Genomic DNA, 57671 nt, shown 5'->3' with positions numbered 1-57671 from the left:
CTATCCGAACAAGCCGATCGAAGTAATCGTCGGCTACCTCCCCGGTGGCGCAACCGACTTCGCCGCCCGCGTCCTCGCCGAGTCACTGTCGACCAGCCTCGGACAGCCGGTGATCGTCAATAACCGCCCCGGCGCCTCTTCGGCGATCGCCGTTGATGCCGTCAAGCGCGCGGATCCAGATGGCTATACGCTTCTGTTTGGCAACAACGACGCGATTGCGATACTGCCGGCCGTCAAGCCGGACGTGGCCTACAAGATCCCAGACGACCTGACCTTCATTTCTCGGGTCGTCGAGTTTCCACTGGTGTTCGCTGTCAGCACGAAGCTGCCGCTCAACGCCATGAAAGATTTCGTCGAATACGCGAAGGCCAATCCCGGCAAGTTCAACTACGGCTCTTCGGGTGTTGGCGGTTCGCTGCACATTGAGGGTGTGCGTATGGCCCTGGCGGCAGGCATCGACATCACCCACGTCGCCTACAAAGGTGCTGCCGGTGCTGTGACCGACCTCGTCGGAGGCCAGATCGACGGCATGTTCGGCACGGTGAAGGACATCTCCGCCCATCTTAACACTGGCACCATCAAGCTGCTGGCCGTGACCTCTCCCGAGCGCGTACCGGTAGTGCCGGATGTGCCGACTTTGGCCGAAGCCGGCCTCGGCGACGCCACCGTCACGGGCTGGTTCGCCCTCATGGGTCCCGCGAACATGCCTAAGGAAGTCACCGACAAGCTGAGCAAGGCCGTCGCCGACGCCTTGGTCAAGCCGGAAGTGGCAAAGCGTCTGGCTGACTCTGGCCTGTATACGTCGCCGCTTGCCGGCGCTGAGTTCAAGGATTTCGTGGTCAAGCAACTCGACACGTTCAAGACCATCGCCGAAAAGCAGAACATCCGGATTACCGATTGACGGTTCGTCGCGGGCGGCTCATTCGTTTTGGGCCGCCCTAAGTCTGGCATGAACGTTGCTCGCGGATTGGAGTTTTCGATGCGAAATCCGCCAATCGCCCCATATCGCCAAGCGGCATCAAGCACCCCGAACCAGGCAGGTTCTGACCTGCCATGGCTCCTGCTGCTTCGGCCTATGATTTATGCACCGGGTCCTCACGATGCCATCTCAACTTGAAAAGCCGAGAGACGCGATCAGTGGGACGCTGGTGCTCGCCACCGGTGCAGCGTTCCTTTACTTCGGTCGCGGGTTGACGGTCGGCAGCGCTTCGCGAATGGGGCCGGGCTACTTTCCGATCGTTCTGAGCCTGCTGATGGTCGTTCTGGGGCTTGCCATCATCGTTAACGCATTGCGTTCAAAAAGCGGGGCAGGCGAGGCGCTGACGATCCCTTGGCGTGCGCTTGTCCTCGTCCTGGGCTCGATCATGGTCTTCGCCCTAACCCTCAAAGGGCTCGGCCTGTTCATCTCGCTGGCGCTCTGCATTCTGGCGACGACCATGGCCAGCAGCTACACGAAGTGGATCCCCTCCATCACGCTAGCCCTCGTGCTGTCTCTCGTCTGCGCCTTCCTTTTCGTCTATGCGCTCGGATTGCCCATCCCGATCATCGGGCAATGGCTATCTTTCGGCTACTGGTGGCCTTCGGCTTCCCCCAGCCCGTGAAAATCACCAGCTGAAGAACATTTTTCATGGACTTCTTTTCCAATCTTGAGCTTGGTTTCCAGACGGCACTGAACCCGTGGAACCTGCTGTACTGCTTCGTCGGCTGCCTGCTAGGCACAGCTGTCGGGGTCTTGCCGGGTCTCGGGCCGGTGGCAACAATTGCCATGCTTCTGCCGCTGACCTTCAGCCTGTCGCCCGACACGGCGATGATAATGCTGGCCGGCATCTACTACGGTGCGCAATACGGAAGCTCCACCACCGCCATCCTGATCAACCTGCCGGGCGAAGCCGGCTCGATCGTGACCGCGATTGACGGCTACGAGATGGCCAAGCAGGGCAGGGCGGGTCAGGCGTTGGCGGTGGCGGCACTGGGTTCGTTCTTCGCCGGAACGGTCGCAACGCTCATCCTGGCGCTGTTCGCTCCGGTGCTGGCCGGCTTTGCGCTGAAGTTCGGCCCGGCAGAGTATTTCTCCCTGATGGTGCTCGGCCTCGTTGCATCAGTTACGCTTGCGTCAGGTTCGCTGCTCAAGGCGTTCGCGATGATCGTGCTGGGCCTGCTGCTTGGCCTGGTCGGGACCGATGTCGAGAGCGGCACGCTGCGATACACGTTCGGCATACCGAGCTTGGCCGACGGGCTCGATTTCGTCGCGCTCAGCATGGGCGTATTCGGTATCAACGAGATCATCTTCAACATCGAGCATGAGCAGAAGCGCAACGTAATTGTTCGCAAGGTGAGCAAACTCATGTTGACGGCTGCGGAGCTCAAGGGCGTCATAGCCCCGGTCTTGCGAGGGACTGGCATCGGCACCGTGCTTGGGATCTTGCCCGGCGGTGGCGCAGTCCTGGCATCGTTCGCGGCCTATGCGGTCGAGAGCCGTGTCTCGAAAAACCGGTCGCAGTTCGGCAAGGGCGCTATTCAAGGGGTCGCGGCGCCAGAAAGCGCCAACAATGCCGGCGCGCAGACCTCATTCATCCCGATGCTGACGCTCGGCATCCCCTCTAACCCGGTAATGGCGATGATGATCGGCGCGTTGGTTATCCAGGGCATTACACCTGGCCCGAATGTCGCCACTGAGCAGCCGGCCCTGTTCTGGGGTCTGATCGCCTCGATGTGGGTCGGCAATCTGATGCTGGTCCTGCTTAACCTGCCTCTGATTGGCATATGGGTGCGGATGCTGATGGTGCCGTACCACTACCTCGCTCCGGCGATCGTTGCGATTTGCTGCATCGGCGCTTACAGCGTCTACAACGACTCGTTCAGCATCTACACAATGGCCCTGTTCGGCCTCGTCGGCTACATCCTGATCAAGCTCGACTTCGAACCAGCGCCGCTGCTGCTCGGCTTCGTGCTGGGACCGATGCTGGAGGAGAACCTGCGGCGGGCAATGGTGCTTTCCCGTGGCGACCCGACCGTGTTCCTCACCCGGCCCGGCAGCCTCATGCTGATCGTTCTGGCCGCGATACTGTTGGTCCTGGTGCTGTTGCCCAGCATACGCTCGAAGCGCGAGGAAGCGTTTCAGGAGTGACTTCGGGTAGGAGGGAAAAACCGGCGCGTCAGACATCTCAGCCAGCGATTGAGTCCTTCCAAAAATGGTGTCGCGCAGGTCTTGACAGAGTTGCATGGGAGCTATCCGAATTGCGGACGGTCGACCGACGCGATTGGCAAGTGACGCCGTGGCCAAGGATGAGCGCTGGTGGCATCGTCCGAGACGATGCATCACTTCCCAATCGCGACTGGGGCTAACGCCGTCGTATCATTATCAGAACTGCGTCGCCTCCTGGGCGACTAGTTGGCCCGTTGTCATCGGAACGTTCCCGATCGACGGACTAAGCCACGCAATTGGGAGGATTTATGCCGTATTCGGATTTCAAGGGGAAGGTTGCGATCATAACGGGGGCCGGTGCAGGTATCGGCCTTGCCATTGCTGAAGCGCTTGTCAAGGAAGGGGTGCGTGTTGCTGGTATGGATATCAATCTGGATGGTGTGAGCCGGGTTGAGCAGCGCGTTGGGAAAGACAAGTTCCTTGCCTTGCAGGTCGACATCACTGATCCGGCGAATTGCAAACGGGGCGTGGATGCTGCTGCAGAGCATTTCGGTGGATTGCATGTCCTCATCAACAATGCCGCGCTCGGCATGAACGCCGTGCACCCACGTTACGAGACTCTCCCCTTGCAGATCGAAGACGTCAGCGAAGAACTGTGGAAAAAATTCATGCTGACCAATGTCTGCGGCACGTTCAACATGTCGCGCCAGGTCGTTCCGCGCCTGCGTCCGCAGAAATGGGGCCGCATCATTAACGTCAGCACGAGCTACTTGACCATGATGCGGCCGGGCTTTTCCCCCTACGGACCGTCAAAGGCGGCTCTCGAAGCATGGTCGATGATGCTGTCACGCGAACTCGATGAATCAGGCATCACCGTCAACGTCGTGTTGCCTGGCGGGCCGGTAGACACGGCCATGGTTCCCGATAGGGATGGCCTTGATCGCGAGACGCTTATCCGCCCCGAGATGATGGCTCCGATGATTCTGGCGCTCTTGACCAGCGAGGGCGACAAAATAACCGGCAAACGCTTCCTCGCGGTCGATTGGGACAATACGATCAGCGACCCGCAGCTTCAGACCCACCGGACCGCGGCCTGGCCGGAGCTAGCCACTCCGCTCGCAGCGTTGGCGCCGAAGAAGGGGTGAATGTCCTCCATGGACTAACCTCCCATGTACAGCGTGGCGGGAGGGGAACAACCAGCCAGACAAGGGATTTGCCTCTTTCCGGCAAGGCAGCTCTCCTCGAGGGAGGTCGGGTCGTTGACCGGCTTGATAAAGTTCTGAAAACCGCTGAAGCGGGCGCGTGCCCAGTTGGGCAAAAGATGCGTCCGTCATGGCAGACCGCACGGCCTCAACCAGCGGATAAACGATCACCAGAACCAGAAGTATGGCGATCGGCGCCAACAGCAAATAGGGCAGCCCTTCAAAGCTTTGGCGTCGCCTCTTCGAACGAGCTATGTCCTTCCACTCAGCAGTTACTGAAACTTCGCTCAAATGCGCGACCTCCAGCGATGCGCGGACACCAGGGCGGTCGAATTCAGCATTGGGATAGTTGGCTGGACGCGCGCTCAGAGCCTTCGATGGGATGGACCTCGTCGCATTCCACGATGTAAGGCGTGAACGCGGAAGACTTGTCGATATCCAAGTGACACAGCCGGTCCGCCCCCGGAGCGGACATCTCAAGACTGGCAAAAGGATGGCGGCGTGATTGGTCCCAGCGTGAGCCTAGGCTGCGAGCTGGTTCTTCACGAATGCACCATCCTTCATGATGGCGGACATGTAGCGGCCTTGACTGCCCAGCGCAGACAGATCCTTCACGGGATCCTTGTCGACCACGAGGAGGTCGGCAAAGGCGCCTGCCGCGATCGTGCCGACCTTGCCTTCCATACGGACGAGTTCGGCGGCGGTAAGGGTTGCCGATTTGATCACCTCGATCGCCGGCAGCGCCTCCGCGCGGATCAGGAACTCTTCGGACTGATAGCTGTGCATCGAGCCCAACACGTCGGTGCCGTAAGCCAGCTTGACGCCGGCTGCCCGCATCGTCTCCAGCGATTCGGGACCTCTTGCGCGCACCCATTTCAGGCGTTCCACAAAGCCGGGATCCAGCTTCAGCGCATCGGCCTCGCGGATCTGCGCTTCATAGGCGGCGATCGTCGGCGTGACGATCGCACCTTGCTTCGCAGCGGTGGCAGCGGTTTGAGGGGTAATAAGTGTCGCGTGTTCGATCGAATGAATACCGCATTCGAGTGCACGTGCGACGGCCTCGTCGGTGTGGGTGTGCACCGACACATACATCTTGGCCTTGTCGGCTTCGTCCTGGAACGCGCGCAGCTCATCCATCGAATAGCCGAGATATGGCCGAGGAAAATGGGAGGATGCCGCGCCGCCATTGGCCATCACCTTGATGAATCTGGCGCCCTTGCGAACCTCGTCGCGAGCGGCACGGCGGCAGTCGTCGACGCCGTCAACGATGCGTCCTACCGAGCCGAGTTGGTCGAGTTGACGGTCGCCACTGATCATGTCGTAGCGCGTCCGATAGTCCGAATGGCCGCCGGTCTGCACCATGGCCTTGCCGCAAATGACCAGGCGAGGACCTTCGATAAGACCCTGCTCTATCGCATGGACCTGAGCCACAGTAGCGCCGCCGAGGTCGCGCACGGTGGTGAAACCGCGATTGAGCATGCCCTTCAATATCCGCACCGAATGATAGGCGACGAGTTCGTTTGGCAGAAACGAGTTTTCGGCCGGATCGGCAACTCCGGAATTGATGTGCACATGGCAATCGATCAGGCCCGGCATCAAAGTCTTCCCGCGCAGATCGAAGCGATGCGCGTTGCTATCCCGGATCGGCTTGTCTGAAACCTCGTCGATAACATTGCCGCTGACGCGGACGAAACGGTCGTGCTCGCCGTCCTCATTGGAGCCGTCAACGATCCGCGCGTTTTCGAATATGTAGGAAGGCATCAGCAGTCTCCTTGTTGGATCGGTGCGCCGCCACGTGCGCCGCGGAATTTGACGGGCGCTACGGTCAGTAGGTTGCCCTGCCGCCGGAAAGATCGAACACCGCGCCGGTGGTAAAGGAATTCTCCTCTGACGCTAGCCAGCAGATCATGGAGGCGGCTTCGCCAAGTTCGAGCATGCGGCCGCGCGGAATCTTGGCAAGCATGTACTCGATGTGTTGCGGTGACTGCTCCATTGCCCCAGGCGTCTTGGCAACCGCCGGAGTGACGCAGTTGACTGCGATGTTCTGCCCTGCGAGTTCCTTGCCCAGTGACTTCGTCAAGGCGATCACGGCTGCCTTCATGGAGCTGTAGGCGACCGCGTTGGGGTTGCCCTCCTTGCCGGCAATGGAGCTGAGGTTGACGATGCGCCCGTAGTTAAGCTCCCGCATATGAGGGACGATGGCGCGGCAGCAGTTGAAAGTCCCTATCAATCCCACACTCAGGACCTGTGCGAAGGCCTCGGGTGGATATTCCCAGGTCGGCATGTTCGGCCCGACCAACGCCGCATTGTTGATCAGTATGTCGATCTTGCCAAACCGTTCCAGCGTGTGTGCAAAGCCCGCTTCCACCGACGCGAGGTCGCCAATGTCAGTCTCAATCCCAAGCACGTCGCGGGTTCGTCCAAGCTGATTGAGAGCCTTTTGCAACGTAGCGCCATCGCGATCCCAGATCGCTATCCTGGCACCGGATGCCAGCATCCGCTCGCTGACTGCGAACCCGATGCCCTGCGCTCCGCCCGTGACAATCGCTACGCGCTGCTCAAGATCATATCGATTCATGGTCGAAGACGCACTCTGATTGAATTATTGATTGAAGCATGTTCCACGGGGGAACCGGTGGCGATTTCGCGACAAGCGCGTGCCAGAACGTATCGACTGCGATGGCCTTTCGCAAAAGACTTCGTTTGGAATGGCTGCTTCGCGATCCGCGATGATGCCCTTGCGACAGTTGCATCCGTGCGGTCAACAGCTATTAGCAGTGACTGGCTGCGTGTTTCGCAGGCCTGGCATGGATGGAATATGCCGGAGAGGGGGAGCTACATTGCGTTTTGACCTTCTTTCGCTTCAGCTGTTTGTCGCCGTTTGCGAAGAGCAGAGTATCGCCAAGGCGGCCGATCGCGAGCACATCGCGGCATCGGCGGTGAGCAAGCGGATTTCCGATCTCGAGATACGCCTCAGTACGCCTTTGTTTCATCGCAGCTCGAAGGGACTGGAGCTGACCGCGGCAGCGCAGGCGCTGCTCCACCATGCGCGCGTCGTGCTCCGCGACTTGAAGCAGATGGAGATTGAGCTTGCCCATCACGCCAGTGGCGTCAGCGGGCAGGTCCGCATTTTTGCGAGTGTTTCGACGATCATCCAGCATCTGCCGTCGGATCTGAGCAACTTTCTGGGGACGCATTCGGCCATTCGAATCGATCTGGAGGAGGGCACCAGCCAGCAGGCCGTGGACGCGGTGGCCGAGAACGCTGCGGATATCGGCGTCTTCGGTGGCGTCGTGCCCCGTCGCGGTTTGAAATACATCCCCTATCGCAGCGACCGCCTCGTGGTGCTGGCTCACAGGGACCACCCGCTAAGCTCGCAAACTTCCGTCAAGTTCGCCGACCTCCCGGATTATGACCTGATCGGGCCAAGCAGGGGAAGTTTTCTGGATATGCTCGTCATTCGCGCTGCGGCTGAGCTGAGCAAACCGTTGAAAATGCCAATCCGGGTCAACGGGTTCGAGACGGTGTCGACAATGGTAGAGGCGCAGATGGGCGTCGGCCTCGTGCCGGCGGGATGTGCCGCCCGTTATGTAACGGGTGGCATGCTTGCGGCAATCGCGCTCGACGAGCCTTGGGCAGTCAGGCAGTGGAACATCTGCGTTCAGGACAGTCAGGGCCTGCCACCACCCGTGAAGCTGCTGTTGAAGCACCTTACCAACAGTTGAGAGGCTGGTCCGCCGGCTAACCGGTGCGTCGCGTCCGACGATGCGAGCTTTCCAAAGGACGACTTCGAAGGGTCCGGGTCGGCCCATATAAGTCCTGCCGCAGAGAGGGCCGAGCGAATGCGCCCGCCTCTTCAACTCAATTTCGAAAGGCAAGGCCTTGAAGATAGTAGTGCTCCCAGGAGACGGGATCGGTAAGGAAGTGACCGCGGAGGCAGTAAGGGCGCTGCACGCGGTCATCGGTAGTGAACTCCCGCTCGAACTCACAGAAGCCGTAATCGGAGGTGAGGGGCTGGAGCGCTTCGGCGATGCCCTGCCGCCTGATACCCTCGACATCTCACGCAAAGCTGATGCCATTCTGCTTGGCGGAACCGGCGTTCCTGAGGATGAGAGGCGAGCGCCGAGCGAGGGGGCCGGTTACGGCCTGCTCAAGCTGCGCAAGGCCCTCGGTCTCTATGCTAACTTCCGCCCGGTCGTGCTTTATCCCGAGCTTGTGGACGCCTCCACACTCAAGCCCGAAATTGTCACGGGGGTCGACCTGATCATCTTGCGTGAACTGACCGGCGATCTCTATTTCGGCCAGCCGCGTGGTGTCTCTCGTGACGAGACTGGCGCGCGTGTCGGCATCAACACGATGCGTTATACCGATGCCGAGATCGAGCGCATAGCGCATGCGGGCTTCCAGGCCGCCGCGAAACGACGTAAGAAACTGTGTTCGGTTGACAAGGCAAACGTCCTTGAAACGATGGCGCTGTGGCGCGAGGTCGTTATCGAAGTCAGCAAGCAGTATCCCAATGTGGAATTGACGCATCTCTACATTGACGCGGCGTCCATGGCCTTGATCCGAAATCCCAAGCAATTCGATGTTGTCGTGACGGGCAATGTCTTCGGCGATATCCTCTCCGATGCGGCGGCCATGTTGGCCGGCTCAATCGGAATGCTGCCGTCGGCCTCCCTCGGCGATCACAACAAGGGCCTATACGAACCGGTCCATGGCACCGCGCCGGACATCGCTGGCAAGGACTTGGCGAACCCACTGGCCGCAATCCTTTCGGTTGCCATGATGCTCCGGCAGTCGTTTGGCCGCGACCAGCACGCTTCGCGTATCGAGCAGGCCGTACGGTCAGTGCTGCGCGAGGGGTATCGGACCGCAGACATCTATCAACCCGGCTGCAGGAAGATCGGCACGAGGGCCATGGGTGAAGCAGTTGTCGAGGCGATCCGCAAGCAGAAGGTTGGCGGGGAGGCGGAATTTGCCTGACCGGCCGCTATGACCTGCTGCTCTCGCGGCAAGTCGGTCGCGTCCGCATCGCCGATTGCGACGACAGGTCTCCAAACCGAGACTTACTTCGGTTGACTGACCAGCGGTACTCGAAGGCAAGCCAGACATGTTCGAGCGACGTCACGTGGCCGAAGAGGGCTGGATCAGCCGCCGAACATCATAGGTGCCGGGCCGTAGCGACGGACGGCGGATCGTGAGAGCCGAGGGACGGCAGATGAAACATGGCGGTCCTTTCGAACTTGCCTTCGGTCGTGGATTGCTGAAGCTGGCATTGCCGCAAGGCGCGGAGCCGACAGTAATCCGGAAGGCGTTGTTGCCAAAACTCTTCGACGCCTCTTCAGCAATTGCATCCGCCTTCGCGAATCCGATTGGCTCCGAGCCTTTAGCCCGTCTGGTGGTCGGGCGTCGGAGCGCCTGCATCCTTATCTGCGACATCACGCGCCCGGTGCCGAACCGGCTATTCCTACGCGTCATGATCGAGACAATGATCAAAGGCGGCATTCCCGCGGACAGGATCGATGTGCTCGTTGCCACCGGCCTTCATCGTCCGAACGAGGGTGTGGAACTGGAGGAACTGGTCGGCGATCCTTGGGTTCTGAAGACCGTCCGCGTCACCAATCATTTCGCACGCAACGAACACGACCACGTCGATCTGGGACATACGCAGACGCGTGGGACACCGATCCGGATCAATCGGCTTTTCGCGGATGCGGACCTCCGTATCGCTACAGGCCTGGTCGAGCCCCATTTCATGGCAGGCTGGTCCGGTGGTCGAAAGGTTGTCGCCCCCGGCGTTGCCGGCCACGAAACCATCCGCACCTTCCACTCGGCGCGTTTCATGGAAGACCCGCTGTCAGTCCAGTGCAATCTGGTCGGCAACCCGCTCCATGAGGAACAGTTGCAGATCGTACGCAAGGTTGGCGAAATCTATGCGTTGAATACCGTGCTCGATGAAGATCGCGATCTGGTTTGCGTGACCTTTGGCGAGATCATAGCCAGCCATCTGGCTGCGGTCGATTTCATCGCCGACACGACGATGATCGACGTGCCGCGCCGGTTCAAGACCGTGGTGACGTCGTCTGCAGGCTATCCCCTCGACAAGACCTACTACCAGACGATCAAGGGTATGGTGACGCCGATCGACATTCTCGACCCGGGCGGGACGCTGATCATCGCCTCGGAATGTTCGGAGGGCTTGGGCAGCCACGAATTCCGCCAGGCGCAAGCGCGCTTGGTGGAGATGGGACCCGAGCCATTCCTTGCCACGCTTACGGCGAAGACGCTTGCCGACATCGATGAATGGCAGACGGAGATGCAGCTGAAGCCGATGCGGGTGGGCAAGATCCAGCTCTACACGACCGGGCTAGATCGCGAGGAACGCCGCATCACCGGAGTTGAACTGGTCCCCTCGGTAAACGACGCAATCGCGGCCAGTCTTGAACGCCATGGCGACCCCGCCGTTGCCATCATCCCGGAGGGACCATACGTCATTCCGATCTATCGGCGGGCAGGACTGTGAGACGCGTCCACCTCGATGCAGTCGGCGGCATCGCCGGCGACATGTTCGTCGCGGCAATGCTCGACGCGCTGCCTGACCTGCGAGAGCGCGTACTTGCCGACGGCGCTGCAGTGCTTCCGGTTGAAACCGGTGGCATTGCCTTCGAGGAAGGCGAGAGCCTGTCGATGCGCGTGCGGCGCTTCGGTCTGGTCGCGAAGCGCGCGATGTCGGCTGCAGCGCCACACGCCCATGCGAACGCATATGGTGATGATGATGGCCACCATCACCATCACGATCGCAACCAGATTCCTGATGAAGCGCATGCAGGTAGTTTTGCTGACATGGTGGCACGCATCAAGGCCGCGGATCTCCACGATGGAACGGCTGCCAGGGCCATTGCGATACTGACGATCATTGCCGAGGCGGAGGCGGCCATCCATCGCGTGCCGGTCGAAAGGGTACATTTTCACGAGATCGCCGACTGGGACTCCCTGGTTGACGTCGTCTGCGCCGGCAGCATCGCAGCGGCGCTCGACAAGACGGTGTGGAGTGTCTCGGCTCTGCCGCGAGGCGGTGGCCTTGTGCACACCGCCCACGGGCTGCTGCCCGTTCCCGCGCCTGCCACGGCCGCGATCCTGACCGGTTTCGAATGGCGCGACGACGGGATATCAGGCGAGCGCGTGACGCCGACCGGCGCGGCGATCCTTAAACATCTCACAGCGCCTGGTGCTGACGGCACGTCTGGCCGGCTTGTGTCGTCCGGAACAGGCGCGGGGACGCGGCACCTGCCCGGGATGCCGAACATTCTTCGCGTTCTCGTCCTAGAGAACGAAGTCTCAAGTCCGAGCGACACCATCAGTGTCATCGAATTCGAAATCGACGACATGACCGGCGAAGAGATGGGCGTCGCCTGCGATCGCCTCAGGGCAACGGACGGCGTGTTGGATCTCTCCGTGGGGCAGCGCCTCGGCAAGAAGGGGCGTCCCGCCTCGTCGTTCCGGCTTCTGGCGAGACCGGAACTGGCCGATCAGGTGACGGCCCGGTGTTTTGCCGAGACATCGACAATCGGCTTGCGCCTGCGGGAGGAACGCCGGCTGGTCCTCTTCCGGGAAAACTTCAAGGCTGCCGGACTTGCCGTCAAGGCGGTCCTCCGGCCATCGGGCATCACACGCAAGGTGGAAAGCGATGCCCTTCGAGGCGGAAGCCTTGCCGAGCGCCGCGCCATGAAGTGGCAGGCCGAGACGACCGACGATGAATGACATTGCGCCGGCACAGCGTCTTGACCGCGTTCTTGACCGTTTCGAACAGCTCGCCATTGCTGTCAGCGGCGGCGTGGATTCAGTGACGCTGGCAGCCTTCGCACATCGCAAGCCGGGCCTTGCGGTGACGGTAATCCATGCCGCCTCACCAGCCGTTCCGGAAGAGGCGACGGCACGCGTGCGGGGTCTGTCAGATACCGAAGGCTGGACGACCCTCGTCATCGGAACTGGCGAGTTCGAGGATTCACGCTATCGGGACAATCCCTCGAACCGCTGCTATTTCTGCAAGACCAATCTCTACGATCGGATACGCACACTGACGCCGCATGTGATCGCGTCGGGTGCCAATCTCGATGATCTCGGCGACTATCGTCCCGGGCTGCTGGCTGCCGCCGAGCGCCAGGTGGTACATCCCCTCATCGAAGCGGAAATGGCCAAGGCCGACATTCGCGCGCTTTCTCGCGAGCTTGGCCTGGGCTCTGTCGCCGAATTGCCCGCCCAGCCATGCCTGGCAAGCCGCGTCGAGACGGGAATAGCGATCGATGCCCGCGACCTCGCATTCATCGAGAAGGCCGAGCGGCATCTGGCTGACATTGCCGCCAGTGGCGTTACGTTGCGCTGCCGGATTACGCGGTCAGGCGTGGTTCTGGAACTCGGCGACGGCGTGTCCGCGCAGAAGCATCTGCTGGTCGAGATCACGCAGCGGCTTTGCGCCGAGGCAGGACGCGTCTTCGTGGGCGCCCGGCCCTACAGCCGCGGCGCGATGTTCATGCGCCCATGAACGACTTTCAACTCGACTGGCAACGCAGCAGGCGCACCGGAGTGCCGGAGGCGGTGCTATGTGAGCATAAGAGCCCGACCCAGGTGGCCGCCATCATCGTCGCTGCTTCCGAGAAAGGAGAGCGGCTGTTGTTCACGCGTCTCGACGAAAGCCATTTTCTGGCGCTCGATTTCGCCATTCGCAGTGCACTTGATTATGATCCACTGTCGCGCACTGCGGTGCTGGGCGGGTCCATGCCCGTTGCAAGCACAGGTGTGGGCATCGTGGCGGCGGGCACGTCGGATATGTCGGTCGCACGGGAAGCCGCCCGAGCGCTCTGCTTCAACGGGCATGACGCGCCTATCGTCGCCGATGTCGGTGTCGCCGGATTGTGGCGGCTTACTGAAAGGCTCGACGAAATCCGGATGTTTCGGGTTGTTATCGCTGTCGCCGGCATGGAAGGCGCGCTCTTCAGCGTGCTCGCCGGGCTGATCGCGGCGCCGTTGATCGCTGTACCGACATCTGTCGGCTACGGCGTGGCCGCCGGCGGATATGTGGCGCTCAACGCAGCGCTCGCGAGTTGCTCGCCGGGAGTTGTGGTGGTCAACATCGACAATGGCTTTGGCGCAGCGGCAGCCGCGGTGAAGATGCTTTCAATGCGTTGACGCACCAGCCTCGCTAAGCGCGATGCGCGCGTTCCGATATAGAGCAAACAATCGATTTTGCCGGTGCTAGAAAGGCGTGGCGCCAGCCAAACTGGTCTGCCCCGCCAAATCATCGGAGGTCCCCACGACAATGCAGTTCGACTTCTCCGAGCTGAAGCCGCTTGACCGGCACAAACTTCTATCCTCGACGATCACGCCACGGCCGATCGCATGGGTCACGACCGTCGCGTCGGACGGGGTGCGCAATGCAGCGCCATTCTCGTTCTTCAATGTCTTCAGCGAGGATCCCCCTGTCGTCGGTTTCAGCATCGTCGACCGGTCTGCAGGCGACAACAAGGACACAGGACGCAATATCCGGATGTCGGGCCAATTCGTCGTCAATCTGGTCGACGAGGATCGGCTGGACCAGATGAACATAACCGCCGCCGAGTTTGCGCCGGAAATCGATGAGTTTTCGCGGTCCGGGCTTGCAGAGGAAGCTTCAGTGACGATCGCCGCGCCGCGAATTGCCGAGAGCCCCGTCTCCATGGAGTGCGTGCTGCACAGCATTGTTCCTCTCGGGGTATCGCGCTCGCTCATCCTGGGAACGGTCCAGATGATGCATATACGCGACGACATGCTGATCGACCCGGTTCGCTTCCATGTCGATACACAAAAATTGCGCCTTGTCGCCAGGGCACAAGGAAACACCTATGTCCGCACGACAGACGCGTTTGAGTTGCCGAGAATCTCGGCGACGTGACAGGGCCGGCGGTTCGCAAGCCTGACGAAGTCGCAGCCCCTGTCTCTCAGTCAACATTGGCGCGCGCAACCGCAGCTATTTGAGCCCAAATCCCCGCGCCTTCAGGAAGTCCATGAGCACGTGCCTGCCGGTCAGTGCAGCAACGTCCTTTATCCGCGCTGCGGTCTGTTCAGTCCAGTCGATGTTGCGCATGTTCTGTTCGGCCTGGAATTCCCGCATGCGTGCCTCGTAGGCCGCCATAAGCTCCGGGTCGATTTGGGTATACCGCTCGCGGTGGAGGATTATGCCTTGCGGCAGGCGCGGCTTGACGTCTGTTGCCACCGCCGGATCGGGGCGGCCGACTGTCATGCCGAACACGACCATCGATTCGTCGGGCAGTCCCAGTTCGTTGGCGACGGCCTGAGGGTCGTTACGCATCGCGCCTATGTAGCAGCAGCCGAGGCCGAGCGACTCGATTGCAACAGCGGCATTCTGCGCTGCGAACGCGGCGTCCGCGATGGCAAAGATGAATGCCTCGATGTAATCGAGTGCGACACCGGCATGTCCCCGCTCATCGCTGATCGCACGCAGGCGAGCCAGATCGGCGACGAAAACGAGCAGCAGCGGCGCGTCATGGATGTGCTTCTGGTCCGCGGCGTAGCCGGCCAGCCGCGCCTTGCGATCCTTGTCCTCGACCGCAATGACGCTCCAAGCTTGGAGGTTGGAAGTTGAAGCCGCCGACTGTGCGGCCGCCACGACGAGCTCAAGGGTATTTGCGGGAAGGGGCTGGTCGAGGTAGTAGCGCACCGACCGGTGCGACAGCATCACATCCAGCGTGCTGTTCCAAGTGACGTGGGACAATTCTTCGGCGAGAGCGGGATCACGGTAGCGCGTACCGACGCGTTCACGTGCCGCTGTACCGTCGGCGACGCTGTTTCGCTGCTTGCTGGTCATCTGATTGTTATCCATCTGGTTGTTTGGCTTGATCCGCCTGGGATTCTTGCCGAGGTCAAATAACGCCCTCGTGCTTGAACGAGCGGATCTGTGCTGTTGAGTGGCCGAGGAGTTCACCGAGGACATATTCGTTGTCTTCGCCGTAACAAGGCGCTCCGCGGTTGATCAATCCGCCTGCATGCGCGGGTGTGCGGCCAAGTTTGAACGGCACTTCGGCCACGGGCCACGTCCCGATCCTTGTCCCAGGCACTTCAGTCAGCCACTCCAGCCTCCGCAACTGCGGATCGTGATCGCAGCGATCCTCCGCCGTCTGGCATACGCCAGCGGCCACGCCAGCTGCCTGCAAGCGGCTCATGCAGTCATAGGCCTCAACGCCCTCGGTCCACGTTCCAACCACCTTGTCCAGTGCATCCTGGTTGACAAGACGAGCCGCAATATTGGCGAAGCGTGGATCGGTTAGCCATTCAGGATGGCCCGCGGCATGGGCGAGCGCCGCCCATGACCGCTGGTCGCAGCACGAGATCGCGATCCAGCGATCCGCCCCCTGGCAACGATAGGCGCCATGCGGCGCGGCATTGCCATAAGGGGAGCGGTTGCCGGTACGCTGCCACACTCGCCCGTTTGCCGACCAATCAAGGATGGCCTGGCTGGCAAGGAAGATGCCCGCTTCGCATTGGGACGCATCGATATGCTGACCCTTGCCGGTGACCGAGCGGTAGTACAGCGCACCGAGGAGCGATTGGGCGAAGCCATAGGCCCCCATCCAGTCGAGATAGGAATAGCCCCACCCGGCAGGCATCGCCGGTTCGGCAAGACCGGACATCTCGTTCATCCCAGCAAACGAGGCAGCGATAGGCCCAACGGTGCGCAGTCGGCCATAGGTGCCGTAACTGCCCATGCCGGACTGCTGGACGTAGATGATATCGGGACGGATGCTGCGCAGGACGTCATACCCCAGGCCTAACCGATCGAGGACGCCCGGAGAGAAGCCTTCGGCGACGACGTCGGATATTGCGATCAGCCGCTTGGCGATATCGATACCTTTCGGGTGGCGGATATTGAGCGAGAGCCCGCGCTTGCCCGTGTTCTTATTGTTGAACTGGCCGCCCATGTCGGGATCGCTGACGCCCGGCAGTGGGCCGGTCGCGGCCTCGCGCGCCGTGCGGCCGCCAACGGGTGCCATTGCGGCGAGGCGTGTGTCTGGGTTTTCCTTCCATTCGACCTTGATGCACTCGGCGCCAAGCGCAGCAGCAAAGCGCGTTCCGCCCGCCGAAGCAAGGAACCATGAGAAGTCAAAGATGCGGACGTTCTGCAAAGGAAAGGGACGATTGCGTGCTGAGAGCGCCGGTTTCAGGGTCGCCTCTGCCGCTACCTTTGGCGATGCCTGCCTTGAGGTGTTGCTCACTTCGTCCGTATGCTCACCGCGCAGCGGCGCGCGCTTGCCGGCCTGCCATCGTGTTTCCGAACTCAGCCATTTGCTTGTGGCATAATGGAAGCTGCGCCCAAGTTCAGGGTGATCGACCTTGGTGATGGCGCCGCGCTTCAGCCAATGCTCGTCTTGTGCATTCTCATGCGGCTTGCGCACCGGTGCCCAGAGCAATCCCGCGGCCTGAGCTTCTTGCCAGGGCGTCGCGTCATATGTGTGGGCGCGGACGAAACGCTGAACCACTTCCAGCGTGTGCGAGGTGGCGTCGTCCATCTTCGACGAGCCCGGGACGCTGCGTGCGTTAAAGTCCGCATCGGCTGTGGGCGCCTCGAGGTCCGCAGCCATGTCGAAACGCTCGAGGAACGGCACGAGATTGGCCTTGTCACGGGCGCCAACACCCCAGGTCATGTACCAGCGACCATCTTTGGTGTGACTGATGTTGGGGACACGCGACACTGCCTCCAGGGCATGACGGCATGTCAGACGATGGAGCGGCGCTCGGCGCATCACCCATGACATCAGATCGATCTCGGTGCTCTTGGCCACCGCCTCATGGATGGCACAGGAGATATCCTGACCGAGACCCGAGGTGGTCCGCTCGATCAGAGCGGCAAGAATGCCAATCATGAGTTGCTCACCGGCAATATGGTAGGCATGCCAGATTTGCGGTGCGATAGGCGGTAGGTCGTACTGTTCCGATGGATCCGGATCGTAGCCGCAATTCATCATGACGCCGCCGAGCGCCAGATGAACCAGGTCCGACCCCTTGAAGGTACTCCAAGGGCCGTCATCGCCGAAAGGCGTCATGCGGGCGATGACGAGCGAGGGGTACCGCGCCGCAAAGGCTTCGCGGGTCAGCCCAAGCTGTTCATTCAACATGCCGCAGCTAGCATCCAGCAGGATGTCGGCAGTACCCAGGAGCTGGACCAACATCTCGCGACCGCCTGCGGTATCCAGATCGGCGACGGCGGATTTCTTGCCGCGGTTGTATGCCCAGAAATAGAGAGACTTTTCGGGGTCGGGCTCCTCAGAACAGAACGGGGCGATGCGCCTCGTCGGGCTGCCGTCTGCTGATTCGATCTTGATCACCTCGGCGCCGAGTCCTGCAAGCAGCAGGCCGCAATACTCCGCCGTCTCGTCCGCCACCTCGATCACTCGAAGGCCAGACAGCATTCCGGGGGCGGTGTCGGACGCCAGAGCGGTCGACCGGGGTTCAACTCTTGCAGCTGTCATGAAGGGTGTTTGGACCGTCTCAGCGTTGATGTTGAGCAACCACATTTATGGAGTTTGCTCGGCAAGATAATGCATTATATAAAATTAGGCATTGAGAAGCGGCGCCTGTCAATTAGAAATTGCGGGGGTCAAACCAATTCACCTTGGGTGGTGGAAAAAGTGCAGAAGAAATTTCGATCCTGAATTTTTAAGGCTTCCGGCGCTATGTCGTGGCCAATGCGCCATTGGAGCGTCTTCACACCGGCATGATGTGGGCGGAAGGTCCGGTCTGTTTTGCGGATCGAGATTCTCCTTCTTAGCGACGTTCCGGCAGAGCAAATATTACTGTCGCCAAAGGGCAGCCACCGGTCGTCTTTCGCCATCCGTCCGGCAACGCCAATGGCAACACCCGGGACCGCCAAGGGCGTCTGCTCACCTGCGAGAGCGGCAATCGTCGCGTCGTCCGCACCGAACTTGACGGGCAGGCAGACCGTTCTCGCCGATAGCTACGAGGGAAAGCGGCTCAACTCGCCAAACGACATCGTCGTACGCTCGGATGATTCGATCTGGTTTACCGACCCGGATTATGGAACTCTCAGCGATTACACAGGAAACCGCGCCTCCAGCGAGCTCGGGCGCCGCTGCGTTTTCCGCCTTGATCCCCTCGATGGCAAGCTGGCGATCGCCACGGACAAACTGGACAAGCCCCAATGGCCTGGCCTTCCCGCCCACCGAGAAAATCCTTTCGTTGCCGACTCAGGCGCGACGCACACGCCTGGGTGGCGCACATGAGATCCTAGCTTTTGACGTAGCGGCCGATGGTGGGCTTGGCAACCGCCGGACATTCGCCGTGATCGATGCCGGGGTGCCTAACGGGTTCCGCGTGGACCTCGATGGCAATATCTGGACAAGCGCGGCTGATGGTGTTCACTGCATCAGCCCGAGGGGGAATTAATCGGTAAGATTGCGGTCCCGGAAACCCGTCACAAACCTGACGTTTGGCGGCCCAAGCGCAATCGCCTGTTCATAGCCGCTGCCTCGTCTCTTTACTCGATTTATGTCGGGTCACGCGGCCTCTGAAATGGTTCCGAACCTCTTGACCAAGATAAAATAAAATGCATCATCCATTACGGAGGGGACGATGCAAGGCTTTTCTGGGCTTCGAGACAAAGTATCGGTGGTGGGCGTCGGCACGACGGCGTACGGCAACTTTCCCGACATGGACGAGTATGGCCTGGCGGCTGAGGCGTTTCGCAACGCGGTTGCAGATTGCGGACTGGACAAGGGCGCGGTCGACGGCCTGCTTACATGTCGTATTCCGAGCTACTACCGGATGGGCGAAGTCCTGGGACTTGATCCGCGTTGGACGATCACCCTACCGGGGCATGGTCGCATGTCGGGCATCGGCCTCATCGAGGCAACGATCGCCTTGACGAGCGGCCAGGCGAAATATGTCGCGCTGCTTTACGCCAACATCGGCCGATCTCGCCGCGTCTTCTACGGCGGAGGTGAAATGCCGGGCCATTGGGACCCTTGGGGGTTCACCTCGCCCGGCGGCGCCCACGCCATGATGTTCCGTCGCCACATGGAGCTTTACGGTACGACGACGCGGCAACTCGCTGAAGTTTCCGTGGCCTTCCGCAGCCATGCGCAACTCAATCCCGGCGCGGTGATGAAGGAGGCAATGACTATCGACGACCATGAGAATTCCCGTCCGATCGTCGCCCCGCTGCGCCTATTCGATTATTGCCTGATCAACGATGGCGCCGTCTGCCTGATCCTCACGACAAGCGAGCGTGCCGCTGATCTCGCCAAGCCGCCGGTTCGGATCAGCGGATTTTCGGGGCGCGAGGCCTATCGAAACTCGTCCATAGAGAATTTTCACATCGACTTCTGGCACGATCAGGTCTCGGCATCGGGCGATGAGGCGTTCGCCATGGCCGGCGTCGAGCCCGCCGATGTCGATGCATTGATGTGTTACGACAATTTCAGTCCGACCGTGCTGTTCAGCCTCGAAGGCCTTGGCTTCTCCCCGCGCGGCGAAGGCGGCCGGTTCGTCGAGGGCGGAGCGTTGAAACTTGGCGGCCGGCTGCCGACCAACACGGACGGCGGCCATCTGTCCAATTCGTATATGCAGGGCTGGGCCCTCAACGTCGAGGCGGTGCGCCAACTGCGTGGCGAATGCGGCGATCGGCAGGTTGAGGACTGTGAAGTCGTGACGTACGTGCAAGCAACACCATGCACGCGCACGATCGTTTATACGCGGGCGTGACGGCTGACATGGCGTATGGCGCTTCCGCTTCCGAGAAATCCGTAGAGGCAAAGCCGTTGCCCAAGATTACGCCCTTGAACAGGCCGTTCTGGGACTATGCGCTCAAGTCAATTTACGCGCTGCAGACCTGCGATGCGTGCGGCGACGCTCATGTTCCCGAAGCGCCGGTCTGCCCTCGGTGCCTGAATGACCGCCAGACCTGGAAACCGGCGAGCGGAAAAGGCACGCTGCAGTCCTGGGCGGATTTCCATCGCGCCTATTGGGACGGCTTTGAGGCAGACTTGCCCTACCGTACATGTCTGGTGCGGCTTGACGAAGGCCCGCTGGTCGTCAGCAATTTGGTCGGCGGGCAGGCGAACCTCAGGATTGGTGCGCGCGTCCATGTGGTGTTCGACCGCATCGCCGATGGCATCGCATTACCGAAATTTTCTCTGGACGAACCGGGATGCTGAATGAAGCAGCTGACGCCGAAGTGAGCGCGGCCGGATGCGATCGTCATCACGCCGGCCGCCTGCCAGCCCGGCCAAACCGCAGCATCCTGAGATCGGCGACGCGCCCGCTCGAAATCATTGAACTCTTTGCTGCTCTCCGCCGCCCGCTGTCGGTCTCGGAAATCGCCTGCGCGCTCGAAATCCCCCAGTCAAGTTCGTCCGTGCTGCTACAGGCCATGAGCGGTGCAGGTTTCATAGCGCGCGATCGCAAGACGCGGAAATACCTACCGAGCGTCCGCTCCGTGCTGTTGAGCAACTGGGTCCACGACACGTTTCTCCAGGGCAGCGGCCTGCTGCAGGCGTTGGATGCGTTGAGCATCGAGGCCAATGCAAATGTCCGGCTTGGCGTCCGCAATGGGGTGCACGTTCAATATGTGCATGTCTCCTGGCCGTCGGCCGAGCCAAGGACGAATCGCCTGAGTCCCGGCATGAAGTTGCCGATTGGCGGCGACGCCCTGGGCAGGATGCTGCTTCTAGCAGAGAACGAGAATGACGTACGTGGCATTCTCCGGCACGGGAACGCCGTCGGCGATGCTGCACATGCGGTCAATGTGGAGGATCTTGTCAACGAGCTGCGAATGCACCGCGTCGATCGCTTCGCGGTTTGTCGCGATCTGAGTGCCCAGGACGACCTCGTCATCGCAATCCAGTTGCCCGCGCGATTTGGAGCGCCTGCTGCGATCGGCATTGGCGTTGCCGTTTCCGGGCACGCGGACGGTCGGTCGAGGTTCGCCGCGCTGCTTCGTGACTTCGCTGCAGAAGCCTGGGGTGCCTGAGGCCGAAGTGCTTGACCGCCACATGCGTACGCCGGGGCGGAATAGGAGCTACCAGGCGGCTCTTTCTAAAACGACTAAGAAGCAGGCTGGTGGAGGAATGCGCAATGAAGAGCAGTAACTTGATGGAACTCATGCAGCAAATGTCGCTGACACGACGGCAATTGCTCGGCACGTCAGCAATGCTGGGGGCAGCCGCTCTGATGCCGCGGCAGGCATGGAGCGCGCCCGATCTCAAGGGTATCGAACTCAATCTTATGGTGATCCAGCCGCACGTCACCGGTGGACGCATAGTTGCAGACGAGTTCGGCAAGGCGACCGGCGCGAAGGTCAACGTACTGCCGGTTCCCAACGACCAGATCCAGCAAAAGGCGACCCTCGACGTCCAGTCCGGATCCAACGTCTACGACGTCATCGACTACTGGTACTGTCTGCTCGGCGCGCTCGCCGAAGACGGCACGGTCGTCGACGTTACCGACCGCATTGCCAAGGATTATGCCGCTGCGGACTTCCTGCCGTCGATCTACGATCCCTACACACTGTACAAGGGAAAGCGCTGGGGGGTGCCATATGACGGCGATTCGCACGTGCTGTTCGTCAACACCGAGATCCTGGAACGGAGCGGCCAGAAGCCGCCCACGACTTGGGACGAATATCTGGCGACGGCGAAGGTCATCACGGAGGCCGAGACAGCGAACGGCATCTTCGGCACCGCGCTGCTCGGTGTGAAAAACCCTTTCATGATAGGCTGCAGCTACACCAACCGGCTGGCTGGTCTGGGTGGCGATTTCTTCGATGCCAGCGGCAAGCCGTTGCTCGATTCGGAAGTCAGCATCGCGGCCGTCCAGGCCATGCTTAACGTTGCTCCGTATGCTCTGCCGACGCCGCTGGAAACCGGGTTCGAGCAAGGATTGCCGGCCTTCCTCTCCGGTAAGGCGGCCATGATCGAGTTCTGGACCGATCTCGGGGTCAACGCACAGGATCCGGCAATGTCGCAGATTGTTGACAAGTGGACCGTGGTGCAGATGCCGATTGGCGGCGCCAACAAACAGCATCGCGGCTCGCTCGACGCCGGTTTCGGCCTGGCGATCTCGGCCGGCTCGAAGCAGCCGGACGCCGCTTGGGAACTGGTCAAGTTTGCCTGCAGCAAGGAAATGAACCTCAAGCTGACACTGACTCCCGGCAGTGGCATCGATCCGATCTTCACGTCGGTTCTCGACAGCAGCCAGTACAAGGCGGCGGCGCCGAAGGTTCAGGCTGCTGGCGCCCAGGCACTAAATGGCGCGCTTGCCTGGCCTACCGGGGCACTGGCGTCCAAGATGCTGCAAGGCCTGGCTGACGAACTTGCATTGGTTCTCGCTCAGACCAAGACCCCCGAGCAGGCCATGAAAGATGCCCAGGCGGCTTGGGTTGCAATGCTGAATGGATAGAGGCAACCCGGTTTCCACATCGGCCGGAGCGACGGTAAGCGGCTCGCGATTGGCAGGGTTCCTTCTGGTCGCGCCGCTGCTGCTCGGCCTCTCCGCCTTTGCCATATATCCGTTTCTCGACGTGCTTGCGTTGTCGCTGTCGAAGAGCTCGCTGGGGCGGCAGTTCCAGCATTGGCCGGTTCTGACCAACTTTGCCGCCATTCAGCGCGATGGCGACTTTCAGGCGGCCCTGTTGAGGACGACGATTTTCGCAATTCCCGTCGCATTGATCCAGCTCGCACTTGGCTTGGCGATCGCGATGATGCTGCATTCAAGTCTGAAGCAGGCGAGGTGGGTGCGCAGCCTTATCCTGTTGCCGCTGATGACGCCGCCCATGATGGTGGCCGTGGCCTGGAAATTGATCCTTGCGCCCGCCGGCGGCCTGCTCAACGGCGTGCTGTTGCGCACCGGCATCATAGACCAGCCGGTCTCATTCCTCGGCACCATGCCCGCAGCCTTCCTTTCGGTCGCTGTCGCCGATACCTGGCAGTGGACGCCGTTCGTGGCGATCCTCGCTTATGCGGCGCTCCAGACCTTGCCAGACGAGGTGTTCGAGGCGGCAAGTGTCGACGGCGCGTCGCCGCGAACGATCTTCTGGCAGATCACGCTTCCGATGCTGATGCCGACGCTGCTTGCCATCTTGCTGTTGCGCGTCGTGATCGCGTTCAAGCTCTTCGACCTCGTCTATGGTCTGACATTCGGCGGGCCGGGATTCAGCACCACCGTCACCACCTTCCGCATATGGCGCACTGCCATGCAGGAGTTCGATGTCGGTCTGGCCGCAGCCCAAACGCTGGTGTTCGCCATCCTCGTCAGTATTGTCACCCTGCCTATCACCTGGCTTCACAAACGCAGCGAAACGAGGTCGGGATGAGCCATTCCAGTCAAGCTGGGGGGAAGTCGCGGGGCCGGGTCGCAACAGGGTGTGCCGCGGTCATGGTCGGCTTCTTTGTGTTACCGATTGCGTATCTCGTCTCGGTTTCCTTCAAGACGCCAGACCAGGTGCTTACCGGGTATTTCCTGCCGCAGGCACCGACACTGGCGAACTGGATCAACACCTTCCAGATCATCCCACTGTTTCGCCTGCTGGCGAACTCGCTGCTGGTCGCGGTTTGTAGCAGCCTGCTGACGCTCGCCGTCGCCTTTCCAGCCACGTACGCCATGGTGCGGTTGAAGGTCGGCGGGCGCTTCCTTCCGGCCTTCACGCTGGCGACCTACGTGGCGCCGCCGGTGGTCGCGCTCATTCCGCTTTTTCTGCTTCTGCGTCGGCTTGGTCTGCTCAACAGCCTGTCTGGCCTTATCCTGGTCAACGGGATAGCCAACCTGCCGGTGGCCTTTTGGCTGTTGTCAGGCTTCCTGCGACGGGTGCCCGTGGAAATCGACGAAGCGGCAAAGATCGACGGTGCTGGGTATTTCACGATCATCTTTCGCCTCGTCGGCCCAGTCATGGCGCCAGGCCTCGTGGCAACGGGTTTGATTTGTGGCATCCTCGCCTATGATGAGTTCCTGCTCGCCTCCGCCTTCAGCAATGACGAAGGCAGCCGAACGCTGCCGGTGGCGATAGCTCTTTTCCAGGGCGAGCGATTGATAAATTTCGGCCAGATGGCGGTAGCGTCTCTCACCGGCATTATACCGGTCTATCTGATCGGGCTGTTCGCGCAGCGGTGGCTGATCGGCGGGCTGACGGCGGGCAGCGTCAAGTAAACCAGGATCCAGGTTGGAAAAAGCGTCGACGATTTTGCTTCCTGCGTTTTTCGCTGGCCTCCCGGGGCGGTATCAGCCGGTGCGCTTTGCTGACTTCGCCCTGATCTCATCGAGGATTGGCACGATATACTCCCGGAACTTCGCCGGGTTCTCGGCCATGGGGAAGTGGCCCATGTCGCGCATATGCACCCATTTCGAGCCGGGTATCATCGACGCAAGCTGACGCCCTTCCTCGACCGTCGCCGACCAGTCGTAATCGGCATTCAGCAAATAGAGGTCGATCTTCGCCGTGTCGATATACTTGGCCGTATCCGTGAGATCATGCTCCTCGACATAATAGTGCAGGTCGCCCGGGAAGACCGACGGCGCCCCCTGGCTGTACATCCAGATCGTCTCGCGGCGGTAGACCTCCGGGCTGCTCGGCGAACACTGTGTGTGTTGCAAGGCGGCGCGTGTGTCGTTGGATGTCGTTGGGTGCCAGTACCAGTCTGTCAGCGTGCCAGGCTCGGGGCTCTTGATAAGAGGCTCAAGCGCGATCGCGGCGCGAAAATGCTCGGGATGGTAAAGCGCCAGATCGGTCGCCAGCAGCCCACCCATCGAGCAGCCCATGAAGACGGGTCTGTCGAGCTCGAGCGCCTTTGACAACTCGAGCACGTAGCGCAGGAACCAGTCCATCTTGAGCTTGTAGCCAGTCTCCCAATAGCGGTGGGTGAGGGGAGGCAGCGACTTGCCATGGTAGGGCAAGTCCCACGCGATGAAACGGAAATACCGGGTGAGTTCCTCATCCTCGAGAAGGTGCCGCCATTGGCGCGCATCGGTGCCTGCCGTGTGCTGCAGCAGCACCGGGATGCCGGTGCCAGCCTGTTCGAGGTATATACGGTACTCGGTGTCATCCAGGGTCAGATACAGATAGCCGCATTCCATCTTTGCAAACTTTGCCATCATCCGTCCCTCAAGCCTTCACGCCGTTGATCTCCTGGCGCATCACGGCGAGGATTCGCTGCAAGGCGCTGTAATATGCGTAGAGCGACGACAGATCGCCGCCGAGCCGCATGCCGCGATGGATCGCCGCCGGGAAGAAGTCGTTGCAGAAGCGCGCCGGCGCCGGCTTCAGGATGTCGCGCCAGGTTTCCCGCGGCCCGCCGACATAGATGGTCGACGACTTGTAGCCGTCGCTTCCTTGCTGGAAGTCCACGACGCGGCCATCCCGGATCTCCATGAAATACTCGTCCGCCTCGTTGCTGTAGAAGCGGATGCGGGCGTTCCAGAAGCGGGCGGCAATCGCAAACTCCGGGTCCTTATTGACGCCATCGCGGACGGCTTTGACGGGAATGACCAACTGGTCCTTGTCGCTCACTGACGATACTCCTCCATGCTTCCGTTAGGGTGCGCGATGGGAAAAAATCCACCGTGATCCCAACTCGCCAAGAGGCCGAAATCAACCGATCTCAAGAGTCCGGCTGAAGAAATCAATATTCTGATGCCCGTCGAACGCTGAACCGCTCGATTGTGGTTGCGGGAACGGGACGAACATGGAAATCCTGATGTAGGTCGACCAGCAGTTTCGAGTGTCGGCTTCGGAAATGAGGAATGACCGACCACCAGCCGCTCGACGCATTGCAGCAACAGATCAGCAAGCGCAGTCTCGCCGACGACAGCGGCGACTGGTCTTTGAAATCACGGACGACGGCTGAGTATCAGATTGCTGAAGTGCTGCGCGAAAAGATCATCGTCGGTGTCCTCGCGCGTGGACAGAAGCTGAAGCAGGCCGAGATCGCCAAGATGCTCGGCGTCTCGATCACGCCGGTGCGCGAGGCGCTGCGGCTGCTGGAAGCCCAGGGCTATGTGGCGGTGAGTGCCCATCGCGGCGCGATCGTCGCACCCTTCCTGATCGAAGGTGCCGAGGAACTCTACCAGTTACGACAGTTGCTTGAAACGCGCCTGACCGCGGAAGCTGCGCGGCGCATGTCGCCGAACGATCTGTACGTTCTCAAAGCCATCAACCACGATCTTCTCATGGCCGCCAGGGCTGGCGACCGCGCCGCCTGCCAGGAGAAGAATTTTCGCTTCCACTTCCGGCTATACGAACTGGCAGGCCAGGCGCAGACGCTCGATTTCGTGCGCATACTCTGGGCCAAATATCCGCTCGACTTGCTGAGCCAGATGCCGGGCAGGCAGTCGCGCGTTTTCGATGAACACGTGACGCTTCTGGCCGCTCTGGAGCGGGGCGATGTTGAGGGCGCTACGGGTGCGATGGAAGTGCACATCAATACAGGCTGGTCGGAGTTCCTGGCAAACTACAAGATGCCCGTCTTGCCCTGAGGAAGTCGCCTCACCTAGTGACAGTCGCAACTGCGGAGCGCGCCCATGGACATCGTCTGGGGCGATGGCCGCATAGCCAACGACGACTTCGGCTGAATTGTCAGTGTCTCCTATAACCATCGCAGGGGTTCTGTTCCAAACAGGCCAGCAGGGAGGGTCTTTAACGTTTGCTATGAGTACCCTCATGGCGAGGGTTAGATTCGTCCTTCCGGCGGTTTGCGAACCTCATGATAAAAAGGGGAGGAGAGCATGCTTACCTGGAAGAACAGAGCCGTACGGTTCGCCCGCGTGATCACCGTGGCGGCCTGCACGGCAGCATTTTCGTTGGTCGGGCTGGCGGCTAGTCACGCGGCCGATCCGACGGCCGAGGAGCAGGCAGCCGCGCTGGCCGCCGTGCCGAAGGAGGCGCAGAAATACTACGGCGGCTACTGGTATGCGACCAATATAGTCGCCGATCCGTTCGCTAACTGGAAGCCCCATGCGCCGCCATGGAAGATTTGCCACAATGATTCCTATCTTGGGAATTCGTGGCGCGCCAACCTTGTGGCGGAGCTGAAGGCGCTGACCAAGCAATTGGCCGATCAAGGCCTCGCTGAACCCGAACTCAACGTCACGAACTCTAACGGCGACATCAACCTCGAGCTCACGCAGCTGAAGGCGCAGATCGCGCAGGGCTGTGACCTGATCATGAGCTATCCGGGGTCTGCGACCGGCCTTTGCGCGGGCATCAAGGAGGCTTTCGACAAGGGCATCCTTTTCGTAACCATCGACTCGACGGTCACCTGCCCGGAAGCGCTGAACGTAGCGACCAATCCCTACTATCGCGGTCAGTACGAAGGTGAGTGGATCGCCAAGCAATTGGGCGGCAAAGGTACCGCCCTCATCATGAACGGACAGCCCGGGACCGCGAACACGGTCGCTCAGGAGACAGGTTTCCGGAAGGCCGTCGAGGCGTTTCCCGACATTAAGGTCGCCGGCAGCCTGTTTGGCATGTGGACTGGGTCGGTGGCCAAAACCGAGGTGCTGAAGTTCCTGGCGACGCATCCTGAGCCTGTGCACGCTGTGTTCTCGACAGGCAATATGGGCGTTGGCGTGGGCCAAGCGTTCGAGCAGTCGGGCCGTGCGCTTCCGATCATCACCGAAGTCACCAACCTTTGCAGCCTGCTTGCTTACTGGAAGGAAAAGAACCTCACCGCCAACACCTTTGTCCAGGATGGCGGTCCGATGGCCTATTCCGCCTTCATTCCTGCACTGCACATGATGGCCGGGCAAAAACCGAAGGTGAACACCATCTTCATGCCGCTGCCCAGCATCACGGCGGAGAACTTCAATGACTACTACGACGCTTCCATGACCGTGCAAAGCACCTGCTTCGCCAACGGCAAGGACCTGCACCTCGTGCCGGACTCGTATTTCGAGCAGTTCTTCACCGGCGGCGAGCCGAGAGCCAAGGTTGAGATCGTCTCGACCAACGCCCAGCCGCAGTGAAATGCACCACGATGGGTGCTCGCGTTCAGCGCGGGCACCCATAAGGGAGTTGCGCATCGTGCGCGGCATTGCTTTTCAAAGGATCACACCCGTCGGGTATGAATGGTAGTCGCACTTTGACCGACTTGTCCCTCAAGACCATCCAACGAGTGGCCGGGCCTTTGGCCCCGTTTCTCCTCGCCTTCATCCTTTTCTTTGTCATAAACGTCTTCATTCCCGGCTATGCCAGCGTCATAAGCCTGCTGTCGCTTCTGCTGCTTTCCAGTCTGCTTGGCATCGCCTCGATCGGCCAGACCCTGACGATCGTCATCGGCGGCTTCGACCTTTCGATCCCGGCTGTGATCGGCTTGTCTAACGTGCTGTTCGCGCTGCTTTACGGCGCCGGCTATTCCGCTTTTGCTGCGGCCGTGTTCATTCTAGCGCTGGCGACGCTGATCGGTCTGGCAAACGGCTTTGCATCCCGATACCTGCAGCTCAACCCGCTCGTGGTGACGCTGGCGAGCGGCTCGATCATCCTTGGCGCCATCTGGGCAGGGACGCATGGCGAGGTTTCGGGCTTTGTGCCTGATTGGCTCGTCAACATGGTTTCGGTTATCGGCAAGACCGGTGCCATCCCGCTGCCCGGCTCCGTGGTGATCTGGCTGCTCATCGCCGGCGGCATCCTATTCCTCGAGCGCAAGACCAAGCTCGGCCGCTGGATGTTCGCCGCAGGGGCAAATCCTCGCGCCGCCGAATTGGCCGGCGTGCCGATGCTGCTCGTCTGGATGAGTGTCTACGCGCTCAGTGCCTTCCTGGCAGCGACGACGGGCATTCTACTTGCAGGCTTCAGCGGAGCGGCCGATCCGACCGTCGGCGCAGCCTACCTCTTCACCACTGTCGCAGCAGTCGTCGTCGGCGGCACGCCGCTGACCGGCGGGCGCGGCGGCTATGGGCGCACAATTGCCGGCTGTCTTGTCGTAACAGAACTTAGCACCCTCCTTGTCGGTCTCGGGCTCGACCAAGCGGCACAGCAGATATTCCTCGGTTTCCTGATCGTCGGGCTCGTGGCGCTCTATGGCCGCGAACCGCATCTGAGTATGTGCATATGAACAGCGCGGTCCATCAGCGCGCGATAGAACCGCCCGCCGACCGCAAGGGCATGCCGCTGCTTCTGTCCGCGGATGGGCTTCGCCGGACATTTGGCGAAACGATCGCGCTTGATTCCTGCTCGCTGTCGATCCGCGAGGGCGAAATCCATGCCGTTGTCGGAGAGAATGGTTCGGGCAAGAGCACGCTGATCAAGATACTCAGCGGCATCGTCCGCGCAGAAGCGGGCACACTGGATTGGCTCGGCCGGCAAGCCAGTTTCGCGAATCCGCGTGCCGCGCAGGACGCCGGCATTGCTACGGTGTTCCAGGAGACGCTGGTCCTTCCAGACATGTCAATTCGTGACAATGTCATGTTGGGCCTGGACGGCATGATCCGTCGCAAGATGACCCCCTTGCGCGAGCGCGAAGCCGTGCGGAAAGCACTGGCGGCTGTCGGTATCGGCAATCTTGATATCGAGCGGCTGGCCGGCACGGTATCGCTCGCCAACCGCCAGATGATCGGCGTCGCACGGTCTCTTATGCGGCCCTGGCGCCTGCTTATCCTCGATGAATCGACCTCCGCGATCGATATCGAAGACCGCGATCGTCTCTTCGAAGTGCTACGAAGTTTCCGTGGCGAAGGGCGATCGATCCTATTTGTCTCGCATCGCATGGACGAGATTCACGCCCTTGCCGATTGCACGACGGTACTTCGATCTGGCCGGAGCGTCGCATCGCTGGAGCGCGGCGCAGTATCGAGCGAAATCCTGCTCGACCTGATGTCGACGCGCGAAGGTGCGCGGGCGGCGGAAGGCGAAGGCTGCGGCGAGACTATTCCCGCCAATGCCGAGGTGATCGTCGGCGTGCGAGGCCTGTCGGTTCTCGAAGGCAAGCCGACACTGGATCTCGACCTTCGTCGCGGCGAGATCATTGGCGTGGGGGGGCTGGAGGGGCACGGCCAGGTCGCCCTGCTGGAGTGCATCGCTGGTCTGCGTCGCGCGCCCACGGGGACAGTGCACGTCGGGACCATCACCATACGGTCGCAACGCGACGCGTCGCGCGCGAAGATCGCGTTCCTGCCGCGCGACCGCAAATCCGAGGGTATCTTCGCCCCGCTGTCGGTGCTCGACAACGTGACCGTATCGGCGCTCGGCTCATTCGCCCGTTGGGGTGTGCTGGGCACAAGGAAGCGGATAGAGGTCGCCGGCGAGGTCACTCGGCGGACCAGGGTCAAGATGGCTGGGCTCGACACGCCGATATCGGCGCTGAGTGGCGGCAACCAGCAGAAGGCGCTACTCGGGCGTCTGATCGCCACCCAACCGCGTGTGTTGGTGTTGAACGATCCGATGCGTGGTGTGGATCTGGGTGCCAAGCGCGACCTCTACGAGGTGCTCAATAATCTCGCTTTGAGCGGCGTTTCCATCCTGATGCTGTCGACCGAACTGGTGGAACTGTGCCTGCTTTGCCACCGGGTGGTTGTGTTTCACGATCACGCCGTCAGCGCGATCGTCGAGCGCGGCGACCTTAGTGAACGCGCATTGATCGATGCGATGTTCTCGCAACGCCGACTGGAGACCTCGACATGAAGTGGCTCGGCGACCGCAGCTACGCATGGCCCGTGCTCATTGCGGTGGTCATTTTCACTGCTCTCAACGCCTTCGCCAGCCCCGCTTTTACCGATGTGACGAACTGGAACGGCATGCTCATCGGCGTGGCGCCGTTCATCATCACCGCCATGGCCCAGACCGCGCCCGTGCTTTCAGGAGAGGGCGGGATCGACCTTTCGGTCGGGCCGCTTGCGGGGCTCGTCAATGCCATGGTGACGTCGATCCTCGTGCCGAATGGGTGGGCCGATCCGGTGACAATCATCGGCGCTTCGCTGGGCGTCGGCATCTTGTCCGGCCTGTTGAACGGCTTCCTCATCGCAGTCGTGCGCGTCCAGCCGATAATCGCAACCTTGGGCACGTTCCTCGCCTTCCAGGGCATTACGCTAGAGATGCTGCCCATGGCCGGCGGTCTGGCGCCGCAATGGCTGCTCGGTCTTGCAGGCAGCTATGGCGGACTTTCGGGGATGCTCGTCCTGCTCATCGTGCTTGGCCTTGTCTGGCTGGCGTTCGAGCGGACAGGCTACCGCCGCAACCTGCTCGCCGTTGGAGGGGATGCGCGCGCTGCCTACGCATCGGGCGTCAATGTGGCGGGCGTGCGCATCATCGCCTACGTCATTGGCGGCGTGCTGGCGGCGATCGCTGGGCTGGTGTTTACCGCTGCCCTCGGTTCGGGTGATCCACGCGTCGGCGTTCCGTACACGTTGACCTCCATCGCTGCCGTCGCGCTGGGCGGCATCGCCTTGACCGGCGGGCGAGGGGGCATGCTGGGTGCAGCCGCGGCCGGCACGCTGCTCTTCCTGATCCAGACCCTGTTCACGCTGGCGCAGGTTTCGATCTTCTACATCCAGATCATGTACGGCCTGATCCTTCTGGTTGCGCTGACCTTGAACGCAGCCGGCGAGCGCGCGCGGCGCGGCCGTATGACAAAGCAGCTCGGCTGAGCCGCGTTGCCTCCGCGGCCAAGCAAGTCGTCGCGGCAAGCTTCGCGCATCGCGATGGTTGGATGCTCAACCACGACTTAGCGCCCAAAGCCGTTTGACCTAGACCAATTCATGTCGGTCTTATCGGCCGGTTCTTTTGGGAGGAGATCATGAACATGCTACCAGCTTCGCTGGCACGGCGCGGCGTGGCCGCAGTTGCGTTTTTGGGTGTCTGCGTCTTGGCTTCGCTAAGCGCGGCCGGTGCCGCCAGCGCCCAGGACAAGCCGCGCATCGTCATGCTGGGCGGCCCGCTATGGGATCCCTTTTTCGGCGCGATGAAGAAGGGCGGCGACGACGCTGCTCGTGACCTCAATGTCGACTACCAGTGGATCACCGGCACCGATCCCAACAATTTCGTCGCCGACTACGCCAAGCTGGTGAAGCAGGCCGCGAGCCAGAAGCCGGCCGCCATGGTCATAGGCAACTACTTCCCGGACACGCTCGACCCCATCATCAAGGAGATCACGGCCAGCGGCATCCCGGTCATCATTCAGCATGATGGTGGCGCTTCCTGGCGGGATATCGGCGCGATTTCATACGTAGGCTTCAGCGCCCGTGACCTCGGTCGCTCGGTTGGTGAGAGGGAGATCAAGGCCGGTGCAAAATTCGGCCTTTGCGTCAATCACGTTCCCGGCAACACCACGCTGGACCTGGATTGCCTCGGCTATAACGATGCCTTCAAGGCGGCCGGAGGCGACTCCAAGGTCCTGACCATCCAGTTCTCCGATGCCAGCAACCCTACTTTTGTCAGCAGCGCCATCCGTGGTGCGCTGCAAAGCGATCAGAGGATCGATGCGATCTGGACCATTGGCGCCGTGCAGGGCGTTGCTTCCGTGGAGGCCGTCAAGCAGAGCGGAAGAAAGATCGTCAATGCTTCGCTCGGCCTGTCGCTCGGCTCGCTCGAAGCCTTGAAGAACGGCGACCTGCTCTTCATCGCCGACCTGCAGCCATATCTCGACGGCTACTACGCCTTGCTCGCGGCATACCAGTATGTGCAATACAAGATGCTGCCAATGGGTCAGATATCAACCGGTCCGCTGATGATCACCAAGGACAATGTTGACGAGGTGCTGAAAGTCAACGGGACCTATCCCGGCGTCAGAGGGGCGTCCTGATTACGCGCCAGCTCCCTGCGATCGTGGCGCGCCCGAGATCCTGCCTTCACTGTCCCTCGGATCTTCTCAACCAATCCCAGCACTTGCCGGATGACGCTCATGACATTGGAAACACAGGCGCTGCGTGACGCATCGGCCGCCACCTCCCGGCCAATGCGGAGCTGGTCTCCGTCCAGTCTAGTGCGCAGACCCGAGTTCGGTGCCTTCGTAGCCACCGTTTTCGTCTATGCTTTCTTCGCGGCGACGGCCTATCGGTACGGCTTCGTAACCTTCGACGGCACCGCCGGATGGCTCAACACCGCAGCCGAGCTCGGCATCATCGCCATACCGGTCGGCATTCTCATGGTTGCGGGCGAGTTCGACCTGTCGGTCGGCGCGGTGGTAGGCGCGGCGTCGATCACGGTTGCGATCGGCACGACATTGTTTGGCTTTTCCGTGTGGCTCATGATCTCAGCCACCCTTGCACTTGGCCTGGCTGTCGGCGTCCTGAACGGTCTCCTTGTCGTGCGCACCGGGTTGCCGTCCTTCATCGTGACGCTTGCCAGCAGTTTCAGCATAGGCGGCCTGTCACTTGGCCTGGCGCGGCTGCTCAGCAACACCACCTCGGTCTCGGTGAAGTCGACACCGCTTTCAGATGCTGTCTTCGCATCGAACTGGGGCCAGGCAAACATCTCGATCCTGTGGTGGTTCGCCATCACGATCTTTGGCGGTTGGGTACTGGCGAGGACCGCGTTCGGCAACTGGATATTCGCGACCGGTGGAAACCCTGTCGCGGCGCGCGGCGCCGGAGTACCGACAGGTTTTGTCAAGATCGTGCTGTTCATGATGACCGGTCTTGGCGCGAGCCTTGTCGGTGTCATCCAGGCGGTCGGATATCATTCCGGCAACGCGACTGCCGGCCTCGGCTATGTCTTTCAGGCACCGATCGTCGCCGTAATCGGCGGCGTCCTGCTCGGCGGCGGCTACGGCTCCGCGTTCGGGGTGTTTCTCGGCACCGTCATTTTCGGCGTCATCAACATCGGCATCTTCTACACCGGATGGAGCACCGACTGGGTCCAGCTCTTTCTCGGCGTTCTGCTGATGGCGGCCGTGATCACCAATCACTACTTCCGGCGCCTCGCCATGAGCGCTGGCCAGCCGACAGCGCGAGGTTCTGCATGGCTTCTGAAAACCGCCCCCTCATCGAACTGCAAGGCGTCTCCAAGCGCTTTGCCGGCGTCCAGGCGCTTACTGACGTGTCTCTTAGCGTTCCAGCCGGGCAGGTGGTCTGCCTTCTAGGTGACAACGGTGCCGGCAAGTCGACATTAATTAAGATCCTGTCGGGCTTTCACGGTCCTAGTGAAGGCAAGATCCTACTTGATGGCGTGGAAACGCAATTCACCGATCCGCGCGATGCCCGAGCGCGCGGTATCGCCACAGTGCATCAGGATATCGGCACCATTCCGCTGATGAGCGTGGGCAGGAACTTTTTTCTTGGCGCCGAGCCCAAGAAAGGTGTCTGGCCGTTCCAGCGGCTAGACATCGAGAAGGCGAACCGCGTCTCCGTGGAGCAGATAAGGCGCTTCGGGATCACGCGTGTGCGCGACGGCAACCAATTGGTGGGATCGCTATCGGGGGGTGAGCGACAGGTGCTTGCAATCGGGCGAGCTATGTATTTTGGCGCCCGCGTCCTGATTCTGGACGAGCCGACATCGGCACTTGGTGTCAAGGAGGCCGCTACCGTGCTGCGCTTCATAGAGGCCGCGCGTGCCGAGGGTGTCGGCATTGTCTTCATAACGCACAATGCACATCATGCCACGCTCGTGGGCGACCTGTTCACCGTCCTGATCCAGGGTCGTGTTGCGGCCAGTTTCAAGCGCGGTGAAAAGAGCAGCACGGAACTGCTGTCGCTGATGGCAGGAGGCGAGCAGATGGAGGACATAGCGGGCGAGCTCGCCGTTCTGGCGCCGACAGTTACGACAACGCCCCTGGGAGAGACGCAATAGTGACCACACGCGATGTGCATTCGATCGACGCCTTGCTTCGCAGGGCGGCGCAGCGCGGTGACGTGCCCGGCGTCGTTGCCATCGCGGTCGACAAAACGACCCGGCTGTATGAGGGCGCCTTCGGCCTGCGTAACCTTACCAGGCGCGCACCGATGACGCTGGACACAGTCTTCTGGTACGCATCGATGACCAAGGCCCTGGTGGCGACGGCGGCGATGCAATTGGTGGAGCAGGGGCGGGTCGCTCTGGACGAGCCGATCGGAAGCGTCCTGCCGTCGCTTGCCTCACCAGAGGTTCTCGATGGTTTCGACGCGAACGGCACGCCAATGGTGCGGCCGGCCAAGCGGCCGATCACACTCCGGCATCTGCTGACGCACACATCCGGCTATGGCTACGACATTTGGAATAAGGCGGTCGAGCGCTATATGCGCGAGAACCACATACCGCTGCTAGTCGACTGCAAGTTGAGTTCGCTCGCTCAGCCTCTGGTGGCCGATCCGGGCGAGAAATGGGAATATGGCATCAGCATCGACTGGGCCGGGCAGGTCGTCGAAGCTGTCAGCGGCCTATCGCTCGAGGACTATCTGCGCGAGCACCTGTTCGCGCCCCTTGGGATGCACGACACGGCGTTTCTGATAAAACCGGCGTGGCGCGAGCGCCTGGCGGACGTGCATCGCCGCCAAGCAGACGGCTCGCTTGTTCCGATCGAGCATGAGATCTCCCAGCAGCCCGAATTCTTCATGGGCGGCGGCGGCATCTACGGAACCGCTGGCGACTACGCGTCGTATATCCAGATGCTCTTGAATGACGGGCGAGCCAAGGATGGCACTGTCGTGCTCAAGCCGGATACCGTCGAACTCATGGGCCAGAATAGCATCGGCGACATCAAGGCAGGCGTGCTCACCTCGGTGTTGAAGGATCTCGCCAACGATACTGATTTTTTCCCTGGCATGCCGCAGAAATGGGGATTGAGTTTTCTGCTCAATACGAGTGATTCGCCCAATGGGCGTAGCGCCGGCAGCATGACCTGGGCTGGCCTTGCCAATACCTATTTCTGGGTGGATCGCTACAGAAGCATAGGCGGCGTGATCATGACGCAGATACTGCCTTTCGGGGATCCGATCACTCTGAAACTCTATGAAGGCTTCGAGCGCGGTCTCTACTTTGGACCGAGCAAACCTTCGTAGCGACGATCGCCCCCATCTCTCATCGCCGAACGCGATGGTTGCTTGGCAATTTACGATTTCCGTTCCTTCGGACCATGTCCTAAGAGACCTAATGGCGGTCGTTCCGGTTCGCCATCTCGGCCGTTTTGGAGGATGGCGGTCGTGCTCCCAGGCTTCGCCGAGCGCTTGCGTTGACGGCCCGCTGAAGATTGGGCGCTTCTCCGCTCCGCTTGCACCCTCCCGAAGAACCTTGGGAATGTGACGTGACAGCAGCCAAACCACACTGCCAGCCGTCGGGTGCCTATCACATCGCCATCGGCGACATGACGGTGACTGCGGTCAATGACGGTACCTTTCAGGCCACTTTCGATATGATCGCGGGTATCGATCAGGAGGATTGCATCCGCATCGAAACAGCGGCGTTCCGTCCGGTTCCGCCCAAAATGACGATGAATGCCTTTCTGCTCCGGACCGGCGATCATGTGGCGCTTGTCGACACGGGCTGTGGAACGCGTTCGGGACCGACGTTGGGCATGGTCTGCCGGAACTTGGCGGCAATCGGCATTGTTCCCGCTGACATCGACACCATCCTGATCACGCACATGCATCCCGACCACATCAATGGGTTAATCGATGAAGCCGGTGAGGCTGTGTTTGCGAACGCAGAACTTGTCGTCAACGAGGCCGAGCTCCAGTTCTTTCGAGATCCCATGTCGCCCTCACGCTCACCCGATGGCGAACCGCAGGAATTTTTTGAAGGGTTCCGGCGGGCTACCCGGCCGTATGGAGAGCGCATCCGGACGGTTCGTGACGGACCCGTCATGCCAGGGGTCATTGCTGTCACACAGGCCGGCCATACGCCCGGCCACACCGGCTGGCTCATTGAATCCGGCGGTGACTCTGTAATGATCTGGGGCGACATTGTTCATATGCCGCATCTACAATTTACGGCGCCCCAGGCAGCAACGATTCTTGACATAGACCGCGATCTGGCTGTGGCTACCAGGCGGCGTGCCTTGGATATGGCGGCTGCAGACAGGCTTCGCATAGCCGGCATTCACCTGGACTTTCCTGCCTTCGGTCATGTCGAGCGACGAGGCGGTGGCTATGCCTTCGTTCCGGAGGTCTGGCGCGCGGTTGTCTGACGATTTGGCGTCCCTCTGTTGGAGCGCCCCAATATCGATCTCTTGAAACTAGATGGGAGGAAGCAATGAATCCGGATCGCCGTCGGCTTTTGAAACTCGTGTCCGGTGCTGCGCTCGCTGGCGTTACGTCAACGGCACCTTTGCGGCCCGCCTTCGCGCAGCAGAAGCTGCGCATCGGATTGGTTGTCAAGGTCATGGGCATCAGCTATTTCGACGTGACCCGCGATGGTGGTCAGCAAGCGGCCGATGAACTAGGCAATGTCGAACTCGTTTACACGGGTCCGACCGCAGCGACCGTCGAACAGCAGATTGCGGTCATCGACGCGCTCGTCGCCCAGAAAATCGACGCTCTTGTCATCTCGGCCAACGACGCCACAGCCCTCATCCCTACAGGCAAGAAGGCGATGCAGCGTGGCATAAAGGTCATCTCCTTCGATTCTGCGATCGCGCCGGAAGGCCGCATAATGCATGTGAACGCCCCGCACGATGACTTAATCGGCGCCAATGACGTGCGCATGATCAGCAAGACGCTCGGTGGCGAAGGCGAGGTCGCAATTCTGTCGGCAACCTCGCAGGCAACCAACCAGAACCTCTGGATCGAGAAGATGAAGGAGGAGTGGCAGAAGGAGAAATATGCCAAGCTAAAGCTGGTCGGCGTGGTCTATGGCGACGACGCGGCGGACAAGAGCTATCGCGAGGCGCAGGGACTCATAAAAGCGTACCCAAATTTGAGGGCCATTATCTCGCCGACCGCCGTCGGCATTGTCTCCGCCTGCCGGGCGGTTACCGATGCAGGTCAGTTGGGCAAGATATTTGTTACGGGCCACGGCCTGCCTTCGGAGATGAAGCCAAACGTGATTTCCGGTGTGACCGATACGTTCCAGCTTTGGAGTCCTGCTGATCTCGGCTACGCGGCCGTCATGTATGCCGGCATGCTCGCGCGTGGGCAAACCGACGGTGCAGCCAACAGCACCACCAAGATCGGTCGTCTCGGCGACATGACCGTGGAGGCGGACGGCAGCGCTTATCTCAAGGACCTGTTGGTATTCGATAAGTCGAACATCGAAGAGTGGGCGACGAAATTTTAAGCGTCAGGAGTTTCGGACGCCTGGTTGTGCGTGATCTCGAAGCGAACCAAAGTTTTCGTCAACGGGCAAACTCTCGCGCTTTACGGGAGGTCGTGATTGCGGGCTTTTAATCAGCCGATCTGAACGAAGTTTGCCCCGGGGACACTTGCCGCAAGGGAAGTTTCGGCGCTCTGGGCCGGCATGCCGATCCGATCGTGCCGTTCGCATTCCTACCGGGCGGCACTGGGCTGAAGCTTCTGCGCTACGGGCGTGTCCGTGACGACCTTATCCTCGACGCGGAGCGCTTCTGTCTGGACACAGAAATTCGCCTTGTCAGTAGGGTGCAAGGGAATTGCTCCGTGGAGAGGGCGAAGAGTTCGCAAATGATTCCGCGATACGCGGCGAACCCTAGTACCCGGCTGCAGCCAGCCCGTCAGCGTGCATCTCCAAACGCGATGACATGTTTTCCATATGAGACTCCCTCACGCCGGCAGTTGCGGTAAAAACCCTGGAAAAGCAACCCGAGCCACAGAATTGGGCTGAGCCCACGGTGTAGGCGGATATTTGTCGTGGGGGAGGAGCGTTGCCGCAACCCTACCATTTGCGCCATCGCCAGACAGTCTGGTTGGCGGCGATTATGCGCCCGAACCCTTGGTTCACGACAATCCAAACCGCCTTAACACGACAAATATTAATGACGAGGAACTAATAAATGCCAATGAAGACACTTGCTGCTGTCGGCCTGACAATAGCTATCGCTCTGACCGGTACTGTCCCGACATCAGCCCAGATGAAGAGCAGCACGTTCAACATTCTGATGCTGACTGATCTTTCCTCGGTCTATTCAGAAACCTCAGGTCCAGGTGATGTGGAATTCGCAAAGATGGCGGTCGAAGATTTCGGTGGCAAGGTCAACGGGGTTCCGATAAAAGTCATCGTCGTCGACAACAAGCTTGATCCGGCGCTGTCCGTCAACAAGGCACGCGAGATCATCGATTCCCAGGGCGTAAATCTGATAACGGACGTGTCGAGCTCAGCGGCCGCGATCGCTGTTGCCAAGCTTGCCAACGAACGACACATTCTGACGACTTTCGTCAGCCCAGGAACCATGGCACTTTCCAACGAGGCCTGCGGTAAATACACTTGGCACTACGGTTACGATACTTCAGCCATGTCGGTCCCAGTCAAACAAATGACCAAGGAGGGCACTAAGAAGTGGTACTTTATCGCGGCTGACTTTGCCTTCGGTAAATCTCTGCTCGATTCTTTCTCAAAGGCTGTCAAGCAGAATGGCGGCGAAATCGTCGGGGTGGACATGGTGCCGTTCCCCAATGATGATTTCTCAAACTATCTCCTGAAAGCGCAGGCGGCGGGCGCGCAGGCCATCGGCATTCTTGAATCGGGTCAGGACCTGCGCAACGCGGTCAAGCAGGCACGAGAGTTCGGATTGATGGACGCCGGTATAAAGATTGTTCCCGGCCAGTTGAATCTGTCGGACGTCAAAGCTCTTGGCCCAGACACTTGGGCTGGCGTTAACGCCGCGCTGATCTGGTATTGGGATCTGGACGACGAGACCCGGAAATTCGCCAAACGCTTCCATGAGAAACTGAATTTCTATCCCGGCGACATCCACGCCGGGAACTATTCCGCCGTCTATCAGGTGCTGAAAACGGTCCAGGAACTCGGCACCGACGATCCCGACAAGGTGACGAAAGTCCTTGAAGGCCGACGTTTCAGCGACATGTTCGCGAAGGACGCGCTCATGCGCAAGAGCGACCATCTTGTGGTCAAGCGCACCTTCGTCGGTCAGGTCAAGCCCGCGTCGGGCGTGAAGAACGATAGTGACTTTTTTGATATCACCGGCTCGGTTCCAGGTGACGAGGCGTATTATCCGGAGACGGACAGCACCTGCAAGCACGACTGGGAGTAGGACGACATAGTTCCCGGCATCGGTTTATCGACGTCGCCGGGACGCATCTGGCCTGCAGGGATCCGGAGTTCTACCTAATGTCATATTATGCGATATTGCTCTTCAATGGGCTGGTGACCGGCGGGGTCCTGGCGCTGATGAGCCTCGGAATGAGCATCATTTTCGGCATGATGCGCGTGGTCAATTTTATGCATGGCTCCATGTTCATGCTTGGCGCCGTCACCGCGTTGGTTCTGGGGTCTCAATTCGGCCTCTCGTTGTGGGTCGGCTTCCTCGTTTCAGCCGTCTTTGTTGGCACGACTGGCATCGTGCTGGAACGGCTGCTTATACGGCGCCTCTACGGCCTCGACCTTGCGTATGTTCTGATCCTAACGTTCGGCCTCTCGCTGATCATGCAAGACGTCGTCCGAATATTCTACGGTGTGACGTCCGCGCCCTATCTTGTGCCCGGCCTTCTCAAAGGTGCCGTCAACCTTGGGTTCGTCTCCTATCCGAAATATCGTCTCTTTGTCGTCATAGTATCGATCGGCTTGTGTTTCGGTACATGGTTCGCGCTGGAGCGTACCCGTTTGGGCGCCCTTATCCGGGCGGCCTCGGAGCGGCCCGGTCTCCTCAAATGCTTCGGTGGGAACGTACCCCTCCTCATTTCCGGGACATTCTTCTTTGCCTCGGCTCTGGCCGGGCTGGCTGGGGCGCTCTCCGCGCCGTTGCGCAACGTGTCACCCTTCATGGGCGAAGAGATGATCAATTTCGTCTTTGCTGTGGTCGTTGCCGGCGGGATGGGGTCGATTGCCGGCTCGGTGGTCATGGGCTTTGCATCCGGTCTCGTCTCGGCCATCGCAGCGATCTTCTATGCCCCGGCGTCCACCGCAGTCATTTACATCCTTATGCTTGTTGTGCTGCTGGTGCGGCCCGGCGGTATCTTCCAGGGCATCGACATCTCTCATTTCGCGCTTCACTACACACCGATGACGGAGCGCGCGCGACAGGTATTCCTGAGCAGGCCTGCCGCCTTGGTCGCGCTTGCTGCCGCCCTTCTGCTTCCTTGGGTGATCTATCCGGTCCTGGCGACCGATATCATCCTATGGGGATTGTTCGCCCTCGGTTTCGATCTTCTGTTCGCATTCGGTGGCCTGCTATCTTTCGGACAGGCGGCCTATTGGGGCACTTCCGCTTATGTCACCGGCATTCTGATGGTTAAGCTCGGGGTCCCGATGCTACTTTCCGTGCTCACGGGTGTCGCCGCCAGTACGGCTGTCAGCCTCCTCTTCGGCTTGGTCGTCGCGCGAAAGAAGGGGATCTATTTCTCGATGATCACTTTCGCGTTCGCATCGATCGTATATTTCATCATCAACCAGTTTCCCGACTTTACGGGGGGCGAGGATGGCCTGCATGGGCTGGTTCGGCCGACACTCCTGGGGCTGGATCTGGGCGATGATAGGGTCTTCTACTATGTATCTCTGGGCGCTGTGGCACTGGTGGTCTACGCCATCCTACGGCTTCTCAAATCGCCTTATGGGCTCGCGCTTCTCGGCGCTCGCGAGAACGAGCAGCGCTTAATGAGCATTGGGTACAATGTATACAGCCTGCGAGTGAAGGCTTACGTGTTTTCGGCTTTGGTATGTTCGATCGGAGGCGCTTTTTATGCGCTGAACCATCAGTTCGTTACGCTCGAGATGGTCAGCTGGCGGGCGTCCGGAGAGCCGGTCATGATGACGCTTCTGGGCGGAGCAGGCACCATTTTCGGGCCATTCGTTGGCAGCGGCGTCGTCCTGATGATGCGCAGCACGCTTTCGTCGATAACGGACAGCGGCAGCCTGTTCCTTGGCATTTTGTTCGTCACCATTGTGCTTCTGTTCCGCCGCGGCATACTCGGCGAAATCGTGCATTATTCCGTTGACCGCGTTCCACCCGCCGAAATGTCTGGCTCGGGCAGGCGATATGCATCGAAGCCCGATCGGGTTGTCGCTACGGGAGATGCAGCCGATGCCTGATTGTGGCCAGAACATTGGCGAGAGCGCTGGCGGAACCGTGATGCCGCTACTGGAACTGCAGTCCGTCACGATGAGTTTCGGCGGCTTCAAGGCGATCAATGACTTAAGCCTGAAATTCGAGAGAAAGCCGGTTTACGGCATCATCGGCCCTAATGGGGCCGGCAAGACGACTTTGTTCAACGTCTTGAGCGGGTTTTATCGGCCGAAGCGTGGTCGGCTGCTGTTCAACGGCCAGGACATGACTCGTTTACGTGCCGAGCAGTTTGCTCGCCAAGGTATCGTGCGCAGCTTTCAGATCACGAGCATCTTCCCCAATCTCTCGGTCATGGACAATGTCGTGCTGTCGGTGCAGCGCCGAGCAGACGGGGGTACGAAGGCCTTCGCAAAGATCGACTGGCATGAGGATCACCGGCCGGAAGCGTCGGCACTGCTGGATCAGGTCGGAATTCCGTCCTCTTTGCGCGGTCGACCCGCAGGGGACCTGCCATATGGCCGCAAACGCGCCTTGGAGCTCGCGATTTCCCTGGGAGCACACCCAACGATTCTCCTTCTCGACGAACCAACCGCTGGGATGACGACGGCAGATGTATCGCGTACGACGGACCTTATTGCGCAACTCTCCGTCGACCGCATGATCATCGTCGTGGAGCACAACCTCGGTGTCATCGCAAATGTCGCCGATGAGATCATTGTATTGCAGCAGGGGGCGCTTCTAACGCGCGGTCGCTACGCCGACGTCCGACAGGATCCCCGGGTGATAGAAGCCTATTTGGGAAAGCGCCATTGAGCATGCTGGAGATAACGGATCTCGACGCCTATTATGGCGAAAGCCATATTTTGCAGGGCGTCAACTTGTCTGTCCAGACTGGCGAAGTGGTAACGTTGGTGGGGCGAAACGGTGCCGGCAAGACCACGCTGCTGAAGTCGATCATCGGCGATATTCCCCGACGAACCGGGAGCATCCGCTTCATCGGAACCGAAATCATCGATCTCTCGCCTGAGCGGATTTGCAAGATGCGGGTCGGTTTTGTGCCGGAAGACCGCGGAATTTTCTCGACGCTGAACGTATACGAGAATCTGACGATCGGCCGTGCGAACGGAGACACCGCCTGGCCGCTCGACCGGATCTATGAGTATTTCCCGATCCTCAAAACCCGGCGCTCGCAAAAGGCCGCGTCGTTGTCGGGTGGGGAAAAGCAGATGCTAGCGATAGCGCGGCCCCTTTACATGGGCGCTTCGTTTCTGATGCTCGACGAGCCGACAGAGGGGCTGGCACCTGTCGTGGTCGATGCGATCGGTGCACTGATCAAAGATATCAAGTCCACGGGACTGACCATTCTCTTAGTCGAGCAGAATCTTCAATTCGCCGCCGAGGTCGCCGACCGGTACTACGTAATCGAAAATGGAAAAATCGTCAGAGAAATGACGAACCATCAGATGGCCGAAGATCAACAAAGTCTTCTCGATCACCTCGGAGTGTGAGGCACGACCAGGATGTTGTCGAGCTCCGGATGGCAATGGCGAATCAAACCTTATGACAACGCCCATCCTCGAGCTCCGCTGCCCGACCGCGAAAACGCCGGGCACGCTCATGCGCGCTGTCGCCGATCCTGGCCTGCGCTGTCCCAGGACATCTCGATCGCAACGACACAGCCGAGTTACGCGCGAGGGCCAAGCCAATTTAGCGTTACGGTCAAAATGCAGTGATTGATCTTCTCTGTGGATTGCACTGAGGCACCCCTCCCAAAAAACTAGTTGTCTTCTTGGTCTTAGGTTCGCCGGACCATACGAGAGAATATGAAGGAAACCGGTTGGCTAACCATCCTCTACGTATTGATTGTATATGCAAAGTTGACCCGCAGAGGCTAAAACAGTCGTTATTCGTCAGTGGTTTACGAAGCGGTTCGTCCATTTTGATTCAGGAAGCTGATCCAGCTATTTCGCTGCCCGAATTTAACTCATACCGAATGGCAGCTTTGCGCCCGAAGTCGGCCATCGAACTTATAATGGCCGCCGTCCAGAAGCGGACATCCAAGCGGCTAGCCGCAATGGCACCTTCGCGCCCAACAGCGGCCACCCTCCCCTTGCTGGTACACCCCCTTCTACTGGTTACAAGCATCGGAGCGGGCGTGGACAGGCTGCTACGCGCGTTACCCGGGCTGCGGCTTCGAACTCGGTGCGGGGCTTATTTGGCGAAGCGGCTTCGGAATTCGGTAGTGGTGCTGCTGTGGGGGAAGGGTTCGGTCCGGATCGGCACGCTGAGAAAGGCGCGCAGGTTCGGCCAGCCTTCGGCCATTGGATAAACCAGCAGGCGCGACCGCCGAGAATTTTCGTCTCTATGACGGCCCGGCCAAAACTTTGCGGGTCGGGGGTCTCGCCCATGGTGTTGAAGATCGTAGCGCGTGCGCTCCTGTACCAGTCCTCGGGGTTGCGAACGGTGAGGATGAGCTTGGCGTCCGGGAAATACTCGGCGAGTTCGCGCCAGAAATAGGCCGTCGGCCAGTCGACTGCCGACTTGTAGCCGACATAGACGACGTCCCAATCCACCGGCTCGCGGCGCCCGGCGGCGCGGATCAGGTCGCGGTGCTCGGGGTTAGAGTTGACGTCCTCCATGTGAACCGAGCATCTCAAGCGCCAAGTTCAGAGTGTGCGTGCCGGTGCGGCCGAACCCAGCCCCGATAACAGGTAATGCCATGCGATCCTCCTGTGGGCGGGAGCGGATCATAGATTGCAGAGGGTGGAAAGGGAGGATGGTCCTAGCTCTCAATCCGAGGGGCCAAATCGGCATGTCGAGCGATGCGGCGAACTCGCTCTGCCCGAAGGCTACATAGCGGGCCGGCCGGTTACGGCGCCGATAGCGATCCGAGCCGCAGGAGCTAGGCCGGCAGCCTTTGTTTCCAGCATAGCCCGATAAGGGTCGCTTCGGCCAATTTCGGGGGCACCAGTTGGTCGTGTGTCCGCGTTCTCGTTACACAGCCGTTCCATCATAGTTCCTTTCAGGTTGCGAGGGGGGCGGCGGCGGATGTCCGTGCCGTCTGCTGTGTTTTCAGGGTGGAATCAAACGGCCTCGGTCGCGGCGGCTTGCCGGACAAGCGCCGCGATCACCTCCACAAGAGGTGTCTTGCCTTTGACGCTGTTCTGTCCGTTGTCTTTGAAGTCGATCCAGCCTTCGTTGAAGCCGTCGAGCATGCGCATGCGCGGCTGTGGGTTACGCGTACCCTGGGCACGGAACAGGCCCTCCCAGCTTTCCCGCGGGACGATCTCCACCCGCACCGGATGTCCGAGCACCGACGCGAAGGCATTGGCGATATCGTTGGGCGAAACCCGTGCGGGGCCTTCCAGTTCCACGACCCGCTTGCCGATCCATTGCTCGCGGATCAGATCTGCGGCAAGCCGGCCGATATCCTGCGTCGCCACCATGGCGAAGGTCTTGTCGGCAGGCTGAAGGAAGCTGTGCAGCACGCCTTCGTCGCGGGCCGGCGCGACGTCCCAGGCCGCATTTTCCATGAACCACCCGGGCCGCAGGAAGGTAACGGGAAGATCGAGCTCGCCGAGGGCTTGTTCCAGCATCGTCCGCTGGCTCAACAGATTGTCCACTTCCGCGTCGGCGCCGATGGTGGAGAGGCAGACGACCCTTTCCGGGCGCGCAGCAAGGAGAGCGGTCGTCAGCACCTCATTCTGCTTCGCCGCTTCCGGATAGCCGGGCGCCGGGTCGAATTCCGACGGCGGCAGGATGAAGACGCCAGTGGCGCCCTTGAAGGCGGCAGCAAGCTGCGCGACGGCGTCCATCTCGGCAAAGGCGATTTCGCAACCGCGCTTGCGCCAGATTTCCGCCTTGGCGGGATCGCGCAGCACCGCACGGACCGGTTCTCCGGCTTCGATCAGGGCTTTCGCCAGCGCGCCGCCGACCTTGCCCGAAATTCCCGTGATTGCATACATAACATGTCTCCTGGTGTTGAAATCGGGATGGATCAGGCGAGGCCGTCGTAGAGGCCGCGCTCGAATGTGCCGTAGAGCTTCACGACCTTTTGGTCGTAGAAGGGCAGGAGCTGGGTGAAGATGGCGCCGGTCACCTTCCTGACGGGGTCGAGCCAGAAATAGCAGTTGAGCAGGCCGGCCCAGGAAATGCTGCCTGCCGACCGACCGTTCGGACCGGGCAGCGTGTTGATGTCGAACGAATATCCCCACTTGTGGGGCTCGTCGGGAAACTGGTCGAAGCTCTGCGAATAGGCAGGCTGGGCAGTCCTCATGGCATGGACGTCGAGGTCGCCGATCTGGTTGCGCATCATCGACGCGACCGTTTCCGGCTTCAGCACCCGTACGCCTTTATGAGTGCCTCCGTTCAGCAGCATCCGCAGGAAGGCCATGTAGTCGCGCGGCGTACTGAAGCCGCCGCCGCCGCCCATGAAGAATTCCGGCCGCTGGGGCATTTCGAAGGGCGCGGGCGTCAGGCCGCCGTCTTCGCGACGGTTGTGGAAGGTGGCGACCCTGGCCTTCTGCTTGCTTCCGATCAGGAAGCCTGAATCGGTCATGCCGAGCGGGGCGAAGATGTTCTCGCGGAAATAGACTTCCAGAGACTGGTCGCTGACCGCCTCAACGAGCTTTCCGACCCAGTCCATGCTAATGCCGTATTGCCAGCGTTCGCCGGGATCGAATTCGAGCGGTGCCAGGAAGGCGCCGTTCTTGCACGTGGCGATGTCCGGCATGCCGGTGACGTTCTCGTAGCGGGTTAGTGCATCGCTCCAGATCGAATAGGTATAGCCGGAGGTGTGTGTGAGCAGGTGACGCACCTTGATGGCCCGCTTGGCCGGACGCAGGCGCGGCTGGCCGTGGCCGTCGAAGCCCTCCAGCACCATCGGATTGGCGAGTTCCGGCAGATATTTCGCCGCATCGTCCTCGGGATTGATCCTGCCCTGCTCGATTAGCTGCATGCAGGCCGTGGCGGTGAAGGCCTTCGTCATGGACAACAGCCAAAATACCGTATCGGCGCGCATCGTTGCTCCCGTGGCCGTACTGGCCTTTCCGAAGGTTCCTTCGTAGATCATGCTGTCTGGTCCTGCCGCGGTGGCAACGACGCCGGCGACGATCCCGTCGCGCACCGCCTGTTCCATGGCCATGTTGATGGACTTGAAGTTGCCGGACCGCGCTTGCCGGTTGGCCGCCAGTGCGTGAACCGGGGTGTTCACCGCGGCGGCGCCCGCCGCCAGCAAAAGGCCGCCACGCGCCAACAGGCTTCTGCGTGAGATCGCATTCATGGATGAATTCCTTCTCGCAAGGTCGGAGACTTCCGCGGTCCGGTGTGCCGCCGGCGCCGTCCCGGCGCTCAAAAATCATCTATGGGAAGCGACGCGATGATTCACGCGCAATAAAATCAAAGATAAGATGACTCAAAATCATCATGATGGGCTATTAACGATCATCGACCTTGCAACGGAGTTAGGGCATGAGTTTCGACACGCGGCTGCTGACCGGGGTCGGCGTTTTCGGGGCGGTGATGGAAGCTGGCAATTTCGTGCGGGCCGCGGATGTTCTCGGTCTCACGCCATCGGGGGTCAGCCGTGCCGTGGCGAGGCTCGAACAACGCGTCGGTGTCAGGCTGTTCGACCGCAATCCGCGCGAGGTCACGCTGACGGAGGAGGGCGCGCGCTTCCATGCCCGGATAATGCCGCTGCTGGCCGGACTGGAGGAGGCGGCCTCCGAAGCCGCCGGTTCGGCGGCATTCGTCGGCGGACGGCTCAGGGTTTCGATCGATCCCTGGTTCGCGCGAATGGTGCTGGCGCCGAGGATCGGTGAATTCCTGGCATGCTACCCCGCACTGTCGCTCGATCTGACCACCAGCAACTATCGCGAAGAGATGATGAGCGGCGCGGATGTCGCCGTGCGCTTCGGTCCGCCGGACGAATCCTCGCTGATCGCGCGCAAACTGCTGGACGTACCAGTGCTGACCTGTGCCGCCCCAAGCTATCTCGACCGTCACGGCATTCCAGCCACGCCCCACGACCTGATGCACCACGATTGCATCCTATTTCGCGACCCGCAGACCGGGCGGCCGTTCACCTGGGAATTCCGAGGGGATAACGGAGCCATCGAGATCAAGGCGTCGGGGCGGTTGGTCATGGACGATCCCTCCGCTGCCGTCGCGGCCGGTCTCGCTGGGCAAGGCATATTCCAGAGTCTTGCCATCGGCCTCGACGAGTGGCTTGAGAGCGGGGCGCTCACGACGATCCTGGCGGAATGGTCAGACGAGCAGTTTCCGCTTTACGCCTATCATCCGTCACGCCACATGCCGCCTGCAAAAGTGCGCGCTTTTCTGGATTTTGTTCAACGGATCGCGGCGGAGTAGCGCGGGGCATTCTTGCCGCACGGCCCTAGCTGTCCGCCGGCAAAATGCTTGCCGCCTCGCATGATGGTGTTCCATATCGGTCATATGAGCCGACGGGGAGCCGGTCACCATCGGTCGAGCGGCCTATGCAATCAGCGACTCAGCCGCTGGATATCATCGCCTTGCGGCGGGTGACGCATGCCCCAGCTTTGACGACGGGCACATGGTCGAGCAACTCGGCGACCGCCTTCGCACGCGGTGGACATTTTCGCCCAGGCAATTGCCTCTGGTTTTGGACAGGATGTGAGCTTTCCGTAAGAAAACAGCGCGTTGTCATTGAAAACCGTTGCGCCGCTGTTGCCTTGCAGCCCGCAGCAACTTGAATGAATAGGCTTTTGGTCGATCCGGCGTTAGGCGTCTCGGCAGCGTCGGAAGCGGTGGTTGAAGTCACCTGTCGCTTAACGGCAGGAAACTGATCCTCGGCGCACGAAACCAGGCCGTCCGAAAGCGGCCCCACTGCAGTCATTACCTCCTATCCCGCTAGGCCGACTTCGGACGCGAAGAAACCTGGGCTCGTCAAAATCAACTATGGGTTGGGCGGCGGAACCATACGGAACGATGCGGGAAGATTTCTGATTTTGGCCCACGAAAAGCTCAACAAAATCAACGATCTTAATACGCCCTCCGGGCCCACCATCCAGTCCCCCCGTTTTTCGGGGATTTCATCCGTCTCAGAATAGCTCCGATATTTCCGAGGGTTAGCTGCGGGTGGTCGCCAACACTTGGCTGAGACGCCGCAGTAAACGCTCCAAAACACCTGACTTTTAGTCGTCCATCTCTGTCGAGCGAATTCCGTAGCCAAGTGTTTGGCAAAGCGATCGTCGACTGATCAGCGAGATGCTCGCCGGATGGTTAGAAGCCGAGGAGTGCAGCTTGGTCAGTCCAGGCAAGGGGGAGGTCCGACAATCGGGACAGCCGGTGCGCCGTAAGTTCAACCGGTTGATCACCAGCAATGATGTTGGCCGCAATTTTCGGAGCAAGGAAAGCGAAGGGCAGGAGGCGGCTGACCTCGGATGTGTCGGTGCCGTTGAGCATGGCAACGTCGGTGAGGCTTCGGATGGCTCCGTCCGTAAGTTGGTGGAGATATAGGTGGGCGCGGCGCAACAGGTCGATCAAAGCGCCATCGGGTTCTCGGCTGCTGTTGGAGCCGTCTGTAAGCACGATGCGTGTTTCGACGCCGCGACGCTTCATTCCGATTGGACATTCGATAGAAGCTACCTGGGCGCCATCGTTTGGTGGCAGAGTCCGGTCGAGAACCAATTCCGATAGCGAGCGGCGATCCAGTTCGATGGTCAATGACCCCGGCTTGAGGGTGATCTTGCGAACGATCTTTTGGAGCATGGATCGCTTCGCGTCTGCAGTGCCTGAAGCCCAGCACGCTCGCAACTCTTCGGCTCGCCGAATCGCCGACTGGACTTCGCCAGCCTCGGCCCATTGCCGAATCCAATCAGACAGTTGGGATTGATCACTGAGAATCCGATTCAGGCGATGCTCAACAACTGATTCAAGTGCGGGTGCCGGAAGACGCCAGCCCTCGGAACCTTTCCTGCGTTCATCGACGAACTGCTTTGAGACATAGTATCGGTAACGAACACCTTGCTTGTTGGCATGGACCGATCGCAATTTCTCGCCGGCTTCATCGAAGAGCAGACCGGTGAGCAGATGAGGTTGCGTTACATTGGATTGGCTTCGTCGCCGCGGGGCCTGCGAGGCGAGTAGTGCCTGGGCTTCCTCGAATGTGGCCGAAGTGACAATCGGCTCGTGCTCTCCATCGTAGACCTGATCCTTGTGCCTGATCTTGCCGACGTATATCGGGTTCGAAAGAAGGTGATAAAGATTGCCGCGACCAAACGGCATGATGACGGCAACTGATCCGTCTTTGCGCTGCCGCGATCGTGTGGAAAGCCCGTCGCTCGCAGCCTCATCGACAAGGTCGCGCACCGACTTCAGGGTGAGATAGCGGGCGAATAGGTGTCTGACTGTTTGCGCCTCGGTTTCGTCAATCACCAGCTTACGATTATCGACGCGATAGCCGAGTGGCACCACGCCGCCCATCCACATGCCTTTCTTCTTCGAAGCCGCGATCTTGTCACGGATACGCTCGGGCTGTGACCTCTCGCTCGAACTGGGCGAAGGACAAAAGCACATTGAGGGTGAGCCTGCCCATTGACGTCGTGGTGTTGAACTGCTGCGTGACCGACACGAAGGACACGGAGCTGGCATCGAAGATCTCGACGATCTTGGAAAATCCATCAGCGACCGGGTAAGGCGATCGATCTTGTAGACCACCACCACATCGACTTTTTTGTCCCGGATGTCTTGCAGCAGACGCTGCAGGGCAGGGCGCTCCATCGTGCCGCCCGATATGCCGCCATCATCGTAGTGGTTTGGCACCAACTTCCAGCCAAGACCGACCTGCGATGCGATGAAGGCCGCACAAGCTTCGCGCTGTGCATCGAGCGAATTGAACTCCTGTTCCAATCCCTCTTCAGTGGATTTGCGCGTGTAGATGGCACAGTTGAGGCGGGGCTCGTCGTCATAGCCCAAAGAACCTTGGGCCAGACCAATGGGCGCCAGTGATGCGGCGGGCGACAGCCGACAGCGAGCTGTACGTCTTGCCGTCAAGCACGAAGCCGTCATAGACCACTTCGACAACGTGCATCCGGCCGTTCCATTCCCGCATCAGGCGGGAGCCGACTTTTGGCGGAAGATATCGTGGCGGTGAGGTGGACGCCTTATCCGACGATGCGGGCCGGAGCGACGGAACTCCGTCCTCGCGATCCGACCCAATTTTTCTCTGTCGGATAGTATTCACGTTGGTCCGACGCGCGTTGCCTGTCCCGAGTGTTTTCTTGACGGTCGAAGTCAAACCACCCAACCGCTTGGCCTGGAGATGCCAGGAAGCCGACCGCTCAAGCAACCCACGTTTGACCCCTTTGGGCGGCGGGCAGCCATAGGCCTTTGTCCAGGCTGCTGTGAGTTCATCACGTGTGAGATCGCCGATCCCGGCGATCTCACGATCCAAATCAAGTCGCTTGCGCATCAAGGTCAACCGGCGATCTTCGCATCGATGATGCGGTATCGCCGCTGTCCATCCTTGCCGGTTTCGCTAAGCAGTTCGTGGCCAAGCTTCTTCTTGACGGCGCCGGAGAGGAAGCCCCGAACCGAATGCGCCTGCCATCCGGTCGCCTCCATCAGGGTTTGGATTGTAACGCCTTTGGCCGACTTGAGCTTCTTGAGGACGATGTCGGTTTTGGTAGGCGCTGCCGGAACCACGTCCTTGGCTTTCATGATCAAGATAGCCGATTTCGCGCGGAGCTTCCGGTTTGGGGTGCCGTTGTCGACGCTGGACGCCGTATCAGCGACTTCCGCATTGTCGGCCCTAACAATGGTGTTGTTGAGGATAGACATTTCAGTTCTCCATCAGTTAGAAGCCCGGACCATTCCGGCGCTTGTACTGACCGAAGCCCGCTGTTCTGGCGGGCTGGAGATTCTGCTCGGTCTTAATCCGCTGCTCTTCAGCGGCGTTGGGACCACCAATGCTTCTTTGCCGTATGAAGTCCAGTCGAATGTCGCTAGGGTCATTCGACAGGTTCCCCAACGGCAGCTTTGCGCCCCCAAGTCGGCCGTTCGGCAGAACTGGGTGATCTCCCGAAAGCTGACATCGCCGCAGTGGGCAAAGCGCCAGAAGTGTGTGGTGACTCCTCGGAGCCTGGAGCATAGCGCGGCGAGTTCCCCGACGAGGCACCACTGTAAGGGAGCTATTTTGGCTGAAGCGTCTTTGCATGCGCATCAGCTCAATGTGTGGCCGGCCAATCCATAAACCCACGGTCCGTTTTCTTCCCGGTTCAGGAATCGGCCCCCTTTGGACATGGTCGTAACGGTCTCGGCAATGCCAAGGCGGCACTGCTCGAGAAATGCGGCAAACATGCCATCCTTCTCCCGGGTATCGACTCGGGCGAAGCGTCCAGCAAGATTTATATCCGGTTGTCGATTAATTCACAGCGATGCCAACCAGGGATCCGCCAGCCTTGACGTGGCGGTTGTGACGCTCAGCCTTCGTTGTCGAGCTCCTGCAAACCATTCTGGATGGCTTCGATGAGCATCGGCGTAGAGTAGGGTTTCTGAACCCAGCCGAGTGGTCTTGCCGCTTCGGCCCGAAGCTTGACATCGCGGTCAGCGTGCGCAGTTGCAAAGATGCACCGGATACCGAAGGCCCGGTAAAGTTCCAACGCTGCGTCGATTCCGTCGCGCTTGCCAAGCAACCGGATATCCATCAAGGCAATCGTGGGCTGAGCCGAGCGCGCAATTATGATGGCCTCCTCGGCTGTGCTGGCTATCCCAGCCAACACGAAACCTGCATCGCTAAGACTGGCCTCGATATCAAGTGCAATCAGGTAGTCGTCTTCGACGATGATGATGGATGGTTTGCCGGAAACTCTCGCTTCTGCACCAGTCCCATCGTCTCTGGAGAAAACTAGCTGAGGTCTGGATGGTCGGCTCGAAACCCCCGTCCGGCTTGTCTCAACTATTGCCGTTTTTAACGTCAAAGCCGTTCTCCCCGGGAGCCTGAGAAAAAATCACGATGCAGCGAGACGGATCTCGCTCAACTTCGAAAATCCCACCAATCTGGCGCGCCAATCCCTCAACCAATCGCAAACCTGACGAGGAATGACGCTCTGCCCGCAAATCGAAACCTGGACCTTCATCCTCGACCGTCAACACCTGCTTTTGACCGTTTTGCTTGATCTCAACCCGAATGGTGCTGCTTCCCTTGGCCGCTGATCCATGTTTGACCGCATTGACCAAAAGCTCATTGACTATGAGCGCAAGCGGCATTGCGATATCGTTGGGCAATTGGATGGGATCGGCGTCGCAAACTAGTTGGACATTCGCTGGAAACATCTGCTTTGTGGTTTCGCAAATGGCCCCGACAAAAAGTGGCGCGCTGAAATTGGATGCATCTGGCGTGTCGTAGAGGACACGTTGAGCCGCGGCCATGGTCGCCACTCGTTTGCTTGCCTCACCAATTGTCTTGCGAGCCTCGGGATTTTGACTGGTCCTGGCCGCTACCGAAAGCAAGGACGTCAACATCATCATGTTGTTCTTAACGCGATGGTTGAGTTCGTTAAGCAGGATCCGCTGTTGTGTCTCAGCTTGCTTGCGCTCACTTACGTCGACCAGCATGTTGATGCCGCCGACAATTTCTCCAGCTGCATCCCGCATCGGCGTCGGATAGGGAATGAATGGGATCCGGGTGCCGTCCGGCCGCTCGGCAATCGCCTCAACTCCCCGGACCGGTCGCCCTTCACGAAGCGAAACAGCCATTGGACACTGGTCGTGAGGAAGTGGCGTTCCATCTGGCCAATAGAGCTTCCAGGTAACGCACCATTCATCACTGCCGATCACCGGCGTTCGGCCGGCGAGTTCGACCGCTGCCTCATTGAAATAGGTGATCTTGCCCTGCTGATCGGTTGTGTAGATTGCTGCAGGGATGGCGGCGAGCAAATCCTGAAGGTGACGTTCACTGTCGCGCACCTTTGCCTCCGCGACTTTCTGCTCGGTTATGTCCCGGGCAATTTTGGAGGCGCCCACGATACGGCCCGCTGCGTCTCGGACAGGCGATATTGTCAGAGAAATGTCGACTAGCGACCCATCCTTGCGGCGCCGGATTGTTTCGAAATGATCGACAATTTCGCCATTGCGTATCCGACCCAGGATGAGCGGCTCCTCCCCCAGCCGATCCGGAGGGATGATGATCGTGATGGACTTGCCGAGCACTTCCGAGGCCGAATAGCCGAACAGCCGCTCAGCCCCGCGATTCCATGTCAAAATGATCCCATTCAAATCCTTGCTGACGATCGCGTCATGGGAAGACTCCACGATTGCTGCCAGCCTTTGAGCAGCAATTTCGCCCTTTATGCGTTCGATACCGAAACCGAGCTGACGAGCGATGGTCCGACCCGTTTCAATCTGCTGTTCCGAGTGCTCTTGAGGCTGGTCGAAGTAGGCCATGAATTTGCCCAGAAGCCGTCCACCTTGTGTGATCGGAATGAAGTAGACCGCACCAATGCCCTCAGTCCGGATCGCTTGTTTCAATTCTTCCGGCAAATCCGCTTGCTGTGCATCGTCGACACAGATCGGCTGCGGATCTTGGCTCTCCGCTGACCAAGGCGAGTGTCCTTCCACCGCTACGCGGTAAGTGTCGGACAGGCCACGCCAAGCCACAAACTTCATGCGCCCGTTTTTATCCAACAGCAATATCGAAGCACGCTGGCATTGGAGCGCACGTTGGATTGCATCGAGCGCCGGCGCATACACATCCTCTTGCGTGCGCGCATGCTGCAGCATTTCGGTGAATCGATGTATCGCACCCTGTTCCTCGGCACGTTTGGCAAGCGCCGCCTCAACCCGCTTGCGCTCGCTGATATCGTGCTGGACACGTACAGCGTATCGAAATGACCCGTCGCAGTCATGAACGCTCGACGAATTCACAACAGCCCAAAAAACTGATCCATTCTTGCGAACAAATCGCTTTTCAAGTGTGTAGCTGTCGATCTCGCCAGCCACTTGCCGTCGATACTGCTCGCGATCTGCTTCAGCATCGGCGGGAAAGGTGCGGTCAAAAATGGATCGTCCAATCAGCTCATCCTGCGTGTATCCCAAAAGGTCACACAGATGGGAATTTACCCGCAGCAGTTGGCCTTCGGCGTTTGCTTCCACAATACCAGCGGCAGCGTTCTCATAGGTGATGGCAAGGCGCCGCTCCTGTTCGCGGATAAGCTCCTGCGCCTTGACCGTTTCAGTCACATCGATGGTGATGCAGCGGGTATTGAGCAAGCGGTCACCCAATGCGCGAACGTTGGAGGTTATCTCTACCCAGCGGGTCGAGCCATCTTTGGCACGCAGCCGGGCGCGGTGGTTTTTAAGTTCCTCCCGCCGGGACAGGCGGTCCAATATGTCTCCAATAGCAACCTGATCTGCGTGGAAATCGCGAATGTTGCGGCCTACATATTCGTCGGCCGTGAATCCCAACATTTGCAATTCTGCGCGATTGGCACGCAGGATGGTGCCATCCTTCCCGACGAAGTGAAGTGCGATGGCGGCATTCTCGAAGAAATCCTCAAACTCATTGGTGAGTATCGGATCGGGAACCTCCGAGAGAGAGGCTACCTCGTCGACTTGAGCAGGAAGAATCCCTTGCTTCATTTGGCACCCCGTCTCCCACAAGCCCCTTCGAACGTTTGTGGGAATGAAAAGTTCCAAACCGACCGCTTTAATCGGCGCCAGACGCATCAGATCCCTTAGCCCAAGGTGCATGAACACCGCGGATCGCGTGCTTGAGGGCCGCCCGGATAGGTTCAATTGCAGCAGAGGAGCCTGAAGAAAATCGCCTGCCGTGCGGCCGAAGCACTATCCGTCAGCACGATTGTGCACGGGCCGAGGTGGATGAGGAGTGCGTCGGCAATTTGCCCGTTGGGGTCCTCCACCTGCCTCTCAAGCCGAGCGTGCCGTGCGCCATTGCTTGGGCCATCATTGCTGCTGGGAGGTGACGAAGCACGCGAGTAAAAGTCTCTATCGCGGCTCTTTGCGAAGATTGAGATAAGTCGCGTCGAACTCGGCGGCTCGCACCAAGCGATCCCAGTTCGTGATGGTCACGACCTTACGCTGCCAGGTGATAAGGCCAGCACGGCGCAATGCCATAAGCGTCCGATTGAGGTGGACAACCGACAGCCCCACCGTATCCGCCAGCATGCTTTGCGTGACAGGAAATTCGAATGACCATTCCCGGGTCAAGCCGACGACCTCCATACGCAGGAACATCTCGCAAATGATGTGCGCCAGGTGGGCCTCTGCGGACCGGCGCCCGAGGCACGCGATCCAAACCCTCTGAATGGCGGCATCCACCGCCAATACCGTTGTCAGCACGCGGAACAGATGCTGGTGGGTCTCAGTGATCCGATGCAGCGTATCATGCCCGATGAACGCCATGCGAGTTGGCGCCAAAGCAACGACGTTGTGGTCCATAACGTGCAACAGGAATGCATGCAGGTCAACGAAGTCGCCTGGAATGTGGAGGGCCGTTATCTGGCGCCTGCCGTCGGCGAAGGTGACATTTCTTCCCGTGATCCCCGAGACGATAACGCAGCTCTCCTTGGGTTCGGAGTGCTCCACGACGATTTCGTCGTCGACTTCGTAATCACGCACGCGCCAGGGGCCGTCCTGAAGTACTGCCCGGTCTTGGACCGTGAGATCGTCCCGTCGCTCCAGCACCTTGAACAACACGGATAAATCGAAACCTGATCTGTTCGGCAGTATCATCTCACCTGGCAAGCGGTTACCTCCTTAATGTCAAGCGGGCTCAAAAGCTCAGGTCAGGTAGTATCGCGTCCCATACCTCACCCCATCACTTGGAAGTAGTCACGTTCCGAGAATCGCCGAGTGTCGGACCAATATGATGGTACGACTGTCTGCGGGGTCGAAGGCGGCAAGCTAGCGATTCATTTTTTTCGCACGGACATCACAGTGGCGTCACCGAGCGCTCGCCCGCGTGCTGCACACCACCCACGCCGGCGAAGACAAGCTGCATCTCCCCTCATGATCTCCACCTAAAGAACGTAAAGCTGCACGACGCCGAAGGTTCCGCCACACATGAAGAAGGCTTCATATCTTGCCGTGGAGCGACACCTTCACGCCGCCGCATCCGACCATGTCACCAAGTTCCGGCTTCGTCCTAAACTGTGGCCACCCAAGATGTCGGATCAGCTTGCGGCAAAACCTTCAAGCACGTTTGTAGAGCTTGGCACAACGGGAACCTGCGTTGCAGTCGAAAGTTCTTGATGATGGCAACTCGCCCGATCACGAGCG

The 57671-nt window shown here is 60.1% G+C and carries 47 protein-coding genes and 4 pseudogenes (1 of these 51 running past the window's edge); 34 read left to right on the top strand and 17 right to left on the bottom strand.

All coding sequences use genetic code 11. The features are described 5' to 3' along the window. The 4 genes from FJ867_RS17700 to FJ867_RS17685 form a co-directional block, all read left to right on the top strand. Positions 1-901: the 3' portion of a tripartite tricarboxylate transporter substrate binding protein gene (locus FJ867_RS17700; protein ID WP_140818063.1), read on the top strand. It extends 101 nt beyond the left edge of the window; only the last 901 of its 1002 coding nucleotides appear in the window; its start codon lies off the left edge, out of view; its stop codon occupies positions 899-901. Positions 902-1082: 181 nt separating this feature from the next. Beyond that, positions 1083-1601 carry a tripartite tricarboxylate transporter TctB family protein gene (locus FJ867_RS17695; protein ID WP_140818061.1) on the top strand — a complete coding sequence of 173 codons (519 nt, stop codon included), beginning with the start codon at positions 1083-1085 and terminating at the stop codon, positions 1599-1601. Positions 1602-1627: 26 nt separating this feature from the next. Continuing rightward, on the top strand, positions 1628-3127 hold the full coding sequence (locus FJ867_RS17690) for a tripartite tricarboxylate transporter permease (RefSeq protein ID WP_140818059.1): 1500 nt from the start codon (positions 1628-1630) through the stop codon (positions 3125-3127). 326 nt (positions 3128-3453) lie between these two features. Beyond that, a complete protein-coding gene (locus tag FJ867_RS17685) occupies positions 3454-4290 on the top strand; it encodes an SDR family oxidoreductase (RefSeq protein ID WP_140818057.1) in 837 nt (278 codons plus the stop codon). 579 nt (positions 4291-4869) lie between these two features. On the opposite strand, the gene FJ867_RS17680 is transcribed toward FJ867_RS17685, so the two are convergent. After that, positions 4870-6108: an amidohydrolase family protein gene (locus tag FJ867_RS17680; protein WP_024504890.1), complete on the bottom strand. Its 1239-nt coding sequence runs from the start codon at positions 6106-6108 to the stop codon at positions 4870-4872. A 64-nt stretch (positions 6109-6172) separates the two neighbouring features. Next, positions 6173-6925: an SDR family NAD(P)-dependent oxidoreductase gene (locus FJ867_RS17675; RefSeq protein ID WP_140818055.1), complete on the bottom strand. Its 753-nt coding sequence runs from the start codon at positions 6923-6925 to the stop codon at positions 6173-6175. 262 nt (positions 6926-7187) lie between these two features. On the opposite strand from FJ867_RS17675, the gene FJ867_RS17670 reads away from it, so the two are divergent. From FJ867_RS17670 to FJ867_RS17640, 7 genes are all read left to right on the top strand, one after another. Next, positions 7188-8072 carry a LysR family transcriptional regulator gene (locus tag FJ867_RS17670; RefSeq protein WP_032899521.1) on the top strand — a complete coding sequence of 295 codons (885 nt, stop codon included), beginning with the start codon at positions 7188-7190 and terminating at the stop codon, positions 8070-8072. Between the two features lie 139 nt (positions 8073-8211). Beyond that, a complete protein-coding gene (gene leuB / locus FJ867_RS17665) occupies positions 8212-9330 on the top strand; it encodes a 3-isopropylmalate dehydrogenase (protein WP_348641410.1) in 1119 nt (372 codons plus the stop codon). 277 nt (positions 9331-9607) lie between these two features. Further along, a complete protein-coding gene (larA, locus tag FJ867_RS17660) occupies positions 9608-10870 on the top strand; it encodes a nickel-dependent lactate racemase (protein WP_246675078.1) in 1263 nt (420 codons plus the stop codon). Continuing rightward, a complete protein-coding gene (locus FJ867_RS17655; protein WP_281405952.1) occupies positions 10867-12108 on the top strand; it encodes a LarC family nickel insertion protein in 1242 nt (413 codons plus the stop codon). Before larA ends, FJ867_RS17655 begins: the two co-directional genes overlap by 4 nt. After that, positions 12101-12889, top strand: a complete 789-nt coding sequence (locus FJ867_RS17650) for a potassium ABC transporter ATPase (protein WP_024504896.1) — start codon at positions 12101-12103, stop codon at positions 12887-12889. The genes FJ867_RS17655 and FJ867_RS17650 overlap by 8 nt, the downstream gene beginning before the upstream one ends. After that, the gene (larB, locus tag FJ867_RS17645) at positions 12886-13533 is read left to right on the top strand and encodes a nickel pincer cofactor biosynthesis protein LarB (protein ID WP_127269186.1); all 648 of its coding nucleotides are present in this window, start codon (positions 12886-12888) and stop codon (positions 13531-13533) included. The genes FJ867_RS17650 and larB overlap by 4 nt, the downstream gene beginning before the upstream one ends. Before the next feature lie 130 nt (positions 13534-13663). Then, a complete protein-coding gene (locus FJ867_RS17640; protein WP_024504897.1) occupies positions 13664-14275 on the top strand; it encodes a flavin reductase family protein in 612 nt (203 codons plus the stop codon). A gap of 75 nt (positions 14276-14350) precedes the next feature. Here the strand turns inward: FJ867_RS17640 and FJ867_RS17635 are convergent, their stop codons facing one another. Together FJ867_RS17635 and FJ867_RS17630 are read right to left on the bottom strand one after the other, a co-directional pair. Next, complete coding sequence (locus tag FJ867_RS17635; protein ID WP_140818050.1) at positions 14351-15208, bottom strand: nitroreductase family protein; 858 nt, start codon at positions 15206-15208, stop codon at positions 14351-14353. Between the two features lie 55 nt (positions 15209-15263). Further along, on the bottom strand, positions 15264-17912 hold the full coding sequence (locus FJ867_RS17630) for a CoA transferase (protein WP_210242312.1): 2649 nt from the start codon (positions 17910-17912) through the stop codon (positions 15264-15266). 164 nt (positions 17913-18076) lie between these two features. Here FJ867_RS17630 and FJ867_RS29375 point away from each other — a divergent pair. From FJ867_RS29375 to FJ867_RS17595, 7 genes and pseudogenes are all read left to right on the top strand, one after another. After that, positions 18077-18926: pseudogene (locus FJ867_RS29375) on the top strand (SMP-30/gluconolactonase/LRE family protein). 61 nt (positions 18927-18987) lie between these two features. Beyond that, positions 18988-20118 (top strand): thiolase family protein, encoded by a 1131-nt coding sequence (locus FJ867_RS17620; RefSeq protein ID WP_140818049.1) that lies wholly within the window; start codon positions 18988-18990, stop codon positions 20116-20118. Next, positions 20085-20570, top strand: a complete 486-nt coding sequence (locus tag FJ867_RS17615) for an OB-fold domain-containing protein (protein ID WP_206517131.1) — start codon at positions 20085-20087, stop codon at positions 20568-20570. The genes FJ867_RS17620 and FJ867_RS17615 overlap by 34 nt, the downstream gene beginning before the upstream one ends. Next, entirely contained in the window at positions 20564-21385 is an 822-nt protein-coding gene (locus FJ867_RS17610) for a helix-turn-helix domain-containing protein (RefSeq protein WP_140818047.1), read from the top strand. The genes FJ867_RS17615 and FJ867_RS17610 overlap by 7 nt, the downstream gene beginning before the upstream one ends. Before the next feature lie 89 nt (positions 21386-21474). After that, complete coding sequence (locus FJ867_RS17605) at positions 21475-22812, top strand: sugar ABC transporter substrate-binding protein (RefSeq protein ID WP_246675076.1); 1338 nt, start codon at positions 21475-21477, stop codon at positions 22810-22812. Next, positions 22805-23725 carry a sugar ABC transporter permease gene (locus FJ867_RS17600; RefSeq protein WP_024504905.1) on the top strand — a complete coding sequence of 307 codons (921 nt, stop codon included), beginning with the start codon at positions 22805-22807 and terminating at the stop codon, positions 23723-23725. Before FJ867_RS17605 ends, FJ867_RS17600 begins: the two co-directional genes overlap by 8 nt. A 62-nt stretch (positions 23726-23787) precedes the next feature. Then, the gene (locus tag FJ867_RS17595; protein ID WP_236382678.1) at positions 23788-24555 is read left to right on the top strand and encodes a carbohydrate ABC transporter permease; all 768 of its coding nucleotides are present in this window, start codon (positions 23788-23790) and stop codon (positions 24553-24555) included. A 72-nt stretch (positions 24556-24627) separates the two neighbouring features. On the opposite strand, the gene FJ867_RS17590 is transcribed toward FJ867_RS17595, so the two are convergent. Together FJ867_RS17590 and FJ867_RS17585 are read right to left on the bottom strand one after the other, a co-directional pair. Then, positions 24628-25497, bottom strand: a complete 870-nt coding sequence (locus tag FJ867_RS17590; RefSeq protein WP_206517133.1) for an alpha/beta hydrolase — start codon at positions 25495-25497, stop codon at positions 24628-24630. A gap of 10 nt (positions 25498-25507) precedes the next feature. Beyond that, complete coding sequence (locus FJ867_RS17585) at positions 25508-25912, bottom strand: hypothetical protein (RefSeq protein ID WP_024504908.1); 405 nt, start codon at positions 25910-25912, stop codon at positions 25508-25510. Between the two features lie 233 nt (positions 25913-26145). Between FJ867_RS17585 and FJ867_RS17580 the strand changes: the two genes are divergently transcribed. From FJ867_RS17580 to FJ867_RS17510, 15 genes are all read left to right on the top strand, one after another. Next, positions 26146-26877, top strand: coding sequence for a GntR family transcriptional regulator (locus FJ867_RS17580; protein ID WP_050580511.1), 732 nt, complete (start codon positions 26146-26148; stop codon positions 26875-26877). 249 nt (positions 26878-27126) lie between these two features. Continuing rightward, on the top strand, positions 27127-28365 hold the full coding sequence (locus tag FJ867_RS17575; RefSeq protein ID WP_024504910.1) for a substrate-binding domain-containing protein: 1239 nt from the start codon (positions 27127-27129) through the stop codon (positions 28363-28365). A gap of 161 nt (positions 28366-28526) precedes the next feature. After that, a complete protein-coding gene (locus FJ867_RS17570) occupies positions 28527-29453 on the top strand; it encodes an ABC transporter permease (protein WP_181168384.1) in 927 nt (308 codons plus the stop codon). Next, positions 29450-31018: a sugar ABC transporter ATP-binding protein gene (locus FJ867_RS17565; protein WP_140818043.1), complete on the top strand. Its 1569-nt coding sequence runs from the start codon at positions 29450-29452 to the stop codon at positions 31016-31018. The genes FJ867_RS17570 and FJ867_RS17565 overlap by 4 nt, the downstream gene beginning before the upstream one ends. Then, positions 31015-31980 (top strand): ABC transporter permease, encoded by a 966-nt coding sequence (locus FJ867_RS17560; RefSeq protein WP_024504913.1) that lies wholly within the window; start codon positions 31015-31017, stop codon positions 31978-31980. Before FJ867_RS17565 ends, FJ867_RS17560 begins: the two co-directional genes overlap by 4 nt. A 149-nt stretch (positions 31981-32129) precedes the next feature. Then, on the top strand, positions 32130-33134 hold the full coding sequence (locus tag FJ867_RS17555) for a substrate-binding domain-containing protein (RefSeq protein WP_127326396.1): 1005 nt from the start codon (positions 32130-32132) through the stop codon (positions 33132-33134). A 99-nt stretch (positions 33135-33233) separates the two neighbouring features. Next, positions 33234-34412: an ABC transporter permease gene (locus FJ867_RS29045; protein ID WP_246675075.1), complete on the top strand. Its 1179-nt coding sequence runs from the start codon at positions 33234-33236 to the stop codon at positions 34410-34412. After that, positions 34316-35119, top strand: coding sequence for an ATP-binding cassette domain-containing protein (locus FJ867_RS17545; protein WP_246675083.1), 804 nt, complete (start codon positions 34316-34318; stop codon positions 35117-35119). Before FJ867_RS29045 ends, FJ867_RS17545 begins: the two co-directional genes overlap by 97 nt. After that, positions 35119-36306 carry a serine hydrolase domain-containing protein gene (locus tag FJ867_RS17540; protein WP_246675074.1) on the top strand — a complete coding sequence of 396 codons (1188 nt, stop codon included), beginning with the start codon at positions 35119-35121 and terminating at the stop codon, positions 36304-36306. Before FJ867_RS17545 ends, FJ867_RS17540 begins: the two co-directional genes overlap by 1 nt. 242 nt (positions 36307-36548) lie before the next feature. Beyond that, positions 36549-37430: an MBL fold metallo-hydrolase gene (locus tag FJ867_RS17535; protein ID WP_140818038.1), complete on the top strand. Its 882-nt coding sequence runs from the start codon at positions 36549-36551 to the stop codon at positions 37428-37430. Between the two features lie 65 nt (positions 37431-37495). After that, on the top strand, positions 37496-38518 hold the full coding sequence (rhaS, locus tag FJ867_RS17530) for a rhamnose ABC transporter substrate-binding protein (protein WP_140818036.1): 1023 nt from the start codon (positions 37496-37498) through the stop codon (positions 38516-38518). Positions 38519-39209: 691 nt separating this feature from the next. Beyond that, entirely contained in the window at positions 39210-40427 is a 1218-nt protein-coding gene (locus tag FJ867_RS17525) for an ABC transporter substrate-binding protein (protein ID WP_127267175.1), read from the top strand. Between the two features lie 77 nt (positions 40428-40504). Further along, complete coding sequence (locus tag FJ867_RS17520) at positions 40505-42421, top strand: ABC transporter permease (RefSeq protein WP_140818034.1); 1917 nt, start codon at positions 40505-40507, stop codon at positions 42419-42421. After that, positions 42414-43208 carry an ABC transporter ATP-binding protein gene (locus tag FJ867_RS17515; protein ID WP_050580513.1) on the top strand — a complete coding sequence of 265 codons (795 nt, stop codon included), beginning with the start codon at positions 42414-42416 and terminating at the stop codon, positions 43206-43208. The genes FJ867_RS17520 and FJ867_RS17515 overlap by 8 nt, the downstream gene beginning before the upstream one ends. 2 nt (positions 43209-43210) lie before the next feature. Further along, complete coding sequence (locus tag FJ867_RS17510; RefSeq protein ID WP_128307782.1) at positions 43211-43903, top strand: ABC transporter ATP-binding protein; 693 nt, start codon at positions 43211-43213, stop codon at positions 43901-43903. A gap of 627 nt (positions 43904-44530) precedes the next feature. Here FJ867_RS17510 and FJ867_RS17505 read toward each other — a convergent pair. The 3 genes and pseudogenes from FJ867_RS17505 to FJ867_RS17495 form a co-directional block, all read right to left on the bottom strand. Continuing rightward, positions 44531-45047: pseudogene (locus FJ867_RS17505) on the bottom strand (sulfotransferase). A gap of 431 nt (positions 45048-45478) precedes the next feature. Continuing rightward, positions 45479-46360, bottom strand: a complete 882-nt coding sequence (locus FJ867_RS17500; RefSeq protein WP_140818032.1) for an NmrA family NAD(P)-binding protein — start codon at positions 46358-46360, stop codon at positions 45479-45481. 32 nt (positions 46361-46392) lie between these two features. Next, a complete protein-coding gene (locus tag FJ867_RS17495; RefSeq protein WP_127326404.1) occupies positions 46393-47676 on the bottom strand; it encodes a serine hydrolase domain-containing protein in 1284 nt (427 codons plus the stop codon). Between the two features lie 188 nt (positions 47677-47864). Between FJ867_RS17495 and FJ867_RS17490 the strand changes: the two genes are divergently transcribed. Continuing rightward, complete coding sequence (locus FJ867_RS17490; RefSeq protein WP_140818030.1) at positions 47865-48764, top strand: LysR family transcriptional regulator; 900 nt, start codon at positions 47865-47867, stop codon at positions 48762-48764. Positions 48765-49655: 891 nt separating this feature from the next. On the opposite strand, the gene FJ867_RS17485 is transcribed toward FJ867_RS17490, so the two are convergent. From FJ867_RS17485 to FJ867_RS17455, 8 genes and pseudogenes are all read right to left on the bottom strand, one after another. After that, positions 49656-50858: a recombinase family protein gene (locus tag FJ867_RS17485; protein WP_246675082.1), complete on the bottom strand. Its 1203-nt coding sequence runs from the start codon at positions 50856-50858 to the stop codon at positions 49656-49658. Positions 50859-50892: 34 nt separating this feature from the next. After that, a pseudogene (locus tag FJ867_RS29040) lies at positions 50893-51443 on the bottom strand (recombinase family protein). Then, positions 51340-51846: a DUF2924 domain-containing protein gene (locus FJ867_RS17480; RefSeq protein WP_140818239.1), complete on the bottom strand. Its 507-nt coding sequence runs from the start codon at positions 51844-51846 to the stop codon at positions 51340-51342. Before FJ867_RS17480 ends, FJ867_RS29040 begins: the two are co-directional and overlap by 104 nt. A 5-nt stretch (positions 51847-51851) precedes the next feature. Further along, positions 51852-52214: a DUF3489 domain-containing protein gene (locus FJ867_RS17475; RefSeq protein WP_246675073.1), complete on the bottom strand. Its 363-nt coding sequence runs from the start codon at positions 52212-52214 to the stop codon at positions 51852-51854. A 381-nt stretch (positions 52215-52595) separates the two neighbouring features. Beyond that, a pseudogene (locus tag FJ867_RS29035) lies at positions 52596-52781 on the bottom strand (GNAT family N-acetyltransferase); the annotation flags it as partial. A gap of 74 nt (positions 52782-52855) precedes the next feature. Further along, positions 52856-53353, bottom strand: coding sequence for a response regulator (locus FJ867_RS17465; protein WP_246675072.1), 498 nt, complete (start codon positions 53351-53353; stop codon positions 52856-52858). Beyond that, the gene (locus FJ867_RS17460) at positions 53328-56012 is read right to left on the bottom strand and encodes a PAS domain S-box protein (protein ID WP_140818028.1); all 2685 of its coding nucleotides are present in this window, start codon (positions 56010-56012) and stop codon (positions 53328-53330) included. The genes FJ867_RS17465 and FJ867_RS17460 overlap by 26 nt, the downstream gene beginning before the upstream one ends. Before the next feature lie 366 nt (positions 56013-56378). Continuing rightward, positions 56379-57137, bottom strand: coding sequence for a Crp/Fnr family transcriptional regulator (locus tag FJ867_RS17455; protein WP_224646613.1), 759 nt, complete (start codon positions 57135-57137; stop codon positions 56379-56381). Positions 57138-57671: the final 534 nt, after the last annotated feature.

The organism is Mesorhizobium sp. B2-5-3 (assembly GCF_006441005.1).
GTDB lineage: Bacteria > Pseudomonadota > Alphaproteobacteria > Rhizobiales > Rhizobiaceae > Mesorhizobium.
This window is presented reverse-complemented; position numbering and strand designations above follow the sequence as displayed.

Excerpts from the sequence above, each read along its gene's own strand:
- FJ867_RS17600 (WP_024504905.1), top strand. The coding sequence starts at position 22,805 with ATGGATAGAGGCAACCCGGTTTCCACATCGGCCGGAGCGACGGTAAGC.
- FJ867_RS17620 (WP_140818049.1), top strand. The coding sequence starts at position 18,988 with ATGCAAGGCTTTTCTGGGCTTCGAGACAAAGTATCGGTGGTGGGCGTC.
- FJ867_RS17510 (WP_128307782.1), top strand. The coding sequence starts at position 43,211 with ATGCTGGAGATAACGGATCTCGACGCCTATTATGGCGAAAGCCATATT.
- FJ867_RS17635 (WP_140818050.1), bottom strand. The coding sequence starts at position 15,208 with ATGACCAGCAAGCAGCGAAACAGCGTCGCCGACGGTACAGCGGCACGT.
- rhaS (WP_140818036.1), top strand. The coding sequence starts at position 37,496 with ATGAATCCGGATCGCCGTCGGCTTTTGAAACTCGTGTCCGGTGCTGCG.
- FJ867_RS17650 (WP_024504896.1), top strand. The coding sequence starts at position 12,101 with ATGAATGACATTGCGCCGGCACAGCGTCTTGACCGCGTTCTTGACCGT.
- FJ867_RS17495 (WP_127326404.1), bottom strand. The coding sequence starts at position 47,676 with ATGAATGCGATCTCACGCAGAAGCCTGTTGGCGCGTGGCGGCCTTTTG.
- FJ867_RS17525 (WP_127267175.1), top strand. The coding sequence starts at position 39,210 with ATGCCAATGAAGACACTTGCTGCTGTCGGCCTGACAATAGCTATCGCT.
- FJ867_RS17560 (WP_024504913.1), top strand. The coding sequence starts at position 31,015 with ATGAAGTGGCTCGGCGACCGCAGCTACGCATGGCCCGTGCTCATTGCG.
- FJ867_RS17575 (WP_024504910.1), top strand. The coding sequence starts at position 27,127 with ATGCTTACCTGGAAGAACAGAGCCGTACGGTTCGCCCGCGTGATCACC.
- FJ867_RS17610 (WP_140818047.1), top strand. The coding sequence starts at position 20,564 with ATGCTGAATGAAGCAGCTGACGCCGAAGTGAGCGCGGCCGGATGCGAT.
- FJ867_RS17485 (WP_246675082.1), bottom strand. The coding sequence starts at position 50,858 with ATGGGCGGCGTGGTGCCACTCGGCTATCGCGTCGATAATCGTAAGCTG.
- FJ867_RS17490 (WP_140818030.1), top strand. The coding sequence starts at position 47,865 with ATGAGTTTCGACACGCGGCTGCTGACCGGGGTCGGCGTTTTCGGGGCG.
- FJ867_RS17480 (WP_140818239.1), bottom strand. The coding sequence starts at position 51,846 with ATGCGCAAGCGACTTGATTTGGATCGTGAGATCGCCGGGATCGGCGAT.
- FJ867_RS17690 (WP_140818059.1), top strand. The coding sequence starts at position 1,628 with ATGGACTTCTTTTCCAATCTTGAGCTTGGTTTCCAGACGGCACTGAAC.
- FJ867_RS17460 (WP_140818028.1), bottom strand. The coding sequence starts at position 56,012 with ATGAAGCAAGGGATTCTTCCTGCTCAAGTCGACGAGGTAGCCTCTCTC.
- FJ867_RS17695 (WP_140818061.1), top strand. The coding sequence starts at position 1,083 with ATGCACCGGGTCCTCACGATGCCATCTCAACTTGAAAAGCCGAGAGAC.
- FJ867_RS17640 (WP_024504897.1), top strand. The coding sequence starts at position 13,664 with ATGCAGTTCGACTTCTCCGAGCTGAAGCCGCTTGACCGGCACAAACTT.
- FJ867_RS29045 (WP_246675075.1), top strand. The coding sequence starts at position 33,234 with ATGACATTGGAAACACAGGCGCTGCGTGACGCATCGGCCGCCACCTCC.
- FJ867_RS17515 (WP_050580513.1), top strand. The coding sequence starts at position 42,414 with ATGCCTGATTGTGGCCAGAACATTGGCGAGAGCGCTGGCGGAACCGTG.
- FJ867_RS17520 (WP_140818034.1), top strand. The coding sequence starts at position 40,505 with ATGTCATATTATGCGATATTGCTCTTCAATGGGCTGGTGACCGGCGGG.
- FJ867_RS17500 (WP_140818032.1), bottom strand. The coding sequence starts at position 46,360 with ATGTATGCAATCACGGGAATTTCGGGCAAGGTCGGCGGCGCGCTGGCG.
- FJ867_RS17615 (WP_206517131.1), top strand. The coding sequence starts at position 20,085 with ATGCACGCGCACGATCGTTTATACGCGGGCGTGACGGCTGACATGGCG.
- FJ867_RS17680 (WP_024504890.1), bottom strand. The coding sequence starts at position 6,108 with ATGCCTTCCTACATATTCGAAAACGCGCGGATCGTTGACGGCTCCAAT.
- FJ867_RS17685 (WP_140818057.1), top strand. The coding sequence starts at position 3,454 with ATGCCGTATTCGGATTTCAAGGGGAAGGTTGCGATCATAACGGGGGCC.
- larB (WP_127269186.1), top strand. The coding sequence starts at position 12,886 with ATGAACGACTTTCAACTCGACTGGCAACGCAGCAGGCGCACCGGAGTG.
- FJ867_RS17630 (WP_210242312.1), bottom strand. The coding sequence starts at position 17,912 with ATGTGGTTGCTCAACATCAACGCTGAGACGGTCCAAACACCCTTCATG.
- FJ867_RS17565 (WP_140818043.1), top strand. The coding sequence starts at position 29,450 with ATGAACAGCGCGGTCCATCAGCGCGCGATAGAACCGCCCGCCGACCGC.
- FJ867_RS17590 (WP_206517133.1), bottom strand. The coding sequence starts at position 25,497 with ATGGCAAAGTTTGCAAAGATGGAATGCGGCTATCTGTATCTGACCCTG.
- FJ867_RS17595 (WP_236382678.1), top strand. The coding sequence starts at position 23,788 with ATGGTCGGCTTCTTTGTGTTACCGATTGCGTATCTCGTCTCGGTTTCC.
- FJ867_RS17580 (WP_050580511.1), top strand. The coding sequence starts at position 26,146 with ATGACCGACCACCAGCCGCTCGACGCATTGCAGCAACAGATCAGCAAG.
- FJ867_RS17475 (WP_246675073.1), bottom strand. The coding sequence starts at position 52,214 with ATGTCTATCCTCAACAACACCATTGTTAGGGCCGACAATGCGGAAGTC.
- FJ867_RS17675 (WP_140818055.1), bottom strand. The coding sequence starts at position 6,925 with ATGAATCGATATGATCTTGAGCAGCGCGTAGCGATTGTCACGGGCGGA.
- FJ867_RS17555 (WP_127326396.1), top strand. The coding sequence starts at position 32,130 with ATGAACATGCTACCAGCTTCGCTGGCACGGCGCGGCGTGGCCGCAGTT.